This is a genomic window from Rufibacter hautae (assembly GCF_008271695.1).
Taxonomy (GTDB): Bacteria; Bacteroidota; Bacteroidia; order Cytophagales; family Hymenobacteraceae; genus Nibribacter; species Nibribacter hautae.
This window is the reverse complement of the sequence record NZ_VKKY01000003.1, coordinates 344,857-402,527: the sequence shown is the minus strand read 5'-3', so window position 1 is coordinate 402,527 and position 57,671 is coordinate 344,857. Positions and strand designations below refer to the sequence as shown.

The following is a 57,671-nucleotide window of genomic DNA, read 5'->3' as shown; positions in this document are numbered from 1 at the left end:
TTAGACATTGCCTTGGGTATTGGAGGTCTTCCGCGTGGCCGTGTGGTGGAGATCTACGGACCAGAATCTTCCGGTAAAACCACGCTTACCATGCACTGCATTGCAGAGGCACAGAAGAAAGGTGGCCTTGCCGCGTTCATTGACGCCGAGCACGCTTTCGACAAAGCATACGCTGAGAAACTAGGCATTGATACGGAGAACCTCTTGATCTCGCAGCCAGACAATGGTGAGCAGGCCCTGGAGATCGCCGACCATCTGATCCGTTCCGGTGCTATTGATATTATTGTGATTGACTCTGTGGCCGCGCTGGTGCCTAAAGGCGAACTGGAAGGCGACATGGGCGAGAGCAAAATGGGTCTGCAGGCGCGTTTGATGTCTCAGGCCTTGAGAAAGCTTACCGGTACCATCAACAAAACCGGTTGCTGCTGTATCTTCATTAACCAGCTTCGTGAGAAGATTGGGGTGATGTTTGGTAACCCAGAGACCACTACCGGTGGTAACGCCCTTAAGTTCTACGCTTCCGTGCGTCTGGATATCCGTCGTATTGGCCAAATCAAAGAAGGTCCGGACAGCATCACCGGTAACCGCACCAAAGTGAAAGTGGTGAAAAACAAGGTGGCGCCTCCGTTCAAAGTAGTGGAGTTTGACATCATGTACGGCGAGGGTATCTCCAAAGTAGGTGAGATCCTTGATCTGGGTGTGGAACTGAGCGTGGTACAGAAATCAGGTTCCTGGTTCTCTTACAACGGTGACCGTTTAGGCCAGGGCCGCGACGCCGTGAAGCAGTTCCTGTTAGACAACGAAGAGCTCATGCAGGAGATTGAAAATAAGATTAGGGCCATAGTAAAAGGCGAGCCAGAGAAAGTGGCCGCTGCCCTTGAAGACAAAGAGTAATCTTTCGTTTTTTTCACAAAACGGCACCTTTTTAGGTGCCGTTTCTGTTTAAGTTGAGTTCCACCTGAAAACCTATAACTTTGTATACGCTCCTGATCTGGCAGGAATTGGTACGACATTTGAATAGCCCAGGCATATAGGAAAGATTGGCTTATGCGTGTAAAACATCATCTATTATTTATTGTACCGCTGTTAGGATTAGTATTGAGTGGCTTTGCCTTAGAGGACACGCTGCGCACCGTGAAGAATGACTCCTTTGCCCCCGGCGAGGTCCTCCAATACAAAGTGCACTACGGCCTGATCAACGCCGGTGAGGCTACCATCCACGTGTCACCCAACTTGCAGCGCATCAATAACCGCCCGTGTTACCAGACCTCGGTGGTGGGTAGAACCAGCGGGTCTTTTGACTTCTTCCACCGCGTACGCGACACCTGGACCTCTTTTATTGACACCTCGTCCATGCTGCCGCTCCGTTTCCACCGCAACATTGAAGAAGGTAAGTACCGCCGCAAGGAAACCACCGACTTTGACCACTTCAAGAACACCGTGGTGGTGAATGACAGCCGCGACGAGAAGAAAAACCAGGTCTACAAAGTGCCAGACAACGCCCAGGACATGATCAGTGGGTTCTACTACCTGCGTACCCTGGACCTGAACACCTACCGTCCGGGCCAGACCATCAGAATGCAGGGCTTCCTGGGCGACGAAGTATTTGACATGACCGTTACCTACCGTGGCAAGACCGTGGTGGAAACCAAAGCCGGCAAGATCAGGGCACACCGCCTGGTGCCAAGAATGCCCAAAAACAGACTCTTCAGCGGTGAAGACGCCATCACGGTGTATTTCTCTGATGACGAAAACAAAATCCCGGTGATGTTCCAGGCCGAAATGTTCGTGGGCTCCGTGAAAGTGGACCTGTACAAATACAATGGCCTCCAGAGCAGACTTGCGGTAGTGAAGTAAACAAGCCGACATTTTATTATTCATAAAGTAACAACATCATGGGAGCAAGACTTAGGGCTGCATCTGTTTTGATAGGGTTTCTTCTCCTATTCTCTTTGGGAGCAAACGCGCAGAATTCCAAAACCGCTTACCTTACAGAGCAGGGTAACCTGAGTTTCAAGATCAAGAAAACTGAGTTTCAAATCTTGATCTCTCCAACAGGCAAAGTAACCAACTTTGCCATTGATGCTGACGGAGACATAGACTTTGATATGGATGGCCGATTAAAGAAAGTGGGAAACACAACCATCAGCTATGACCTGGATGGACGCATTAATAGGATTGGTTCTGAAAAAATCTCTTATGATTTTGAGAACCGAGTCAACCAAATAGGGACAACAAAAATCTCCTACAGCTTCATAACCGGGAAGGTTGACCAGATCAGTGGCTGAAACGTCCACGTTCTTTACAAGGGGCAGAAAGACGCTGTTAGGTTCATCCTTACAGCGTCTTTCTGCTTTAAGGCTGTTTTGCAAAAACCAAGTTTAAAACTCAATTTTCCCTACTATGCCAGAAAAATGGCTGAATATTAAAAAATTGTTACTAAATAGTTCCTGGCGGGTAAATGAAGCGGCGGCCCACAACTATTCCTTATCTTTATCCTGAAATTCAGAGACCCGCTTTTCTCACCGCGCAGTTTCAACCTGGCTTTCAAGGAGATGGCCAGTAGTGTATTGCTCTTTCAAGTAAAACGCATTCTATGCAAACGCCGGCCAAATACAAGATTCTGGTAGTAGACGATGACCCAGACATCGTGGAGCTATTACAGTATAACCTGGAGAAGGAAGGCTACGAAGTGGCACACGCCCAGAACGGCCAGGTAGCCCTGGACGTGGCCAAGAAGTTCCTCCCAGATATTATCCTGCTGGATGTGATGATGCCCGTAATGGACGGCATCACGGCTTGCCGCCAACTGCGCGAGAAGCCTAAGTTCAAAGACACCCATATCCTTTTCCTGACCGCCCGCTCAGAGGAGTTCTCTGAGGTGGCCGCCTTTGACGCCGGCGCCGATGACTTCATCGTGAAACCCATCAAGCCCCGCGCGCTCATCAGCCGATTGGCTGCTTATAAGCGCCGCGATACGGGCCAGGATTCAGAGCAGACCCAGGTCATAGAGATCGGTGGGTTGCGCATTGACCGCACCAGCTTCATCGTGCACAAAGGCGAGCAGAAGATCACCCTGCCTAAAAAGGAGTTTGAGCTGCTTTCTTTCCTGGCCACCACGCCCAACAAGGTGTTCTCCCGCGATGAGCTCCTGAACAATGTGTGGGGAAGTGATGTGTTTGTGATTGCCCGTACCGTGGATGTGCACATTAGAAAGGTGCGGGAGAAAATAGGCGAAGACCAAATAAAGACCATTAAAGGCGTTGGCTACAAATTCAACACCGACTAAACCTGTCCCTCCTACCCCGGCTGCACCTCCTCCTCCCAGAGGAATAAAGCTGAGTTCGCAGAGAATTGCCATCCTCATCTCGGTGCTGGTGGCGCTTATTATTGCCATTTACCTGGGCATTTCGCCGTACCTGGAGTTCAAACAGCGGGTGCTGGCCCTGGCGCTCACGTTCTCTTCCTGTTTTCTGCTGGTGTATTTCTCCTATGAGGCGTTGATCTTCAGGGAGATCAACAACATCTACGCCGGGCTGGAGAAATTCAAGCGGAAGGAGTTCAAGCAGATGAGCACCAAGTTCCTTTTCCGGCCAGATCCCCTGCAGCGCATCAAAGACGAGATCTATCTCCTGGCCGAGCGCAACCAGAAGGAGATTGAGGAGCTCAAGCGCTTGCAGGCCATGCGCCGCGAGTTCCTTGCCGATGTCTCCCACGAGCTCAAAACCCCCATCTTCGCGGCGCAAGGCTTCATCCATACGCTCCTGGACGGCGCCATGGACGATGAGCGCGTCCGTGACAAGTTCCTGATGAAAGCCGCCAAAAGCCTGGACGGCCTGGACACGCTGGTGCAGGACCTCATCACCATCTCCCAACTGGAGAAAGGCGTGATGCAGATGAAGAAATCCCGGTTTGACCTAAATGAGTTGGGCCACGAGGTTGTGGAGCAGCTGGAAGGCAAGGCGCACGCCAAAAACATCAGCATTCATCTGCTCAACGCCCCTGACGAGGTTTACCGGGTGATTGGCGACCGCGGCCGCATCAAGCAAGTGCTCGTGAACCTCATAGACAACGCCATCAAGTACGGCTCGGAAGACGGCAACATCTGGCTCTCGTTCCAGGACGGGAAGAAAAAGACGCTGGTAACCGTGCAGGACGACGGACCGGGTATTCCCAAGGAGCACCAAAACCGTATTTTTGAGCGCTTCTATCGCATAGACAAAAGCCGCACCCGGGATGTCTCGGGCGGTGGATCGGGACTGGGGCTGGCCATCTCCAAGCACATTGTGGAGGCGCACAAATCCGCCATCTCGGTGTACAGCGAAGTGGGCCAGGGCACTACCCTTCGGTTCAAACTCACCCATGTCAAAGAATAACCGCCTGTTTTAAGCCCGTTTTTGATAGAACAGGTCCAAAACAGGGAATCTGCCGGGAAGAAAATAAGTGGTACCTTTGTGCCGGGCAGAGACTGTCGCCACCGTTTTGGGCTTGTTTTCGTAAAAGCAGTGCAAAAACGGCCAGCCGTCTGCCGTCACACACCTGTTTCTATGAAGTTACCCGCTTTCCGCGACCTTATTGTTTTTGAGAACGACGATTTCATTGTAGTCAACAAACCTCCGTTTCTGGCTACGCTGGAAGACCGTTCTTTCAACGCGACTAACTTACTTACCCTGGCTCGCCAGTACCACGAAGACGCCCAGGCCTGCCACCGCCTGGACAAGGAAACCTCCGGTTGCCTGGCTATCGCCAAGAACCCCGAGGCTTACCGCCACCTATCCATGCAGTTTGAGAACCGCCAGGTGAACAAGGTATACCACGCCGTAGCTTGGGGCAGTCACGAGTTTGACAACCTGCTGGTAGACCGCGCCATCCAGCCCGGCCTGAAAGGCGTGGCCAAGCTGGCGTTCAAAGGCAAACCGGCCCAGACCTACTTCACTACCCTAGAGAAATTCGGGCGGCACACGCTGGTAGAATGCAAACCCATTACGGGCCGCATGCACCAGATCAGGCTTCACCTGGCCTTTTTGAAAGCCTCCATCGTGCAGGATGAACTTTACGGAGGTGAGCCGCTGTTCCTTTCCAGCCTCAAACGCAAATTCAACCTGGCCAAAGACACAGAGGAACAACCGGTCATCAAACGATTTGCGCTCCATTCTTACCAACTGGGCTTTACGCTGCTGAACGGGGAAACCATCACCGTTACCTCAGAATACCCCAAGGATTTTGACGTCCTTCTGAAACTGCTCCGCAAGAACGGTTAACCGTAGCGGCGTTACCCTGTAACGCCGTGGTACCACGCAGAGATACTGTCTTCCATTAGAAGAAGCCGTAAGTTGCTACAGTGGAGATATCGCTGTTGCATAGCACCACGGCGTTACGTGTAACGCCGCTACATGGCAGCATCTATTTTAGGCCTGTTTTTTAGAAATGAGGCTTAAAATGGATCTTAGTGTTCAATTCGCTCTGCTCTTCTTTCCGCTGTGGCTAAAACTCTCTTCTATGGCGCGGAAGTTAGAGGCGCAATTGAGGGGCTTTAGCCTTGGTGTTTAGGAGTTGTTTTCTGTAAAACAGCTCCTAAACACCAAGGCTTCTTTGTGCTAAAGGCTTCAGGAAGAACGGGAAAGTAGCCCGGAACTTGTTAATTCTATTGATTTTCAGGGGAATAAATGGAAGCGGGGTTGCACGCCAAAAAGAAAGCTTGTATCTTTGTGTCCATTTTCAAGAAAAAGCATTCAATTTTTTCACCTGTTAACCATTTACAATGGACCATTTAAGTTATAAGACGCTATCAGTTAATAAGGCGGCCGCAAACAAAGGCTGGGTAGTGATAGACGCCGGAGACTCAACCCTTGGCCGTGTGGCCTCTCAAATCGCGATGATCCTTCGCGGTAAAACCAAACCTTCTTTCACGCCTAACGCTGACTGCGGCGATAACGTGATCGTGATCAACGCGGACAAAGTTCGCATGACCGGTAAGAAGTGGGACAAGAAAACCTTCGTTACCCACACTGGGTACCCAGGTGGTCAGAAGACTTTCACTCCGCGTGAGTTGAAAGCTAAGTCTTCTACTCTGTTGGTAGAGCGTGCGGTTAGAGGTATGTTGCCAAGAACCCGTTTGGGCCGTGAGCAATTCCGTAACCTGTTTGTGTACGCTGGTACTGAGCATCCGCATGAGGCACAACAGCCTGTTCAAGTAAAACTTACAAAATAATCTAGACATATTTAATGGAAGTTCTCAATACATCTGGTAGAAGAAAAACCTCGGTGGCGCGCATCTACATGACGTCAGGGCAAGGGAATATCACTATTAACGATAGAGATATTAAGGAATACTTCCCTAGTGAAGTATTGCAAACCATCGTGCAGCAGCCATTGTCGCTGATTGACGCGGTTGGCAAATACGACATTAAGGCGAATATCAAAGGCGGTGGCGTGGCCGGTCAGGCAGAAGCCCTTCGTTTGGCTATCACCAAAGCTTTGGTGGAAGAAAACGCTGAGACCCGTCCAGCCCTGAAAAAAGAAGGATTCTTAACACGTGACCCACGTATGGTGGAGCGTAAGAAATTCGGTCGCCGCAAAGCCCGTCGCTCCTTCCAGTTCTCTAAACGTTAATATATCATCAGCTGTATCAATATCATGGCTAATACCACATATAAAGAATTACTGGACGCCGGTGTACACTTTGGTCACCTTACCAGAAAATGGGATCCTAAAATGGCTCCGTACATTTTCATGGAGAAAAACGGCATCCACATCATTGACCTGAACAAAACGCTTGCTTCTCTGGACGACGCGACCAATGCTATTAAGCAGATCGCGAAGTCTGGCCGTAAGATTTTGTTTGTCGCCACCAAAAAACAAGCACAGGACATTGTGGCTGAAGAGGCAAAACGCCTGAAGATGCCCTATGTGACCGACCGTTGGTTGGGTGGTATGTTGACTAACTTCCAGACTGTTCGTAAGTCTTTGAAGAAAATGTCAACTATTGACAAAATGGTGAAAGAGAACACTGCTTATGCCGCTATGGCGAAACGTGAGCGTTTGATGTTGTCTCGTGAGCGTGAGAAACTTGACCGTGTGTTGGGTGGTATCGCTGACCTGTCACGTCTCCCAGCTGCTCTGTTCGTAGTAGATGTGAAGCGTGAAGGCATCGCCATCAAAGAAGCACAGAAACTGAACTTGCCCGTATTCGCGATTGTGGATACTAACTCTAACCCAGAGACAGTGGATTTCCCAATCCCGGCAAATGATGATGCTTCTAAGTCTATCTCCCTCATCACTTCTTTGATTGGCCGCGCCATTGAAGAAGGTCTGTCTGAGCGTAAAGTAGACAAAGAAGATTCTGACAGAAAACGTTCAGAAGACGAAGGCATCCAGGAGAAAATTGACGCTGAATAAGCCTCTGCTCTCTTTATAGAATTGTAAAAGAAACTGAACATTAGGAAGCCTGGCCACTGATGTTCAGTTTCTTTTTAACCAAACGGGAACCCACCTTACTGGTAACTCCCTCTCCTACTGAAACTTATTAACCGTATTTCTTAACAAAAGAACAATGGCTATTACAGCACAAGATGTAAACAGACTTCGTCAGGAAACTGGCGCTGGTATGATGGACTGCAAAAAAGCGTTGACAGAAGCCAACGGCGATTTTGAAACAGCCAAAGATATCCTTCGCAAGCAAGGTCAGAAAATTGCCAGCAAGCGTGCCGATAACGCAACTTCTGAAGGAGCGGTATTGACGCAAGTGAACGCTGACGGTACCGTTGGAACAGTGATCGCGCTTGCCTGCGAGACTGAGCCAGTATCTAAAGTAGAAGATTTCAGAACGTTGGCCCAAACGGTGTTGGCTGCTGCCGTTTCTAACACTTCTGGCACCAAAGAAGATCTTTTGGCTACGCCTCAGGCCGATGGCCGCTCCCTGCAAGACCACATCACTGACCTGATGGGTAAAATTGGTGAGAAAATTGACGTGGTTTCTTATGAGACTGTAACCGCCGAGAGAGTAGTTGCTTACAACCACTCTAACGGTAAACTGGGTGTATTGGTAGGCTTAACCAACACCGGCGGAAACGAAGTAACTGAGGTTGGAAAAGACGTGGCTATGCAGATTGCTGCCATGAAACCAATTGCAGTAGACAAAGACGGTGTTGATGCAAATACCATCCAGCGCGAAATTGAGATCGGAAAAGAGCAGGCTCGTGCCGAAGGCAAACCAGAAGAAATGCTGGAGAAAATTGCCCAAGGTAAACTGAACAAATTCTACAAAGAAAGCACTTTGCTGAACCAGGAGTTTGTGAAAGATCCATCTTTGACCATTGCCAAATTGTTGGATAACACTTCCAAAGGCATGACCGTTACTGAATTCAAGCGTGTTGCCATTGGGTAATCTGCGTTGAACTAATACCACATTCAAAAGCCCCGCTGTTCATTCAGCGGGGCTTTTCTTTTGAATTCAATAGTAGAATTAATTAACTGATAAGGGTGTAACTGTTCAGGCATACCTGGTTTAGCATGCTTTTGGTAAGGTAACCCTGACTTTTTTTGTATAGATTTTATGCTATAAAGATGGTTCTTAGTGTTGGAGCGGGTGTTGCAAGGATAGATTACTTCACTTCTATTTGAGGCACCAATCAGTTACCGGCAGACATAGTCACTCTTTTCTCAAGTTGAGGCACTTGCTCGCCTTGGGCTTTGCTGTTGTTAGCGCTTTTAGACTTGATTTGCTCTTTTCTCATTCTCTTTTCAGCAGAGATATAACTCAAGAAGGTAGCTTTTGCTTTCATAACTAAATGGTTTCTGATTTAACAATTATATTACTTAGAGATTAAATATGATCTTGTGAGCACCCAACAAACGTTTTGTTGAGGAAGAAGAGCCAACTGATTTATGCTTATTCTCTTGCCGAACAGAAGAAAAAACCAAATCGTTCTCTCAAGTTTAAATAATTTAACAAAAAATATAAACAAAGCAGTCTAAAAAATCTATATCCAAGTTTTCAGTTAGCGGCCTTCCACTTTTTATGTAAGTGCTTTTTTACTACTCTTGCTACTCTTATATGATTTTCTTCATCTAATATAGTGCAAAATTTATAGCAACCAAAATATTATTTACTAATTTTTATAAATTAATGGATAATACCTAATAGTAAGTAATTATATAATTAGATAAATGACATTAATACGGATAGAAGTAACCTAATTAGTCAGATGAAAAGATAGAGTTTATACTGATCAGGTTTAACAAAAAGGCACCAGAGAGGCAGGAAAAGGCACTTTCATACTTTTACCTATATTTAATTAAATTTTAAAGGGTTCATCAACAGAAATAGTACGTTTTTGATTGATATACATTAGTAACTAAAGACTATGCTCCCTGCTTCTCTGCTCCATGGTAAAGAAGTCTAAGAACAAGGAGAAGTAGATCTGGTCCATTTTGCTAAAATGAGATAAAAAAAGAGGCCTGCAGGAAGCAGGCCTCTTTGATAGCGCTTGAAACACGCTCAATAAGAAATCCGAGGAACGGACTTAATCTAAATCGGCTTGCCTTCGGACAAACTCCTGCCCTGCCACATCCTCCTTCCGGATAAAAGGGCGAATGATTAGGCGGTTGCCGTTCTCAAAGGTAAAGAACTTGTACACCCAGTTGGCCAACACCACCAGTTTGTTCCGGAACCCAATGAGGTAATAGATGTGCACGAAGAGCCAGGCCGCCCAAGCTAGGAAACCTTTCAGGTGCATGTCTTTGGGCAGATCGGCCACGGCCCGGTTGCGCCCGATGATGGCCAGCGAGCCTTTGTCAAAATACTCAAAGGGTACCAAAGACTCTTTTCTGATCATACGGCCCAGGTTCTTAGCCAAGTGTTGCCCTTGTTGGATGGCGGGCTGCGCCACCCCTGGATGTCCTTTAGGCCATTTCTCAGTCTTCATGGCGGCCACGTCTCCAATCGCAAAAATATCTGGGAAACCGATTACCTGGTTGAAGGGATTCACCAGGTAACGGCCACGTTCACTGGCCTCCGGCGGAAGCCCTTGGATCTGAGCTCCGGAAACTCCTGCTGCCCAAATCAAAGTCTGGGTTTTGATGGTCTCTCCGCCTTTAAAAACCACGGTTTGGCCGTCATAAGACTCCACCAGGGTGTTCAGCTTCACAATGATGCCGGCTTTCTCCAGGTACTCCCGCGTGGTTTGGCTTGATTTAGGCGACATGGGCGGTAAAACGCGGTCCAGTCCCTCTACCAAGAGAATATTCATCTGGCTGAAATCAAGACCCGGATAATCGCCAGGCAGGATGTGTTTCCGCATCTCGGCCAGGGCCCCGGCCAACTCCACCCCGGTAGGGCCGCCGCCCACAATCACGAAGTTCAAAAGGCTTTGCCGCACCTCAGGGTCTTTGATCATGTTGGCCTGCTCAAAAGCCTGCAACATCTGGCTTCTTAGGTTCAGGGCGTCGGGGATTTGTTTCAGCGGGAAAGAGAATTTCTTGATCTGCTCGTTCCCGAAGTAATTGGATTTGGTACCCGTGGCGATAACCAGAAAATCGTAAGGCAGATCACCCACCAGGGTAGTGACGGTTTTGGTAGCCGGGTTTACCCCTGTCACTTTCACCTGCCGGAAATGGAAGTCCTCGTAATCCTCGTCAAACATTTTCCGGAGCGGCTCGGCAATAGAATCAGGTTCCAAACCTGCCGTGGCTACCTGGTACAGCAAGGGCCAAAACCCGTGGTAGTTCTGCCGGTCAAACAACACCACCTGAAAATCTTTACTAGGCAGTTTCCTGACAAGATTCACTCCCCCAAATCCGCCGCCAATGATGACCACCCTGGGTTTAGTGGTTTCTGGTATGTTAAGGGTAAGTTCCTTTATATGAAGCATAAATCTATCTTAGAAGTTCTAACTGGCGGCGGGCACACCCGCGGCCGTTCTATCTCATAGCCTTATACTGCATTTTCTGTATAGAAGATATTCTATTTAACGGCCACCCAGCCCCCTGCCCAATCAAACCAGTTGATTTTACTGAAGCCATTCTGTTTAGGGCCTACTTCACGAAAACAGCCCTAAAACGGATAAAGACAAAACCCTGTGATAAACCGGCGTGATGGTGCCTTTCTGCTGATTCTTCTCTATTTTACAAGGGAAAACAAACCCAATGGAGAATACAGATGCTTGGAGCGAGGTGGAGGTAGCCTTGGTCAACGGCAAATCAAGACTTGTTTCCAGCAAAAACCTGCAACCGCTCAAAATCCTGAACCCCGGCTCTGGGTATGACAGCTGCCATGTGGTGCTGTCCAGCTACGGCGGCGGCATGGTCTCCGGCGACCAAATCAACCTGCGGATCACTTGCGGCGCGCAATCAAGGCTTTTCCTGAGCACCCAGGCCAACACCAAGATTTTCAAAAGCACAAACCAAGCCGATGCCGAGCAGCATTTCAAGGCGCACGTAGGCGAAAACGGCCTCGCGGTCTCGTTCCCAGACCCGGTGGTACCGCAGGAGAAAAGCCGCTACAGGCAAACGCAGCACTGGCACCTTCACCCCTCGGCGGTGCTTCTGGCAGTGGATTGGTTTCACTCCGGCCGGATGGACCAGGGTGAGCGGTTCGTTTTTGAGGCGTTTTCCTCAGAACTGAAGGTAACCGTGGGAGAGAAATTGGTGTTGCTGGACCGATTCGCCTTTACTCCGGAGGAACACATCGCCACTTCACCCGCCAATTTTGAGACGTACCAGACCATGTTCTCGGCCTATCTGGTGGGCTCACCCGGGAATCACCGGTTCGCCCAACTCGCCCAAACCTTGCAGGAACTGAAGATGCCGGGCAGCACGGGACTGGATTTCAATATGACGGAGAAAGATTACGTGCTGTCTGTCTCAGAGGCAAAGGAAGGCGTCTATGTACTCAGGGCCATGGGCAAGACCCGCCAGGACCTGCAGCCCTTGTGCCAGCAGCTCTTGCAGACACTTAGCGGCCCCGAGTTCTTCGGGTACAATCCGCTGGAACGGAAATACTAACCCAAGCTTGGCGCTCCTTACCTTCTCTCCTCCCGCACCGACTGCAGCGCTTTTTCCTTCGCCTGGAAGATGTGGTCTATGATCACCTCCAGGTTGTAGCCATCCAGTGCCCGGGCAAACACAAACGGGCCTTCGCCCCGCATCTTCAGGGAGTCGCGCTCCATCACGCCCAAATCGGCGCGCACCAGCTCGGCGATGTCAATCTTGTTGATCACGAGCAAATCTGACTGCGTGATGCCCGGCCCGCCTTTCCGGGGAATCTTATCGCCACCCGAGACATCAATCACGTAAATGGAATAGTCTACCAGTTCCCGGCTGAAGTGGGCCGCCAGGTTATCTCCGCCGCTCTCCACAAAAAGCAAGTCAATCTGGTGATCGAACTTGGTCATCAATCCTTCCAGCGCGTCCATGTTGAGGGAAATATCTTCCCTGATGGCAGCGTGCGGGCAGCCGCCGGTTTCCACGCCCACAATGCGGTCGGCGGAGAGGGCGCTGTTCCGGATGAGGAACTCAGCATCCTCGCGGGTGAAGATGTCGTTGGTGACCACGCCCAGTTTGTAGTCGTTCCGAAGGCGCTCGCACAGGGCTTTGAGCAAGGCGGTTTTCCCGGTGCCCACCGGTCCGCCAATGCCCACCGTAAAGGCCCGTTTCCGGAAGTTCCTGTAGGGTGGCAGTTTACGGGTTTCCCGTTCCTCGTAATTTCCCGGTGACTCATAAAACTCGTGGGTATGTCCGTGCAGCAGCAGCGCCAGTTTTTCTACAAATGCCATTTTCTTGATGAGTGAATGAGTGGTTGCGTGATTGAGTGCGTTAGTTCTGGAACAACTTGGAATAAATGTCTTCCTGCAGTACCTGAGCGGTGTCCAGCATAAACGCCGATCGGGTGGCCTGGGTGTACTCCCTTGCCGTTTGGTTTTGGAGCAGATTTTCAAAAATGGAGTAAAAATCGTGCTGCAGTTTGTGCCCCTCCATGGGCCCGATGAAACCCAACCGAATGGCGGCGCTGACCTGGTCCCGCAAGGCCATGTGCAGGTACATGGTTTGCAGATCGGCCAGCGTAAACTCCACCCGTTTGAGGCACAAAGCGAAGACCAGCACGAAATGGGTAGGCAATTCCTGTTCCTCAAACCACCGCCTAATCTCCTGCATGCCCGAGGCCGGGTAGAGAGACGCCAGCAACTTGAGCCAGTTCTTGCCCTGCACCACGCTGGCTTTCCGGATGGTAGGCACCAGCATCATGGCGTCGTACTCCTCGGCCATTATCCTGAGCGTGGGGTTCAAATCTGGCAGTTCAAGGGTATAGCACGAGGTCAGGAATGGAATCTCCATGCCCACCACCTGCTGCAGATAAGAATACAAATAATGCCGCAGCCCCAATCTATCCTTGATGAGCCCGAACGTGATACTGCTCTCCAATCCGTAAGAATAGGCAAAAGAGCCGGTAGGGATGGAAGAATCCACCAAGTGCAGCAGTCGGGCGAATTTCATTTATGAAGATTGCTATTTGGCTGAGGGTAGCCGGTTTTGGTTTTGGTGCCGTTTTGATGAAAACAGGTCAGAAATGCTAAATCAGGAACCGTGAAGGCGATGACATGTTTGCACAGAATCTTAGAACAGGTTATATAACTGCGCCAAAGGCAACTTCTCGGCGGGTTCACAGGTGAGGTGCACGCCGTCTACGGTTACTTTGTAGGTCTCGGGGTCTACCTCTATGTTGGGCAAGTAATCGTTCAAAGCCATGTCTTTCTTGGTGACGCTGCGGCAGCCTTTCACGGCCACCACCTGTTTCTGCAGACCGTAGTTTTGCTGCACATACTCTCGGGAAGCCTGTGAGACAAACACCATAGACGTCGGCCCGATGGCTTTGCCGAAGGAACCGAACATGGGCCGGGACAGTACCGGCTGCGGCGTGGGAATAGAGGCATTGGCATCGCCCATCTGCGACTGCACGATGATACCGCCTTTGATGATCATCTCGGGCCGGGACCCGAAGAACGCAGGTTTCCAGAGCACCAGATCAGCCAGTTTGCCCAATTCTATGGACCCGATTTCCTCGGAGAAGCCGTGGGCTCGCGCCGGGTTGATGGTGTACTTGGCCACGTAGCGCTTCGCCCGGAAATTATCGGTTTCCAACCCTTCCCCGGTGTCTTCCGGTAGCAGGCCTCGTTGCTGTTTCATTTTGTGGGCCGTCTGCCAGGTGCGGGTAATCACTTCGCCCACGCGCCCCATGGCCTGCGAGTCTGACGAAATGATGGACAAAGCGCCCATGTCATGCAAAATATCCTCCGCGGCAATGGTCTCTCCCCTAATGCGGCTCTCCGCGAAGGCCACGTCCTCGGGGATGTTCTTGTCCAGGTGGTGGCAGACCATGAGCATGTCCAGGTGCTCGTCAATGGTATTCACCGTGAATGGTCGCGTAGGATTGGTGCTGGACGGAATCACGTTGGGTTCGCCGCAGATCTTGATGATGTCCGGGGCGTGCCCGCCGCCGGCGCCTTCGGTGTGGTATGCGTGGATGGTACGGCCTTTGAACGCCGCCGTGGACGTCTCCACAAATCCGCTCTCGTTCAGGGTATCGGTATGGATGCAGACCTGCACGTCGTACTGCTCGGCAATGGAAAGGCAGGTGTCAATGGCGGCCGGCGTGGTACCCCAGTCCTCATGGAGCTTGAAACCCAGCGCGCCCGCCTCCACCTGCTCTATCAGCCCCTCGGGCTTAGACGAGTTACCCTTGCCCAGAAACCCGAAGTTCAGCGGAAAGCTCTCCGTGGCCTGCATCATCATCTTGATGTAAAACTCACCGGGCGTACAGGTGGTGGCGTTGGTTCCGGAAGCCGGGCCGGTGCCGCCGCCCACCATGGTGGTCACGCCCGAGGCCAGCACCTCATTAATTTGCTGCGGACAAATGAAGTGGATGTGGCAGTCAATGCCGCCGGCCGTTAAAATCAGGCCTTCTCCCGCGATGACCTCGGTGGTCACTCCCACCACCATCCCCGGCGTAACGCCCGGCATGATGTGCGGATTTCCCCCTTTCCCGATACCGGAAATACGGCCGTTCTTCACCCCGATGTCCGCTTTGAAGATGCCAGTGTAATCCAGGACCAGCGCATTGGTGATGATGAGGTCCAGCGCCTCGGCCTGACGTATGCCGGCCGCCTGCCCCATCCCGTCGCGCAGCACCTTGCCGCCCCCAAACTTGCATTCCTCGCCGTAAATGGCATAATCCTTTTCTACCTCAATCAGCAGATCGGTATCGCCCAGGCGAACGCGGTCGCCCACGGTAGGTCCGTACATATCGGCGTAGGCGCGGCGGTCAAGAGGTAGGCTCATAATTTACTTGTTGATTGCTGGTTGTTTATTGTTTTTAGAGCGATTTAGGGAAAACAGGCTTGAAATGGATTCGGCGCAGCCGCTAGCAGGTTCTTTGGATGCAGTAAGTTATTTTAAGCATTGGCAGACAAACCTGTGAGATGTTAAAGCCCTTGAAGGTTGCTTTGTTTTAGACCTCTTTTCATTAAATGGGGCAAAAAACGTGCGTTACTTTTTGCTTAAGAACTGCTGTTCTTCGGCTTTTTGAAGTGCGGCTGCTTTCCCTTCTTCGCTGAGTTGCCCGTCTACCAGGTTGTTGCCGCCGTACTCAATCCGCTCGCCGGATAGTTCTACTAACGTTACCCGCTTCCGCTCGCCGGGCTCAAAGCGCACGGCGGTCCCAGCGGGGATATTGAGGCGGTACCCGTAGGCTTTTTCCCGGTCAAACTGCAGCAAGGCATTGGTTTCAAAGAATGGATAATGCGAGCCTACCTGCACGGGCCGGTCGCCCATGTTGTTGACTTCCACCTCCACAGTGGTGCGGTCCTGGTTCAGTATCAGTTTATCTTCCCTCAAAAAGTACTCGCCGGGATTGGGTTGGATGAGCGTGTCTGGCGAGGCGGTCTGCGATGTTCTGGTCAGGCCGGAGCCGTACAGGGCTAAATCAGGAGCGCCTTGCTCCCGGCAAATGGGGTGGTGCACGGTGACCAGTTTGGTGCCATCGGGGAAAGTGCCCTCTACCTGCACCTCGTGGATTAGCTCGGCCACGCCTTCCATCACATCCTGGAAGCCCAGGAGCTTTTTGCCCTTGTCCATTAACGTGGCGACTCGCTCACCGTCCCGGATAAACTCCAGCAGCTGCGTGGCAATAAGGGCTACCGCCTCTGGGTAATTGAGCCGCAGGCCGCGGGCGTACCGCTTCTGGGCCACTACGCCGGCGTTGTGCAGGACCAGTTTGTCTATGTCTTTGGGTGAAAGATGCATGGGCGGGAGTTCTGAGTCTGGTTATTTCTTGTCTGAGTGGCCCAGGCTTTTCGCTGGGTTTACCTGGTCGCGGACCAACTGCTTCAGTTCTTTGATCTCGGGGAAGCGGCCTTCCTGCCGGCGGTCAAAAATCACCTGGTCATTGACCCGGATGAGATAGGTGCCGCTGGTTTCGCTGGGTTCCAGGAGTACGCCTTTCACGTCATCAGTGAAGGTGGTGAGCATTTCCTGGGCCATGTAGGCCGCGCGCAGCATCCAGCCGCACTTTGGGCAATACGCTATGCTGATGACGGGCTTCATTTAAAGGCTATTTTTGGAAAAAGGGTAAAGAAACGGCCATGGGCTACAGGAGAAGGTTTTCGTACATCATCCAGCCGCCGTAAGCCACGCACAGCACCGATGACGCCAACACCATGCCCATCCGGACGTTCCGGCCGATCTTCATGCGCTGGGTAAAGGGGATGTTCACCAGGCCGGCGGCCACAAACATGCCCAGGATGGAACCCACCCCGAACATGACCAGGTACGCCACGCCCAACCAGGGATCCTCTATTTTGCCCATGATGGAAACCACCAGGGCGCCGCTGCCGGCCAGACCATGGATGAGGCCCACCGTGTAGGCATAGCTGTGCTGGTAGCGCGGGGTTCTGTTTCTGGAGAAGTTCTGCTTATTGGTCAGCCGACTGATGCCCATAACCACGAGCATTAACCCTACTCCCGCCTCGAAGTACCCGAAACCTGCCTGGTAACTAGTGGAGTGCAGAAAAATGACCTGGCTTAGAATAATGAGCGAGCCCAGCAGCACAATGGTAGTGGTATGGCCCAGCCCCCAGTACAGCCCGTCTTTCATGGCCAGAAGCCAGCTGTCGCGCTTAGAGACGATGTTGCCCACGGCAATCAGGTGGTCTGCCTCAAACGCGTGACCCATTCCCACCAGGGAGGCAAACATGAGAGGCATTAAGGTTTGCATGTGTTCTTCCGGTATGTACTTCTTAACTAATTCTGGAAAACAATATAAGAATCACAACCAAAGAAGACAAAACCTACCAATCCCTACAAATAAGATCAGAAACATTGAAAACTTCTTTGCCGCAGCATTTCTCTCCAAATTTGGGAATATCGCCAGCATTTTTGGCTGAATGCTTTTCAGACCATGCCTTTTTCCTTGCATCCAAGGCTTGAAACTGCCGGAAATCACAGAAGAAATTATTTTCCAGAATAAGGAAAAAGTGGAGAGTGGGCCAGGGCAGCCGCACTAAACCAGATTGAATGCACGACAGTTTCAGGTCCGTTTTCCGTAAAACAGGCCTGAAACAGGATTGTCATCACTCTAATAAAGAGAAAGGATTAAAGGTCTGCTTCTATGTAATAGTGCAGGTTTTCTTTGGTAATGATATCCAAGGGCAGGTATTTAATGGGGCTTACTTTCTTCTTGAAGACCAGTTGGTCCGCCAGGCCATAGATTCCCCAGTATCCCTGGCCTTTGGGGTTCTGGTTGATCAGGAACTCAATGAGGCCTTTGTTCAGGAAATGCAGGTTACGCTCCATGAGATCGTAACCCACTACTTTGATCTGGGTGATGCCGCGCATTTGCAGGTAATGGGCTACGGTATGGGCTTTGGAGTTGGTCACGAAAATGCCTTTGACCCCAGGGTTTTCCTGCAGAAGCACATCCAATTGCTCATAGAACGCCGCCGAGGAGGAGTTGTGCAGATCAGCCTGCAACAAAGAATAAGGCGTTTCTGAGTTGATTTGGCCAAAATAGTCGAAAAACCCCTGCTCTTTGTTCACCAGGTGCGAGGAGTTTGAAAGGTCCACGTCAATATGGGCCACCAGAAAAGTAGCGCCCTGCGGATGTCCGTAATGCAGCAACTTTGCAGCGAGGAATCCACTTTGGTAAGAATCCTGCCCGATATAGATGAGGGGCTCGTAATCTGGGATGTGGGTATTGAACAGCGCAAACGGAATCTCCAGGGCTTTCCACTTCTTGAAGAACGTGAGCGACTCGCGGTAGAAAATAGGTGCCACCAGAATGGCATCGGGGCCCATGGCTACCACTTCGCCCGCCTTCTCCCGGAAAGACGCGGCCTCATAAGGATCAAAGATGAACTGGGTTACCCGTACCCCGAATTGCGCCAATTCAGTCTGGGCTTTCTCAATGCCGGTCTTGGGGGCCTGCCAGTAAATATCCTGCCCCGGATCCGGAATCAGGGCCGCTATTTCGTACACGCGGTTATTGACCAGAGTACGGGCCAGCATGTTGGGCTGGTAGTTGAGTTCCTGCGCAATCTCCAGCACTTTCTGCTTTACGTCTTCGGCCACCCTTCCCCGCTCATGAAGCACCCGGTCTACCGTGCCCGTAGAAACCCCTGCTTTCTCCGCAATATCCTTGATCCGTACAATGCCTTTCTTTACCATCAATCCAATAGCTGGTAGCCTGTGTTATATGTTGAACTTCAGTTTGCTTGCGTTTTGGGCCAGCCTTGTAGTACAATGGACAAGCGCAGAAGCAAAGCAAGCGATAAAACGGTTTTCTCTGATAATCCCTCCTAGAATACGTTCAGCCAAATATACTAATTAGCCCCGATTCACTTTCCTTATCCGGTCGCCTCGGCAACAAGGAAAGTCATGCCTACCCAAATTGTTCTTTTACAGCCGGAGAAAGATACGCCTTTGATAGAGCCAATTGCAGATCGCCCATTCCAGTGCCAACGTCGCCACCGAGGCAATTACGGCTTGCACGGCCATTGGCACCTGCAACAAACCGGTGAACCCATTGGTGAAGACGGCCACGGTCTCGTTCAGCCACTGTATACCCACGGTTTCAAAGAACAGGTAGATGAAGATGGGGTTCATGCCCACCAGCGTAAAGAACAGAATCCAAGACCCGGTTTTCGTCAGGTCAATAAACCAATAGCAGAACGCCAGGATCAGGAACACCCACCCTCCGGAGGCCAGGATAAACGAAGCCGTGCAAGTTCTTTTAATGATGGGGTCTACTCCTGTTAAATCCAGAGCATGCCCAATTGCTACGCCTACCAAGCCCGCTACAATGAAAATCTTTAGCTTGGCCTGAGCTGATTTGCCGGAGCCCAGCACTTTCCCGGCCAAAGCACCCCAGATGGTGTGGGCCGCCGAGGGGAGGAAGTTCATGGCTATCCAATGGTCACTGTTCAGTTTGCCCATCAACTGCAGATCCATCCAGGAGCCGAAGTTCTTGTCTGGCGTAAAAGGCTGGTCAAACCCGGGGATGTGGGCGTAGCGATACAGTGCCTCTGTGAGGCCTATACATAATAGAGACAACAGGATTTGAGTTCGGGCTTTAAAGGGCAGCAGAAAATAAGCCAACAGCAAGGTCACCGATAGTTGCGAGAGCACATTCCATAGTTCCCAGACCAGTTTGCCCGCGTAAATGCAATGGAGTACCACCCCAAAGAACAACAGCTTGAGGCTCCGTTTTAACACATGCCCGGTGATGGTTCCCGGGGCATCACCTTTCTGCAAACGGTTCTGGGTAGAGAAATACAGCGAGGTTCCGGCAATGGTCATGAAGGCCGGCTGCACCAGGTCCCAGAAATGGAGGCCCCGCCAGGGTACGTGGAAGAACTGCTGCACCAAACTACCGGCTACTCCACCCTCTCCCGCTAACTCCTGCAATCGCCCATATAATAAGGTGCTTTCCGCGGCCAGCAAGAGCATGATCACGCCACGCATGAAATCCAGGGATAGGAGGCGGTTGCTGGTTATCATAGGGCAGCCTTTTTCAGATGCTTATCAATTATACTATATAGTGTAATGAATTAGAAGTAATGCCACTTACCCTGCTCTATCCTTACCTTATCAGTTAACTCTACAGACAAGGCAGAGCATCTTTACTTAAATTCTTAGGAAGAACCATCCTTTTCCACCTTCTACCAGACCAGCATCTACTTTGTCAAACCTTTCTGAACCTTACTGCCTCTGGGGAATTTTATATCAAATTGACAATTTAAAATGACAAAGCAAGCATTTTACCTTTATTATATGTGTACGAGCACATATATGATAAAACGCTGCGTTTTCGTACACATTTACCTAAAAATTCTTGCTTATCTAATTTATAGTAGCTATGTTTAAAACACCGAGACAAGAAAATCTCCATAAATGAGAGGTAGCTGCCCAGATGCTGAGTTCTTCTTTGAACCCACTGCACAGCAAAAATAAGAATGGCTGGTTTGGAGATAGATTAGACGGATTCATGGCTGGGCCCTCAGCGTTGCCTGGCCTCTTTACCGGATTCCTGAGATAGGTATCAACATCATTTCACGGCGCTTGAGCATTGATCTGACTGATACCCTGCGCATATAACAGAACCTGATCTACACCAAACAGCAAAACCTCTATGGAACCAAAATACAGGCCTTCGTCTCTTTCTTCATAGCTCTAAGAACCCTTGAGAAGGTTCAAATACGTGATGTAGGATTTCCTCTTACTTCATGCACTTCCCAAAATCCTGAGAACCGGGACAGATATAGCTGTTTGCCAGTTTTCATAACATTGGTCGGTCCGGTTTTCTCAGCCTATCACCCCCATTGCTTCCTTATTTGCCCTTTTAGTTGATCCTGTCTCACCCATAAAATGTAATTACATGAAAAAAATGGTACAAAGATTTTTGAAGCTAACGTTCCTGATGCTTCTGCCTGCCTTGCAGGTATTGGCCCAGGAACGAACCGTGACAGGTACCGTGACGGCCAAAGAAGACGGCCAGGCCTTAGCCGGGGTTAGCGTGGTAGTCAAAGGCACCACCAACGGCACCACCACTTCCACAGACGGCACTTACAGCATACAGGTACCCAGCCAGGGAGCCACGCTGGTTTTCTCCTTTATAGGGCTTCTCTCGCAAGAAGTGGGGGTACAGAACCAATCCACCTTGAACATACAGATGGCCCAGGACCGCAAAGCCTTGGATGAGGTTGTGGTGGTGGGCTACGGGACCCAGAAGAAAAGGGATTTGACGGGAGCCATCAGTTCGGTGAAAGCCGAAGACCTGGTAGTGAACTCCGGGGCTGCCTCCATTGGGCACATGTTGAAAGGCAAGGCGGCTGGCTTGATGATCAGGGAAAACAGTGCCCAGCCCGGGGGCGGTCTGGACATCCTGATCCGGGGTGCCGGTTCTATTAATGCCAGCAACGCGCCTTTGATTGTAGTAGACGGGTTCCCTATCTCAGATCTGCAACAACCCGGGAGCGGCGGACGCTACCAGGCCGGTACCCAAAGCATTCTTAACTCTTTCAATCCTAATGACATTGAATCTGTAGAGGTTCTGAAAGACGCCAGCGCCACGTCTATCTACGGAGCCCGCGCCGCTAACGGGGTTATCCTTATCACCACCAAACGCGGCAAGGCAGGCAAAGCCGAAGTGCAGTACTCCAACACCTTCTCCCTTCAGAAATACGACAATCCTTTTGAGGTGCTGCCCCTGAATGAGTGGATGCAGGTGCGCAACCAGTCGGCCTGGGAGCGCTGGAACTTTGACAACAACGTGATCCCGTACGGCACCAGAACCCTAGAAGAAGCGCAGGCAGACCCTGTTAACGGGCCGTTTCGCAGATTATACACCCAAAACGCCATCAACAACGTGGGCAAGGGTACTGACTGGATTGGCCTAGTAACCCGTGATGGTTCTATTCAGCAGCACAACCTTTCCCTCACCGGCGGCACCGAGTCTACCAGGTTCCTGTTATCCGGCAACTATTACAAGCACAATGGGGTCATCAAGAACTCGGGCATTGAGCGTTTCACGGTGAGGGCCAACGTAGACCAGGATGTAAACAAATACATTAAATTTGGCCTTAACCTAACCGCCAGCCGCATCAACAATGACAACAGCCAGTTGGGCGGTGACCAGTACGAGAACTCCGGCATCATCCGAGCGGCCATGCAGATGGGTCCGCACATCAAACCCATTGATGAGAACGGTAATTACCCGGTAAACCCGCTCCTGGCCTTGCAACCAAATCCCTATTCCCTGCTCACCATTTCAGATGAAGGCCGCATTGAGCGCATGCTCCTGAACACCTTTGTAGACATCATTCCCATCCCAGACCTTACCATCAGGCTGAAAGGCGGCATGGACCGAGGGCTTACCAAGCGTTGGAACTACCTGCCTAAGACCACCATCCATGGGGCCTTGGAGTTCGGGCGGGCTTCTATCGCGGAGATTGACAAGAACGAATACCTCATGGAAGCCACGGCTTCTTACGCCAAGACCATTGCTACAGACCACCGGATCAATTTACTCGCCGGCGTTTCCCAGCAGAATTTCTATAATGATTACAACAACGTAGGCAACACCAACTTCATCTCAGACGCTTTCCTCTGGAACAACCTGGGTGCAGGCAGCAGCACTAAAACCGTGGGTTCTTCCCGCTCAGAGAACGTCATGGCCTCCTACTTCGGAAGGTTGAACTACACCTTGAAAGACCGTTACCTGCTTACCTTGACCGTTCGGACAGACGGAGCCAGCGTTTTTGCCCGGAACAACAAGTGGGGTACTTTCCCATCGGTGGCAGTGGGCTGGAACGTGGCGGAAGAACCGTTCTTCGGCAGCCTGGCCAACGTGGTTTCACAGTTCAAGCTGAGAGCGAGCTATGGCCAAACGGGTAACGCCTCCATCGGGAGCAATGCCTTCGCCGCCTATTACGCCTATCCGGCCTGGCTTTCCGGCGCAGACACCCGCCTGATAGGGGTATCCTTATCCAGGCTGGAGAACCCGGACCTGAAGTGGGAAACCACCACAGAGGCTAACTTCGGCCTGGATTTCTCCTTCTTCAACGGCCGCATAGACGGTTCTTTGGAAGTGTACAACCGGGTAATTTCAGACCTGTTGTTTGCCAAGCCTATCAACTCCTACCAACCTATCAACAGCGTGATGGCCAACGTAGGCGAGACAGAGAGCAAAGGCTTTGAGTTGACGGTGAGCACCCGCAATTTCCAGCGGAACGACTTTGAATGGAGATCCATCTTCACTTTCTCTAAATTCAAAAACAACTGGAAAGAAAGAACCCCAGACTGGAAACCCGCAGTGTATGAAAGCGCCGATGATCCTATCCGGGCCATTTACGCCCGCCTATCAGACGGCATCATGCAGGTGGGCGAAGAGGTGCCTTCCCAGCCTGAGCTGAAGCCCGGCATGATCAAGATAAAAGACATTGACGGTTACCAACGTGATGCCAACGGCAACCCAGTGGTGGATGAGAACGGCCGCTTCCTGCGCACCGGGGCGCCAGACGGCAGAATTGACGATGCGGACACCAAACTACTCGGCACCTCAGACCCCAGCCTAATTGTGGGCATGACCAACATCTTCACCTACAAAGGCTTTAGCCTGAACTTTGATTTTAATGGCATGTTCGGCCGTAAAATGGCCGACCCTAACTTCACCACTTACGGCGTCAGTGCAGACGGCGTCTACACCTTCGGGTACAACGCCCTGAGCTCCGTAAAAAACCGCTGGACCCCAGAGAACCCCTCTACCACCCAGCCCAGCTCCTTCTATGGCTGGTCTCCTTACAGCTCGGGCGATTTCTTCCTGCAAGAAGCTTGGTTTATCCGGTTACAGAACGTAGCGCTTTCCTACACCCTGCCTTCTAAATGGGCCGGAAAAGTATTCTCCAGAGCTTCTATCCACGTGGCGGCCCAGAACCTGTTCGTGATCACGCCTTATGACGGGGTTGACCCAGAGACCGATGCCTACACCGCGGCGTACCCTAACGTGAAGACCTTCACCACCGGTATCAACCTGACTTTCTAATGAACCAGCACCACTTAACATATAAGACCATGCGCAAAGTATTTCTGTCACTTGCACTCCTCTTCCTGCTGGGCGCCTGCACAGATGATTTAGAGTCTATTGATTATTCTGAGATAAACCCCGGCATTTTTCCGCAGTCTGAGGCGGACGTGGAAGCCATGGTGATGGCCTGTTATTACCCGTTGCGGGGCTCCTGGGGCAACGGCATCCATACCACCTCTGAGAACGGCATCATGTTCATCAACGATGCCACTACTGAGATCCTCAACGGGAACTTCGGGTCCCAGCTGCTGGCCTCGCTCCACAACTACAAACCCACCGATGAAGGCATCACCCGCTTCTATGATCTCTTCTACAACAAAATCAGCTTGATGACCTTGACCATTGACCTCATCAGCAAAGCCCAGGTGAGCGAATCGGTAAAGAAGAAAGCCATTGCGGAGATCCGCTGCGCCAGAGGCCTGCTCGCCTACGAACTGTTTGACATGTACGGTCCGCTGGTGATTGCGCCGCTGGAGGTATTGCAGAGTCCTTTGATCGAAACCCCCTTGTCCCGGCTGTCGCATGAGGAAACCGTGGCTTTCATTGAAGCCGACCTGGTAGCCGCCGCCGAGGACCTCCCTACCCCTGCCCAGGCCGAGTACGGACGTTTTAGCAAAGGTTTGGCAAAAATGGTGCAAATACGCCTGAACCTGCACGAGAAGAGATGGAACAAGGTAGTGGAGCTCTCCAATGAGATCATCAACTACGGCTACTACAATCTTACCGAGGATTACGAGAGCATGTGGGACCTGGAAGGCGCCAAAAACAGCAAAGAAGTCATCTGGGCCATTCCCTGCGACTACGAAGGCACCAGCGAGAACCAGTGGCAGCTGATGGTATTGCCCTCCAACTACCCGGTGAAAGGCGGCTGGGGCACCATCCAGAGCACCTGGTGGTTCTATGACACCTTTGAGGAAGGTGATGAGCGCAAAACCATGCTCATTGCTGAATACACTGGTACGGATGGCAACACCTACAACCGCGCCAACCCCGGCACAGTCATGAACATGGGCCCTCTTCCGCTGAAGATCAACCCAGACGAAGCCCGGACCACCGCCCTTACCACCGTGGATATCATTGTGTACCGCTACGCCGATGTGCTGCTGTCTAAAGCCGAAGGCCTGGCCAACGCCGCCGGCGCGCCTACTGCCGAGGCGATGGAGTTAGTGAACATCATCCGGAGAAGAGCCGAACTGCAGGACAAAAACCTGGCGGACTACAACTCACTGGCGGCTTTCAATGACCTTATCCTCACGGAGAGAAGCCACGAGTACTGGTGCGAAAACGGCCAGTACCGCTCTGACCTTATCCGCCACGGCAAGTTCGTGGAACGGGCCCGGGAGGTGAAAGGCTCTACCTACACAGATGAAAACAAAGTACTCTATCCCTTCTCTTTGAGAGCCGTGAGCGAAGGAAAAGGTAAATTCATCCAGAATCCAGGCTACTTCTAAGAGCCCTACCGGGAGCAGCAACTAACAATTGCTGCTCCCACTAACGGAGTTTTCCTTCTGCTGGAAGCATCTAAAAGGATTATTACCATACTCACCATTACCAGAAGTTTCAACTGAGAGAATTGCCCCCATGAAAGTAAAAACGCTTCACGTACTCATCCTGTATCTGCTACTCACCTGCTTCTCCGCCTGCTCAGGCAGCAACGAGGAACCGGGACCGGAGCCTGAGGTAAAGCCGAATCTTACTTATGCGTTGTCAAATGAGATTTTCCCGAACCCTGAAAGAGGCTTCATGCGGCTGTTCCCCGTTTACGCCGAGGGCAATCCTTTAAACGCCGCTACTCTCAGTTCTCTCAGAAACAACCATATCACGCTCATTCAGCGGGTCTATTATTTAGAGAAGTTCAAAGCCTCCCCCCTCAGCGAGGCCCAACTTTTTTTGATCCAAACTGACATGGACCTGGTGAGGCAGGCAGGGTTGAAGTGCGTGCTTCGGTTTGCTTACACAGACCAAATGAGCGGCACAGACGCCCCGCTGGCGACCATTGAACAGCACCTGGACCAACTCAAACCCGCGTTTGCGGCCAACAAAGACGTCATCGCGTTTGTGCAGGCTGGTTTTATAGGCCCGTGGGGTGAGTGGCACAACTCCACCAATGGATTGAACACCACCGAGAACGAGAAAAAAGTCTTGTTCAAGTTACTGGACGTGCTGCCCACCGAACTGATGGTGCAGGTAAGGACCCCGGCCAAAAAGCAGCAGATTTTCGGGACCACTTCTCCACTGAGCAAGGAGTTGGCTTACACAGCCGAGAAGGTGGCTCGGGTGGGCCATCACAATGACTGCTTTATGTCTGGCGGCACCAACTACGGCACTTACACCAACATCCAAACGGAGAAGACCTACATCAGCACTGAGGCCTTGTACGTGCCCACCGGGGGCGAAACCTGCCCCCCGCAAGCCGGCTACAATCCTAACTGCACCGAGGGCCGCACCGAGATGCAGCTCCTGAAATGGACCTACCTGAACCTGGACTACTACCAACCCACCCTCAACGCGTGGCGGAATTCGGGCTGTTTTGATGAATTTCAGCGAAATCTGGGTTACCGGCTGGCCCTGGTAGATGCTACTTTAGCTGCGCAGGCAAGCTTAAACCAGGCTTACAAACTGGAAATGAACCTTACCAATAAAGGGTACGCGCCGCTCTACAGCCAGAAGAACACTTGGCTGGTGCTCAAAAACAAAGCCTCGGGTGCGCTCCATCAGGTGCCCGTGCCTGTGGACCTGCGGGAGGTCAAACCCGGCACCACCTACAAAATAAGCCAAAGCGTGAGCTTGACGGGTATTCCGGCCGGTGACTATGACCTGTTCCTCAAGATTACGGATAAGGCTGATGTCCTGAAAGACAAGCCCGAGTACAGCGTGCGGCTAGCCAACACCGATGTCTGGGTTCCGGAAACTGGCCTAAACAGCCTGAAACACCAATTGAAAGTAGGGAACTAAACTCCCTGCGCCAAACAGAACTTACTTAAAGCTCCAGAGACATGAAAAACAAACTCTTACTTTTCTTTGGCTTAAGCTTCCTGCTGGTGGCCACTTTCTCCTGCGAGGAAGACGATGAAGGTTCCGGCACCAAGGCTGTCTTCAGCTACGTAACCGATGGTTTCGTGGTCAATTTCACCGATTTCTCCCAGAACGCCGCTGAGTACCTCTGGGATTTTGGGGATGACGGGGAGACTTCCACCCAGTCAAATCCTACGCACGTCTACAGCAGGAAAGGCGATTACTTGGTGACTTTAACCGTTAAAAACAACGGCGAAACCAGCACCTTCCAAGACTCGGTGTATGTACTGGGCCCTAACGTCAAGATTGACGGCGACTTCACAGACTGGGAGCACGTGCCCTACACCCACACGAATGACGAAGGCACCGGCGGCACTTTGCTGGCTGTGAAAACCTTTGCCTCGGCCGGAGCCTTGAACTTCTACCTGGAAGGCACCTCTGACTTCAACCTGGCCGTGATAGACCTGTACCTGGATGCGGACAACAACCCCGAGACCGGTTTCAAATCCTGGATGTACCCAGCCGCTTCCGGCGCCGATTTTCTGTTTGAGGGCAATTACAATCCTGGTACGCCGGCAGAATCGGCGGGCAGCATGTTTGCCCACATAGGCCCTGGCAATGACTGGGCCTGGAACGAGGTGGCTTCCTTTGGCCAGAGCATGCAGTTTTCCACCATGAAAACCGTAGGCGGCAAAAAAGTGATTGAGTTCTCCATCAAGCGCGATGGCTTAGGCACCATGAAGAAGTTCGCCAACTTTGCCATTGTGGAAAGCACCGCTGGCTGGGCCGAGATCGGGAACCTGCCTTACAACAAGCAGCCTACCTCCAAGTTCGCCACCATAGAACTCTAAGCTGGGGCCCTTGCCTATTCTCCTGTTTTTACCGTTTCGGGGCTGTTTTAGACAAAACAGCCCTTAAACGGCAAACCCATCCTGCCTTTACGTGTCTCAATTCACCTTCACCTAACCTGTCTCACCAATGGCCTTCCTCCCCCTAAAACCTCGTCTCCAGAAAGGAATCTCCGTCCTAGGTCTTTTGTTGGCGCATCTGGTTTTGGCTTCATCGGGCTACGCCCAGACCAGAAAAATCACTTACACCCAGAGCAACGAGGATTTTGCCAACCCCGAGAGAGGTTTTTACCTGGCTTCGGGCGGCAAACCGGGCACGCTCTCGGTGGAGGAATTGACCAAACTGAGAAACTTACCGGCGGACCAGAACATCACGCCCAGCGCCAAGTACTCGGCCAAGGTCACCTTGGTGTACCGCGGCTACCTGCTCTCTGATTTCAAAACCAAACCCATCAGCGAAGAATTTCTGCAGTTAATCCGGCGGGATATGGACGCTACCCGGAAAGCGGGTCTGAAAATGATTCTGCGGTTTGCCTACACCAATGACACCAAAGCCGGCGACTGCAAAGACGACTACAAGATCTGTCCGCCCTACGGCGATGCCTCCAAGCCCATCGTCATGCAACACATCACCCAGCTTAAGCCTATATTCCAGGAAAACGCCGATGTGATTGCCGTGCTGCAACAGGGATTCATTGGCATCTGGGGCGAGAACTACTTCACCGATTATTTCGGGGACGCTTCCAGTAACGGTCAAGGCGTTATTAATGACAGCAGCTGGGTCAACCGCAACGACATGCTCAAATCCCTGCTGGAGGCACTGCCCAAAGACCGGATGGTGCAGGTGCGAACGCCCCAGATAAAGCAGCGATTTGTCTACGGACCCAAAGCGCCGGTGACCTCTAACCCCATCTCTGCCCAGGAAGCCTTCACCAATGCAGACCGCGCCCGCATAGGCTTGCACAACGACTGTTTCTTGGCCAGTGAAGACGATTACGGCACCTATGCTGACTACGGCAATTCTTCCACGAAACGGGGCCCAGCAAACGAGGTCATGCGCAAGTACTTTGAGGCCGAGAGCAAGTACGTGGCCGTGGGCGGCGAAACCTGCGACAATGCCTACAGCCCGCAGAACGACTGCGCCCCTGCCGGACACGCCGAACAGGAGATGGCCGCCCTGCACTACAGCTACCTCAACAGCTCCTACAACAACCAGGTGAACAATGACTGGGTTACCGGCGGCTGCATGGACAACATCAAGCGTCGGCTGGGCTACCGGTTTGCCTTGAGATCGGCTTCGTTGCCGGCAACTGTTAAGCAAGGTAAAATCCTGCCCATCTCGTTAAATCTGGAGAATGTGGGTTTCGCCTCTCCATTCAACCCGCGCCCGGTGCAACTGGTCCTGCGGAATAAGAACTCCGGCCAATTGCATGTTTTGCCTATCACCACCGAGATCCAGAAATGGTTTTCCGGCCAAGTCAGCATCTCCCAGGAACTGACCCTACCTGCTACTTTGGCCAAAGGTGACTATGAGGTGTTGCTCAACCTACCAGACTCCTACCAGAGCCTCGCCAAACGACCAGAGTACAGCATCCGGCTCGCCAATAACGATGTCTGGGAAGAGACCACCGGCTTCAACCGTTTGAATCATAGCATCAGAGTGAATTAAGCTCAGTACTTTTAAATGAGGTGTTTCGGGCCTGTTTTGAGAAAAGCAGGCCCGAAATGTTTTATGTGCTTTTATGTACTTGGTGATTTAGATTCTAGGGAAGCGATCCAAGACACCTTCCCGTGGCAATAATGTTTCTCCTCTTGCCAACTGCGCCTCAAATGCAGATTCTCCCCTTGAGGGGAGATTAAGAGGGGTGTTTACACAGGGAAGCACACATTTTAGAGCTACTTACAAATGGTATCTTCTAGTAAGAGAGGCAAAGCATTGCTAGCAATTCGTAAACTGGCAGAAGTAAACACCCCTCTGCGCTCCCCTCAAGGGGAGAATCTGCACTTAGCAAGCGCAATTAGTAGAACTGGTAAGTATCCTTCAAGTTCCCAATTGACGTTCAATAAAAAACCCGATTCTGTTTAGAGGCTGTTTTTATGTGAACAGCCTCTAAACAGAACCGGGTTTCTGCCTTTATCAGTAAAGAGGTTACGCTCTTACGGTGGTGGTGCCGCCGCCTTGCAGGGACAATTCTACTGGTTTGTTTTTCTGCCAGGCACCTACAGTGAAATCAGGGACATCAATGGAGTTGGAGCGGTTGGCTACAGACCACTCACTCAGTGGGGCCACGGAGCTCCAGAGAGCGGCATCGTACACGTCCTGGTCCAGCGGCAAGCCGTTGCGGAGGCAATCTACCAGGCGCCATTCCATGAGGAAGTCCATTCCGCCGTGGCCGCCTATCTTCTTGGCCATCTCGCCCAGTTTCTTGATGAGCGGCGGCGTGTATTGCTCCTCTACTTTTTTGAACTGTTCCGGGGAGAGCCAGTCTTCGTGGCTGGAGGCGATGCGAGCCGGATCTGGCCATTTCTGGGCCGCGCCTTTGGTGCCGCTCACCAGGTGAATGCGGGAGTAAGGGCGCGTGGACGAGACATCGTGCTGGATCATGATGGTTCTACCCCGTTTGGTCTTGATGGTGGTCGTGTTCATGTTGCCCCGGAAATTCATCTGCGCGAACTCCTGGTAGAAGCTGTCTTTGGCAGCCAACTCTTTGGCTTTGGGTTTCATTGAGAAATCATTGGAAGACACAGACACCAGGTAGTCCATCTGGTCGCCGCGGTTGATGTCCATGACCTGGCAGATAGGCCCAAGGCCGTGGGTGGGGTACAGGCTGCCGTTTCGGCCGTTTTCCTTCAGGCGCCACATGTTGTAGTAAGCCTCCTCGGTATCGCTGGTCTTGGCAAAGTTCAGGTCAATGAGGTTGTGAATGTAAGCACCCTCGCCGTGCACCAATTCTCCGAAGAATCCCTGCCGGGCCATGTTGAGCGTGAGCATCTCAAAGAAATCATAGCAGCAGTTCTCCAGCATCATGCAGTGCTTTTTGGTGCGCTCAGAGGTCTCTACCAGTTGCCAGCATTCCTCCAAGGTTTTAGCGGCGGGTACTTCCACGGCCACGTGCTTGCCGTGCTCCATGGCGTAGACGGCCATGGGCGTATGCAGGTGCCAAGGCGTGGCGATGTACACCAGGTCAATATCGTCTCGGTTGACCATTTCCTTCCAGGCCTCCTCTTTGCCGGAATAGGTAGCTGGTTTATGGATGGAACCCTCCAGTTTCTTCTGGACAGCAGCAACCCGGTCCGGCCTAATATCGCAGAGAGCTTTGATCTCAACCCCTTCAATATGGTTCATGCGAACCACCGAGGCTGGCCCGCGCATGCCCAACCCAATATACCCCACCCGCACGTTGTCCATTCTGGGAGCCGCGTACCCACTCATGTTGAAGAGCTGCCGATGGGGTTTCTTAGCTTGGTCCTGGATTTGGGAAAGGGCGCCGGCCGAGGAAGCACAGCCACTGATGAAACCAGTACTCACCAGGCCCACGCCAGCCAAACCGGCCAGCTTCAGGAAATCTCTCCTATCATTACTCATAGACATTTTTCTATTTGGATTCTAGAATTAAGCTTCTTACTAAAGAAATCAGGCTACCTAAGCGCTCCATTGAAAGGCCAAACCGCTCTCTGAGCGGCATCTGGGTTTTAAGGCTATTTACTTAGAATCTGATCCTAAACGGCCGGGTGAAAATTGACGCCTACAGAAACTGCAACTCCCCGAAATACTCCGGCAAATGGAAGTTGGGCGCGGCAGCCTTTATGGTATTCCAGGTAAGGTAATGGGGCTTGGGCAAGTCATCGCCGCACTTGTAGAAGTTCACTTTGCAGGTCTGCTCGTTCAGAGAGGTAAACTCATGGAAGCAGAAAACCTCCACCGGAATCACCAGGGTCAGTTCCCACTTTACGGCGGCTTCGGGGTGCTCTCCCACTGAGAGCTGCGCGTAACGTTTTATCTCCCTGATAACAGCCTCGGAGAGAAACTGGCGGTTTTCCTTATCCGGTCCATAAGCCATTAGGCAGGAGCCCAGGCTGTTGAACTCCAGGTTGTAATAAGCTCTTTCGTCATTGAACGCGATGAACAGTTCCACACAGCTGTCACGGTACACGGGATCATTGGTTTTGCGGAACACCGCCCTAATGTCGTCCTCCGCCACGTAGAACTTCACAAAGAAACAGTCGTTGCTGTGGGCCACCGAGAAAGTCACCGAGGGTTTATAAGGATAATCGGGCCACGGCGCAGTGTCAATGGCATGCTTCTCCAGGTGGTCCAACTGTTCTGAGACCTCCTGTAAGCCAGAGTCGCGGTCTAACCGGAACAAAAGCGGCACGTCTAATTGCTTCATAAAGGCATCAGGCTTTAGTGGTGATTTCTGCCAAGCGGGTTTCCTGCACAACTTTCTCTAAAATGCCTTGAAGCTCCGGCAGCAGTGCCTCCAATTCTTTCACCAATTGAAACTGAGCACGGCACCGCTGCAGGTTGTGCGCGGGGAAGTGGATCTTGTAGTAATGGTCGCCGTCTATGTAATCTGTAAGGAACCGCAGGCCCATAATGAAAGGCAGCAACAGCACCCCGTGCAGAAGTGAGGCGATCTCCTGGTCAGAGAGGGCGCTGCTGGTTTCCTCCAGAAAGCCTTTGGCGAAAGCCTCAAAAAGGGCAAGGTTCACCTGAATCTTCTCCAGTTCTGGCTCATCTTCCGGCGCAGTGTTGACGGTAGTCCGGATGGCATCCCCGAAATCATAGGCCACGTACCCGGGCATGACCGTATCCAGATCGATGACGCATTGCGCCTTGCCGTCCTTGTCCAGGAGCACGTTGTTGAATTTTGTGTCGTTGTGGGTAATGCGCAAGGGCAATTCTCCTCGTTGCCCCATGTGGTAAATGGTGCTCATGGCCTGGGCGCGTTCCTCCACAAAAGCAATCTCAGCAGCGACTTCCGCTACCCTTCCGGCTGGATCGGCAGCTACAGTCTCCCTGAACAGCCGCAGCCGGTTCACCACATTATGGAAATCAGGGATCGTGTCATGCAACTGCTCCACCGGAAGATCGGCCAAAAGGGCCTGGAACTTCCCGAAGGCTTTTCCGCCCTCATACGCCTGCGCCGGGGTGGTCACCATGTCAAAGCCCAAGGTGTCGTCCAGGAAGTAATACATGCGCCAGTAGTTGCCCTCCGCATCCTGGTAGAACCATTTATGCTGATTAGTGGGGATGAGGGTGAGCACCTCTTTCTGAGGTTGCGTGCCCGGCGTATTCTCTAGTTTTTGGCGCAGGTGCGTGGTCACCACCTGAATGTTGTCCATGAGGGCGGGCACGTTCTTAAAGACATGATGGTTCACGCGCTGCAGCAGGTAATCTGGGCTGCCCGGGTGGGAGTTCATGACGTGGTAGGTGTCATGGATGTGCCCTGAGCCATGGGATACCACTTGCGCCACGCCCCCATCAATGCTGAATTGCGAGAGTACGGCGGACAATTTTCCGGTTAGCGCTGTTGAATTTGCCATCTTATCTGATCGTTTCTGTCTTCTTTGCCCAGAGATTTTCTGGGTACACACCTGCCGCCACCAACTCTTTAAGCGCCTCTGCCGCCACCGGTTTATCGGCGGGGTAGGTCACACCGAACCATTTCTCGGGTGTGGGCAGAAGCTTCACACGGGTGACGCCGGCTTTCACCAGCCGGTCAAGCACCAAGGGTAGGAAGAACTCCGCTTTGGGGTTTTGGGCACTCTCTTGCAGGAACTCCTTAAGATATTGCTCAAAATAGGGCAGCAACTCCGGCGAGAAACCCATGAGGTTCATAGAGACCATTTGGTCCTGGGCCAGCGGAATATGCTCCTGAGTAGGCGTCACTGCCACGATGCCGTTCTGACCGCGCTCAATGTGCGTCTGCTCCGTGATACTGACCAGGTTGCCACCGGCATCCACCTCACAGATTCCCCTGGAAACCGCCCCGTGCTCAGACAGGGTATTGGCCAGCAGATAGCCCACTAATCCGCATTTCTGGCCCGTTTTCAGGAAATCAGCTATAATTCGGAAGGACTCGTAGCCATAGAAATCGTCCCCATTGATCACCGCGAAAGGCTCCGTTAGTTTCGCGCTAGCCACCCACACGGCGTGGGCCGTTCCCCAGGGCTTCACCCTTCCTTCCGGCACGGTGAAGCCTTCGGGCAGAATATCCAGTTCCTGCAGCACGAAGTCCACTTCCACCGTTTGGTTGAATTTTCCTTCTATGGCGGCTCTGAACTCCTTTTCAATGGACTGCCGGATAATGAACACCACCTTGCCAAACCCAGCCTTGATGGCATCATAGATGGAGTATTCTATGATGGTTTCGCCGTTGGGGCCAAAGGCTTCCAGTTGTTTCAGGCTCCCGTAGCGGGTAGCCATACCGGCCGCCAGGACCAGCAGGGTTGGTTTATCGTTCAACTCAAGCATAGGGGGTTTTCAGGTTGTTTTTCAAAAAGAAGCTAGTAAACGGCGTTTCGTAGGGTGGTCAGCTTAGAAGTGATAGCGCTTGAAGGCTTCCATGGCCTCGTACTCGGTGAGGCCCAACTGGTCATAGATGCGAGCGGTGGCGCGGTTCCGGTCCTCGGCGCGCTGCCAGAACTCCCGTTTGTCGTTGCCGGGGAATACGGGGCTATCTTTCTGCGATTGATGTTTGAAGATGGCCTTACGCTTCCGGAGTAATTCCTCGGGACTGATGGGCACCGCCATTTCTATGTCTTCAATGTCCCACTCCTGCCAGGCCCCGCGGTACAACCACACGTAGCAATCCTGCATCCAGGGTTCGTGTTTCAGGCGGGCGATGGCTTCCAGAATGGCGTTGAGGCACACCCGGTGGGTTCCGTGCGGGTCCCTCAGGTCGCCGGCGGCGAAGATCTGCTGGGGCTTAACTTTGGTCAACAAATCGGCCACGGCCTGGATGTCTTCCTCGCCCAAAGGCTTTTTCTTTACCTGGCCGGTTTCATAAAAAGGCAGGTTCATAAAATGCACGTTCTCTTTCTTCACGCCACAGAACCGGCACGCGGCCAGTGCTTCGCCCTGCCTGATGAGGCTTTTGATGCTCTGCACGATTTCCGTATCCTCTTCGCCCAGGTTCTTGTGCTCCAGAAAATCCTCTACCTCCGCGTGCAGTGCATGGAACTCAGGGATGGCAATGCCCAGCTTTCTGGAAAGCCCCAGGGTGAAATCCGCGAAGCGGTGGGCATCATCATCAAACACAGCGATATTCCCCGAGGTTTGGTAGGCCACGTGCACGTCATGGCCCTGGTCGGCGAGACGCAACAGGGTGCCGCCCATGGAGATGACGTCATCATCTGGGTGCGGGCTGAAGATCAGAGAGGTTTTGGGAAATGGGTTGGCGCGCTCGGGGCGGTGGCTGTCGTCTGAGCCGGGTTTGCCGCCAGGCCAGCCGGTGATGGTATTCTGGATGGCATTGTGCACCTGTATGTTCAAGCTGTAGGCAGAGCCCACGCGCACCAGCAGATCGGTGAGGCCCCAATGGCGGTAGTCTTCATCGGTGAGTTTCAGGAGCGGTCTTTTGGCTTGCAGGCTTAACCAGATGACAGCACGGCGCATGAGGTTCTGATCCCAATCTACCAGGCCCACAAGCCACGGCGTTTTAATGCGGGACAGCTCAGAGGCGGCCCATTGGTCCAGGATTACGGTGACGCGCTCATGTTGCTGCAGAAAAGAAGCCGGCACTTCCTCAGAGATTTTGCCTTCCACCATCTCCCGGACAATAGGTGCTTTGCCCTCACCCCAGGCCATCATGATGATCTTGCGGGCTTTCATGATGGTACCCACGCCCATGGTAATGGCCCGCAGCGGCACAAACTCCTCTTTGATGAAGTCCTTGGTGGCATCAGCGATGGTAAGCGGATCCAATTTCACCAAACGAGTATGGGAAGCAAGCCCCGAGCCTGGTTCATTGAACCCGATGTGCCCGGTGCGACCGATACCTAATAACTGCACATCTATCCCGCCGGCTTCCTCAATGAGCTGCTCATAGGCGGCGCAAAACTCCGCCACCTTTTCTATGGGCAGGGAACCGTCTGGGATGTGGATGTTCTGGGGCAGGATGTCTATGTAGTTGAACAAGTGCTCGTGCATAAAATGCACGTAGCTCTGCAAAGCATCAGGCTGCATGGGGTAGTACTCATCCAGGTTGAAGGTGACCACGTTCCGGAAACTCAGGTTCTCGTCTTTATGGAGGCGCACCAACTCTTGGTAAACCCCTATGGGCGAAGAGCCGGTGGCCAGCCCCAGGACCGCTTTCTCCCCGGTTTTCTGTTTCTCCCTGATGGTAGCGGCAATGGAGTGGGCAATTCGCCGGGAGCCCTCTTCTGGAGTGTCAAAGATGGTGACGGGAAGCTTCTCAAGGGCAGTGGCAGAAAAGGTTAATGTTTCCATAGACGGGCAGATTTAGAAAAGCGTAACCGATGGGAAAAAGCCAGAAATATTGATTTCTTATCTAAACATAGAAACATAAAACCAGAATAACAAAGGAAATCAACAAAAATGTGTTCGAACACGCTTTAAAAAATATTATTTGTGCACGAACACAGCTTCTTCCATTTATAATCTACCGTTTTACTCATTTGTCATCATCCTAGGCACTGAACTACGCTTTCCAAGTCTGTTATCAGTGCATTTTGCAGCCAAGCACCATTTTCCCATAGACCTAAGCTAGCTCACGTCATCCAAGCCGCTACTTCCTCATTTACCGCCTCTCTCCCACCAGTCACCCAGGCAAGCACAACATTTACTCCTGAGAGATAGTATCTGAGAAGGCATAACTCTAAAACTCAGCTATGGAAGCAGCAAGTCAAAAACGTTTACAGAATCAGGTGGCGATAGTGACCGGGGCCAGCTCCGGGATTGGGCAGGGCATTGCCATCAGGTTGGGGCAGCACGGCGCCAGCGTGGTGGTGAACTACCACTCTGACGAGGAAGGCGCCCAAGCCACCAAAGAGCAGATTGAGGCCGCCGGCGGAAAAGCGCTGGTAGTGAAAGCCGATGTCGCACAGGAACAGGAGGTGGAAGCCATGTTCAAGGCCGCCAAAGAAGCCTTCGGGACCATAGACATCCTGGTGAACAATGCCGGTATCCAGAAAGACGCGGCGCTGGTGGACATGACCATGGAAGAGTGGCAGAAAGTGATCGGTACCAACCTGACCGGCCCTTTCCTCTGCGCCCGCGCCGCTGCCCGTGAGTTCATCGCCCAGGGCATCAGAAAGGATATTTCAAGGGCCGCCGGCAAAATCATCTTCGTGAGCTCCGTGCATGACATTATTCCGTGGGCGGGGCACGTGAACTATGCTACCTCTAAAGGGGGCGTGGCCATGATGATGAAAACGCTGGCCCAGGAATTGGCTCCGCAGCAGATCAGGGTGAACAGCATCTCGCCGGGCGCTATTAAAACCGATATTAACCGCGAGGAATGGGAAAGCAAGGAAGGCGAACAGAAAATGCTCTCGCAAATCCCGTATGGCCGCATTGGCGAGCCAGACGATATTGCGCGCGTAGCGGCCTGGCTCGTGTCTGACGAGGCAGATTACATTACTGGCGCCACCTTGTACGTAGACGGCGGCATGACACTCTACCCCTCTTTCGCCGATTAAACAAACCTGAACTTGGTGGAATAAGAAATACCCTGGAGGTTTCTGCATGCAGGAATCTCCAGGGTATTTTATTGCCAGAGATTAGGCTTCAACGTACCCTCTACGGGCACACAAAGGCACCCTGACTTTCAAGAAAAGAGAAGGATTTTCCAAAAACAGCCCGTAAACAGAACAGGTTTATCTTCGGGAACTGTTCCGGTGCACCATCTGCGCCACCGATTCCTCCAGCCATTTCACGGCCTCGTTCTCGGTGAGGAAAGCTTTCCGAGACACATCAGAGGAGTCTGAGGTGATGGCTGACAGCGTGGTCCCTTCCTGCAGCCGTTGCATCTGACGTGGCGCCAAAAGCCAGGCCACCAACACGTGGGAAGAAACCTGTTCCAGAACCTTGGGGTAAAACTCAAAGCTGAGCCAGTCGCTTTCCTTCTGCGACATCTCGCCCTTGGAGCGACAGTCAAGCAGCCAGGAGGATGCCTCATGCTCTTTGGCCATGGAGAGGATGGCCAGGCAGTTCATTTTGAACTCAGTGAAGGTGACAGGCTGCTGCCAACGGATGATGACCGTTTGCATATCCGCCCGATAGGAGATCTTGATATTTTTGCTGAATCCTATCTTCATGGCGCTAGGGGACTACACGCTACTTAGTGGCGCTTGGGTTGAAAATCATACCTAAGTCGTTGTCTGTCTGTAATTGAATTTAGCGGACGTGTTTGGAAATTGCAAACCATCCAACGTATTTTCATGGGTTTCCGCAGAAAATAGCGTAGAAGTACGAGAAATATTCCAATTAGTCATGCCGACGGCGCGCCTCATGCAGGTTCTTCCGCATGGCGAGGAACAGTTCTATGCTACCCTGCAGAAACTCCTCATCCAGCCAGGTTTTCACTTCGTCATCGCCGCCGGTCACCTCCATCTCACTTACTTTGTAGGTTTGCTCAAAAGGGCCTAACTCCAGTTTAAGCAGGTATTTTCCGTTCCAGGCCAGTAAGGTGATTTTGATGTCGGGGTGGGGAATGTCAGCTACTACGCGCATGGGCAAATGGTAAAAGAAAGGTTAATTCAATTCAAAAGTACTGTACGTAAAGGTAACCGCCAGGATTTCAAATCGGTTACCCCAAGTTTAAGAATTCGCTGGTTAAGCAACTCATTTCTCTCCTGACCGGCATCTCTCAATGTACTTTTCAAAAGCGGGAAAGCATTGGTCTGTTTTGGTCCTGATTTTCTAAAAAATGCCTGAAACTACAGTTCAATGCCCATCTGGCGCATGAGTTGGCTGGCATTGAAGCTCTGGCAGATGCCGGGCCGCAGGGTATAATCGAACCGCAGTTGGCCATCTTCAAAATAGCTGTTGAAGCTGAAATTCTGCACTGAGCCCGGCAGTTCCTGCTCCATATTGCCCAGCTCCAGATCATGGGTAGACACGAAGCCCGCCGCCTTCCGCTGGTGTAACTGCCTGATCAAGGCCATGGCGCCCTGGTGGCGGTCATGGGAGTTGGTACCTTTCAGGATCTCGTCCAGGAAGAAGTACACGGGCTGGTCTGCGCGCGTGAGGTCCAGCAGGATTTTGAGGCGCTTGAGTTCGGCGTAAAAAGAAGAAGTGTTCTCCGCCAGGTTGTCCTCGGTGCGCATGCTGGTGTACACCTGACCCGGGAAAACTGTCACCTTTCTGGCGCAGACGGCCGCACCGGTAAACGCCAGCACCATGTTCACGCCCACTGCCCGCAGAAACGTACTCTTGCCAGACATGTTGGAACCCGTGATCAGCACCGTATTGCCAGCGCCTTTGAAGGAAATGCTGTTGGCCCGACGGCCCGTGCTGAAAATAAGCGGATGGCTCAGGTCATCGGCGCAGAACTCAAAGGGCTGCCCACTGATCTGGGGAACCGCGAAATCTGGGTTAGCATACTGGAAAGCGGCCAAACTGGCGAGCGCCTCAAACTCAGCGGCGGCGTTAAGCACCTGCCCGATGTTCCCGGACATGGTTTTCTTCCAGCGCTCCAGGCGCCACATCCAGATAAAATCCCACATGAGCATGTGGTTCAGGATGAAATTGAGATAGGTATTGAGCCGCGCCGAGAGAAACTGGATAATGGAGGCCAGCTTCCGCACGTGCTCTGAGGCCTGCTGTTCCCCAATCTTGAGCTGTTGCTGCAGAGCCAGCGCTTTCTTGCTTTGGAAGCTGCGTCCTTCAATGTGCACCAGCAGGTCTGTGTAACTGCGCAGCGTCTCATACATGCCGGTGCTCTCCTCATAGTATTCATCGCGCTGGCGCGAGAACTTGTAGGCTACTAGAAACTGCACCACCACTAAGCCAATAAATGGGTAATGCGAGTATCCCTGCCCCCAGTAAACAGCGGCGGCAATGGTGAGTAAAGGCAACAGAAACGTCAGCACCACTAGCCAGGGTTTACCGGCGAAAAAGTTAGGGCTCTTGAGCCACTGCAGGAAAGGCTGCGGCAGTTGCTGGGTTTTACGGTGGTGGTGCATGGCCCGGGCCTGCAGATTCTGGCGCCACTCCAAATCAGGCTGCAGCTCGGCTACCGCCTCCTGGCGTGCTAAAATCTCCTCTGCTGAGGCGGGCCCTTTCAGCCACTCTGCCAGGCGTTGCTGCCCTAAACGTGTCACGGCCCGGTTTAAAAGCTGGAAAAGCGAATTCTCCCCGAACACGTCCAAATCCGCGGTGTAGAAATGGTTAGGCTCCTGAAACTCCTCCCCCGCCGGGAAACCGGTCAGTTCGCCGCGCAGGCGCTCATTTTCCTTTCTGTTGATGAGACCCAGGTAGAGCTGGTGCTTGCGGGCGTATTCAATTTTGTTGTGCCAGTAGATGAGCGCCGCAAAGATGAAGTACCCGCCAAAGAGCAGGCCCAGACCGGCGCCGTTGTGCCCGTAGTAAAACAGCACCGCGCAACCCAGCACCGATCCCACAAAAAAAGACAGCCTGAGCCACCCAACCCAGCGGTATTTGGTGGCTTGCCGTTCCTCGGCGGCTAAAAAGTGCTGCTCACGCTGGGTGAACAACGCTTCTGGAGAATGTTGTATCATTAAAAATCACTTCAGATCATCAAAGAACCGCCATAGGTTCTTTCCTGCAGTTAGACACGCGTCTAACTACCCAGGCAAAATAGGAAACTGCTTCCAGTATTTATTGTTTCAGGGCTGTTTTTTAGAAACCGGCCTTGAAAAGGGAAAACCTATACTCAGAAAGCGAAAACCGCCAGAATATTGCCTGCCAAAAGCCAACAATTAGCAATGAGGTTGGGGTTCTATTTTACACCCATCGTCCTTTAGGAAACTATCCCAAAATTCCCGTTTAGTCCGAACCTCGGCGGTTCCTAGCACCTAAAGGCCGCCTCTTCCTCTTCTGTCATCTTGGAAAGATCTTGTGGGCGAACTAGTAAGCAGTGAATTTCCTGTCATACAGTTGGCCCATAAGGTCCTTTCAGGAGGACAAGAGATTGGGCTTGCGATTTTCCTTTCGGGAATACGTGCGGACACGAGCTGGAGGCTCGCGCCAGCGTTTGCAGTTGTGTCGCTTTATGGCTGTTATCCGGAAATCGAACTGAAAACAAACAATCAAATAGTGGCGATGCACTTGAGTTCGATGGCAATGGGGGTGGGCAGCGCGTTTACCTCCACGGTGGTGCGGCAGGGCTGGCTGTCCTGGAAATACTGGGCATAGAGGCGGTTGTAGGTCTGGAAGTCCGCTTTCATGTTGGTGAGGAACACGGTCACGTCCACTAGGTTCTCCCAAGCCGAGCCGGCTTCCTCCAATATGGTGCGCACGTTCTTGAACACCGAGTGGCACTGGGCTTCTATGTCATAGCTGGTGATGTTTCCGGCCTCGTCCAGCGTCACGCCGGGGATCTGCTTCACGCCTTTCTCGCGGGGTCCCACGCCTGAGAGGAACAACAGGTTGCCCACCTTCCTTGCGTGCGGGTAAAGCCCTACCGGTTCGGGGGCCTGGGAAGCGTGTATGATTACGGGCGGTGTCTTGTCCATGGTTTTCTGTTTTAAGCCGTGTTTCCCTAAAATAAGGCAAAAACAGGGCAAAAAAGAAGCGGACCTGTTTAGGTCCGCTCCCCCCATGATCAAATGCTGGTGCTTTTAGTTGAAAGCGATGCTGCCGTATTTGCTGGTGACGTTCACCGTGCCTTTGGGCGATGCCGACTTCCCGTACTTGCCTTTGTAGGTGCTGGAGGTGTTGCGCACCTCCTTCAGGCTGAAGTTGGCCAGATCCTGGTCAAGCTTGAAACTGCCGTACTGGGTGTCTACCTCAAAGTTGAAGGCCGAGTTATCGGCGAAGCCCAGGGCCATGCCGGTGTAGCCACCCGTCAGTTCCAGTTTCCGGAAATTGGACGACACGTTGTTGATCTCGAAGCCCGAGCAGTACTTCACGTTAAGGCTCGCCGATTCCCGCAGGCTCCCGATCTTGATGCCTGAGTAGCTGCCCGTGCCGGTGATTTGTCCGGCGCTGCCTATGTGGAAGCGGGAGTCATAGCGGCTGGCCATGGTGAGCATGTCTACCTTGTCAATGGTGATGCTGCTGTAGGCGGTGACGGTGTTGATGTCATCGGCGCCTAGCAGGCGCATGTGGGAGTATTTGAACAGCAGGTCGCCGCCTTTCACGTAGGCCAGCTGGCACTCGCCGCCACTGTAGGTCACCGTTATCCGGTTCTTGGGGTTGTTGAGGCTGCCGGTGGTGAGTTTGCCGTACTGCACCTCCAGATCGGTGGGGCCGTCAAAGTCGGGCATCTGCACCAGGCCGTATTTATTGGCGATGCGCAGCGGGTTGCCTTTGGGCATTTTCACCAGGTAGTTGATCTCAAAAGCCTTCTCGCTGCTGGACCTGATCTGCATGGGCTCACGCTCCGTCACAAAAGACAGCAGGTTGTTGCCCAAATCCTCGTTCACCCGAATGTTGATCTTGTTCAGGATCTCCTGGGCTTTCTCCTCGGTCATGGCGCGGGCCACCACGGTCACCTCCACGGCGATCTCGTTTCTGCTCCAGGTTTGTACATCTACCCGCCCAAACTGGTTTTCAATGTTGAGCTTGTCTGACCGGCCCACCTTGAAGGAACGCTCCACTTTCTTGATCTTGGTGTAGGCATAGGCTCCCTGCAAATCTGGGGTGGGCTGTTCCGGGGTGATTTGTTCTGTGGGGCCTTGCGGCGTGTCTATGAGCACCTGGTTCATCTGGTCCAAGTGGAAGGAAGGCAAGGACAGGTGCTCCAGGTCTATCTTCTCTAGTTTCACCTCACAGGGAGAAACCTGGGGTAGTTCTGCCAACGCCTCTGTCACCTGCAGCGAGGTCAGGGCCTGCTGCACCTGCGGGGCCACGTCCACCCTAATCTCCTCTTTCAAAACTTCTTTGCAGGACGCAGACGCGCGCGGGGTCTGCCCCTGGGCGGTCCCAAGCGCGAGGCAAAAGCAGAAAAGTGATACTAGTTTAGATATTGGTTGTTTCATGACGCGCTGGGGCTTTTACGTTACTTCTGTTTTCAAGTACTTCCAGTTGTTGGTTCAGCAGCGCGATTCTCATTTTAAGGTTATCGCTCATGGCTTGCAGAAGCACTTCTTTGTTAGGCGTGGTGTAGAGTTCTTTTTTGAGCTCGTTGTAGGCTGAGTCCAACTCCGCGAACCGCACCTGGCCGGCACCCATGGCTTTTAGCTCAGACTTCTTCTTCTCAATCACCCGCACGTACTTGGTTTCTATCTGGCGCAGCTCTGGGGCTATTTTATCCAGCGGCACCGGTTGGGTAGTGGCAACGGCCTCTGAGGCTCCTTGGGTGTTCATATAGTAGCGGGCCGAGAAGGCCACCATTACCAGCAGGGCTACGGCGGCGGCGTAGCGCCAGGCGGTGTGCCAGTTGATGGAAATTACTTTGGCCTCTTGTTCTGTCTCAATGGGGATGACCGGCTTTTTCTCCTCCTGCTGCAATTCTGCGGCAATGTCCTGCCACAGATCCGGTCGGGGGGCAAAAGAGTCAAACTCCTCTCGGTGGGCCTGTACAAAATCTTTTAATCTATCTTTCATGGCTGTTGCGCTTTGTACTCGTATTTAAATGGTGCCCGTTTAGGGCGGTTTTTACTTTTTCAGCTAAAAAACGACTGCTCTTGAATAAGTTCCAGCAGTTTCTTGCGGGCCCGGCTGTACTGCGATTTAGACGTGGCCTCGCTGATACTCAATATGTCGGCAATCTCGCCATGGTCATATCCCTCCAGGAGATACAGCGTGAGCACCACGCGGTAGCCGTCCGGCAGCGACTGAATGGCTTTCTTGATGCTCTCCACTTTGTACTCCAGGTCTTCCTGGTCCACCTCAGGGCCTTCGTCGGCGAAGTCCTGATGGTCTTCCATGGGCACCACTTGCAGGCGCCGGCTGCGCACTTTAGTGATGGACTTGTTGATGACAATGCGCTTTAGCCAACTGCCAAAGGTGGAGTCTCCCTTGAAGGTATGCAGTTCCCTGAACGCGCTCAGAAACGATTCCTGCAAGACATCCTCTGCCTCGGTATAGTCATTAGTAATGCGCATGGCCACGTTGAACATGGACTTACTGTAGAGTTTGTACAGTTCATACTGTGCCTTGCGATCGCCCTCCTTACAGCGGGCCACCACGTGCGCGTTAACGTCGGTGTATTCCAGCGTCTCCAAATTGTTACCTTTTAATGCTCATCATGACGGTAATTTCAGTAACAGCAACCCGGAACAACACCAACACTTTTCATTGAGCCTACTGGCTCTCTCCTGTTCCAAACTTCTACTCTAAAGACTAGGCAAAAGCCCAAGGGTTGCACCTTGCTCCAAAAAAATCCTGTTTATCAAATAACCTTTAATTTTTCATTTTATTTCTCAATTTTGCCCAAAAAATAGAAACCCATGAAACCATTGCGTCCTTTTTTGATGCTCCTGCTGCTGTTTAGCCCCGCTTTTTCAACTTTCGCCCAGAAAACGCCTACCGCCTCCCACGCTGCCGCGCCCCGCGAGATGCGCCTGACCATGAGCGACGGCACGGAGCTGTATGTGAAAGTAGCCGGCAAAGGGCGGCCGTGCCTTTTCATCCACGGCGGACCCGGTGCCTGGAGCCACTCTTTTGAGGTGCTGGGCGTGAATACCCTGGAGGATTCTCTGCAGATGGTGTATGTAGACCAGCGCGGCAGCGGCCGGTCCGGGAAAGCGCCCGAGGGCAATTACAGCCTGCAACGCACGGTACAGGACTTTGAGGAGGTACGCCAACAGCTTGGCTTTCAACAGTGGACGGTGCTGGCCCACTCTTTCGGCGGAATCCTGGCCACCGAGTACGCCTACTACTACCCGCAAACTATTTCCCGCATGATTCTCCTGAACGCCACCCTGAACCTGAACTACTCGGCGCAGGTGCAGATAGACAAAGGCCTGGAGATCCTGAAACCCGAGAACCCCGCCCCGTTCCTGGACCAGAACAAACCCGTGATTGACCGGTTCATGATGATGATCCAGGCCCTGAACGAGAAAGACAAGTACCACCAGCTTATGTACACCACCGCCGAGGGCCTGAAGAAAATGAACGAGGAAGACGCCAAACGTCCGCCCAATTACAGCTTCGGGCAGGCTTGGATGAACTACCCAGAGTATTTCCAGGATTTCACCGAAGTGACCCGCCATCTGAAGATGCCGGTGCTGGTGATCTCAGGTGAGCAGGATTTCTCTATCGGGCCGGAACACTACAAGAGTTTCCATTTCCCGAACCAGACGACGGCCTCTATGCCGGGCGGCCACGTGATTTACCTAGAGCAGAACGCCCAGTTCCAGAAGACCATCAAAGAATTCCTGAAGAAAACGAGCAAGAAAAGCTAACCTCTAGAGCTTCTGGCTTTGTAGGACCAGGTAATCCGGAAACGGGCCACTTCCTCGCCTTGCTCGTTCCGGCCAATGCTCAGGGCCTGGACATTGTGGCTCTGCCCGGACGTTTGGGCGCTTCTCACAGCCGCGGCAATAGCCTCGCCGTCATGGCAGGTAAAGGTGATGGTGCCCACCGCTTTCTTGCTGAAATCAGCCTCCAGGCCTACCACCAGCATAGACACTGAGGGCTGGGCCCCGTGCAGGTACATCATGCTTAGCACCCCAGAGGCCATCTCGGCTGCCATACTCAGACAGGCGAAGTAGATAGACCTGAACGGATTTTTGGTCAAATACTTGTACCCGATGGTTACCTGCGCCTCCTCCTCCGTGAGCCGTTTGATCCTGATGCCCGCCAGATACGCCATGGGCAGGTTCTTGAGCAGAAACAGCTTCAGCTTCACAGGATTGGTGATCAGGTGACGGAAGGGAGCAGTAGAAGCGGTTGTCATAAGCCAGCGGTTGGTGCCTGAGAAAAGATAGGCATTCTGCCTGAGGTATGAAAACCCCGCCAATCCGTTTCTCAGTCGATTTCTGCAAAACAGCCCTAAAACAGGAAGGCCCGAGCCATTCTAAAACGGTTCGGGCCTTTCTGTTTTCACATCAATTATGAGGATATGGCAACCATCTGCCCAAGTCTGGGTTTTAGAATCCTTTTAGCTAAAATAGGCCATAAACAGCGACCAGGGTCAGATGCCTTTCACCTTCATTTTCAGGCCGTACACCGATCCCATGGCGGTGATGAACAGCGTAGACCGATCTTTGCCGCCGAATACCACGTTGGCGGTCCAGTTCTCCTGGATAGGGATGTGCGCAATCTGGCGGCCTTCTTTGTCAAACACGGTGACGCCTTTGCCGGTGAGGTACACATTCCCCTGCTGGTCTAGGGTCATACCATCAGATCCCATGTCCGCGAACAGCTTTTTGCCCGTGAGGGAGCCGTCTTTGTTGATGGTGTACACGTAGGTTTTGTTGGCTTCAATGTCTGCTACGTAGAGCTTTTTCCCATCGGGGGTACCTACAATGCCGTTGGGTTTTACCAGCGTTGTGTCTACCGGATAGAATTTCTTTCTGTCAGGGCTCAGGTAGTACAGGTGCTCTCCATCCTGCTGGCGCTCAGGGTTCCGGGTCCAGTAATCCCTTTTGTACAGGGGATCGGTGAGGTACATGGCACCCGAGGGGGCAATCCAAAGGTCGTTGGGTCCGTTAAGTTTTTTGCCTTGGTAATCCTTCACCAGCACCGTAGGCTTCCCGGCCTGGTCAAAGGACCAAAGCTGGTTGTCCATATCGGCGGCCGCGACGAGGTTGCCTTTCTGGTCAAAATACATCCCGTTGGCCCGCCCTGCTTGGTCTGTGAACAGACTGACCTTCCCCGTACTGGCCGACCATTTGTGTATTCTGTTGTTGGGCTGGTCTGTGAAGTACACGTTGCCTTCCCGGTCCACGGCCGGCCCCTCGGTAAAGGAGTAACCATCGCCCAGTTTCTCTACCTGAGCGCCCTTGGCGACAATACTATTCTTGTCTGTGATTTGGGCAGACAGCAGTTTGGGGATAAGAAAGAGCAGGGCGGCGCCCGCCACCAGAATCAGGACTTTGGGTTTGGTCATTACAATTATAGTTTACTTTTCAGTTTGTAGCCGTACCATAATCCGGCGATGGACACGGGAACAAGGCAAAGTACGGCCACCCAGGCAAAAGGCTTCATGATATAGTTCAGGAGCCAACCTTTCTCTACCGGACCCGCGGCCGCCTGCAACAGCAGCGCGGCCAGGCAGCAGATCAACGTGGAGAACAGCACCACCTTCAGGCTGGAGAAGACGCCTACCCAGGCGTACTTCTTTTTCCGCTGCAAGATTTTCACGCCGGCTTTTCTGCCCACTAGGAAAGCGAACAACAGGCTGGAAAAGATAAAGATGAGCACGTTTGCCGTTCCCAGGTAGGTGACAATGTCCCAGAACATCTGGACCGAGCTGGTCACCGCCAGCATAAAGGTGAAGAAGAGCACGGCAATGGCCACCTCGGTGACCAGCTTTGCCCTGAGCGCATAGGCAATCCCTTGCCTTCTTGCTCTTTTAAGGGTGGTATCCATGAGGGTTGTTTTTTGATGCTATTAGTATAACAGGTGAACGCAATCACAGTTTTACGCTTCCTCCTGACAGGAAACCACCCCAACACCTTTGTCCTTCTCCTCCAGAACGCCTGCATGGCGGCCTTTATTAGTCTGCTTACAAGTCAAACTTAATGCCCTGGGCCAGCGGCAGCTCACGTCCGAAATTGATGGTGTTGGTTTGTCTGCGCATGTAAAAACGCCATGCATCAGAGCCGGACTCACGCCCGCCGCCGGTGTCTTTCTCACCCCCGAACGCCCCGCCAATCTCGGCCCCTGACGTCCCGATGTTCACGTTGGCGATGCCGCAGTCAGAACCCCAATGGCTCAGGAAGGCCTCGGTTTCCAGCAGGTTAGAAGAGAAAATGGATGAGGAAAGTCCCTGGCGCACGCCGTTCTGGATGTCAATGGCATTGTTCACATCTCCGGTGTACTTGATGAGGTACAGAATGGGCGCGAAGGTTTCTTCCTGCACGGTATGGTAATGGTGCTCGGCTTCCACAATGGCCGGGGTCACGTAGGTACCGGTGGCGTATTCCTCCCCCTCCAGCACAGACCCGCCGATGAGCAGATTACCGCCTTCCTGCTGCACTTTCTCCAGCGCGTCTAGGAAAGCCGTAGTAGCGTCTTTGTCAATAAGCGGCCCCACCAGAATGCCGTCTTTCAGCGGATCCCCGATGGGTAGATTGGGATATACTTTGAGCAAACGCTCTTTCACTTCGTCATAGATGCTGTCATGGATGATAAGGCGCCGGGTAGAGGTGCACCGCTGACCGCAGGTACCTACCGCCCCGAATACCACCGCCCGGATGGCCATTTCCAGGTCAGCGTTAGGCGTGATGATGATGGCGTTGTTTCCGCCTAATTCCAGTAAAGAACGCCCTAAACGCCGACCCACGGCCTCGCCCACTTTCTTGCCCATGCGGGTAGAACCCGTAGCTGAGATCAATGGCAGACGCTCATCATGCGCCATTTTGCTGCCCACTATGGCATCGCCGATAATGATGTTGAAGACACCCTCGGGCACCTGGTTCTGCTCCAGCACCTCTTTGATGATGTGCTGACAGGCCACGGCCGTTAACGGGGTTTTCTCTGATGGTTTCCAGACCACTACATCGCCGCAGATAGTGGCTAGCATGGCGTTCCAGCTCCAAACCGCCACCGGGAAGTTGAACGCCGAGATCACGCCCACTACGCCCAGCGGATGGTACTGCTCATACATGCGGTGCGTGGGTCGCTCTGAGTGCATGGTGTACCCGTGCAGCTGCCGTGACAAGCCCACCGCGAAATCGCAGATGTCAATCATCTCCTGTACTTCGCCCAAACCTTCCTGCAGGATCTTGCCCATCTCGTAGCTCACCAGCTTGCCCAATGGCTCTTTGTACTCGCGCAGTTTAAGGCCTATCTGGCGCACCACCTCGCCGCGCTTGGGCGATGGCCAGGTACGCCACTCCAGAAACGCCTGCTGCGCAGTGGTCACTACCTGCTCATAGTCTGCCTCAGAAGCCATGTTCACCGTAGCGATGGTCTTCCCGTTGGTGGGCGAGTGGATGGTGCGGGTCTCTGCGTTGTTCTCGCCACCCCAATTCAGCCCGGTGCTGTAGGCGGGGTTGGTGTCCTGGATACCTAATTGGGTTAGAATATCGGTGATATCGGTCTGGAGCGTGGTCTCGGTCTGCATATAGGTTCTGGTTAACTACTAATTTGGGGAATAAGGCCCTAGTATAGCCCTTTCTGCCAACATAAAAAACAAAAAAGCTCCTGCCACAGGGCAGGAGCTTTGCAAGAGCCGTTTAGGGCTTATATTTCTCAAAACAGGTCAAAATTAGCGACCCAAGGCGTAGTAAGCACGACGGCCATCTGGGTAAACCCCTTCAATGAGGAGTCCGCCGCGACGGGTGCCTTTCAGCACTTTGTCTACGTCCTGAGGCGCGTTGGTAGGCGCTTTGTCAATGCTGGTGATGATGAAACCGTCTTTCATACCAGTCTCGGCGAAAGCACTTTCCTCCACTCCAGTGATTTTAACTCCACCCGGTATATCCAGTTTGTTCAATTCCTGCTTGCTGGCTGCCTCAAACTTGGCCCCGTCAATGGTCATGGCCTTTTTGGAGTTAGGGTCACGCTTCACGATCTCGGTGCTGCCGCTGGCGTTACGTAGGGTTACGTTGGCAGTTTTGTTGCTGCCACCACGCAGGTACGTCACCTTGATCTTATCGCCAGGACGATAGCGGGTCACCTGCTCTTGTAACTGAGCACCGGTGTTCACTTTCACGCCGTTAATCTCAGTGATCACGTCTCCTTGCTCAATACCGGCAGATTTGGCGGCGCTGCTTTCAGAGAAACCGGCCACGTACACCCCGTTCAGGGTTTTCAGGCTTTTCTCTTTGGCCAGATCGGAGTCAACTTCCTGCATCTGCACCCCTAGCAAAGCACGCTGCACTTCCCCAAACTTGAGAAGGTCATCCACCACTTTGCTCACAATAGAAGAAGGCACCGCGAAGGAATAACCGGCGAAAGAACCGGTCTGAGACGCAATGGCGGTGTTGATCCCAATCAGGTCACCGTTCAGGTTTACCAAAGCTCCCCCACTGTTACCTGGGTTCACGGCGGCATCGGTCTGGATGAACGACTCCACGCTCATGTTACCGGCACCTTGCAGAATACCAACGTTTCGGCCTTTGGCGCTCACGATACCAGCGGTCACGGTTGAGTTCAGGTTGAAGGGGTTCCCTACGGCCAGCACCCACTCGCCCACTTTCACGTTGTCAGAGTTGCCGTAGCGCAGGGCAGGCAAATTGTCAGCGTTGATCTTCAGCAGGGCGATGTCTGTGTTTGGATCCGTACCTACCAGAGTGGCCTCATACGTACGCTTATCGTCCAGAATCACCTGGATTTTATCGGCGCGGTCAATCACGTGGTTATTGGTCACCACGTATCCGTTAGAGGCAATGATCACCCCAGAACCGGAGCCCATGGCCGGGCCTTGCTGCTGGCGCTGATATCCTTCAAAGTCATCTCCGAAGAAATCGCGGAAGAAAGGGTGCATCTCGCTGGCACTTGGTCCGCGGCGCGCCTGCACTTTGTACTCTGTCGTCACGTGTACCACCGCCGGAGTCACCAACTCAGCCGAGGTCACGAAATTGAGGCCTTCCGGTACCACCACATCTGAGGTGCGCATGGCACTGGTATACCTCACGTTGGTATTGGGCAACTGCTGCCCGTTCACAGGGGCGTCATCGTCCAACAGTTTGTAACTTCCAACGGCTACGCCTCCACCTACCATAGCAGAGAGCATCAGCCCCAACATTAGCTGTTTCGTTTTCATATTTATTGGTCAGCTATATAGGTTAATAAATTGAAAAGTATCTCTTTTCTTAAGGTAATGGGCAGTCTTGTTTCTTTTGTACGTGCGTAACGCTAAAATAACAAAACAAGTATTATCATGTAAACAAAGACTACGCCAAAAAGGCGCCAGAAAGCGCCTTTTTAACATCTTCTTAACGTTTGGTTACTTCACAGAAATCTGGTGCTTCACCACTTTCTCTTCTACTTTAGGTACGGAAATGTGCAGCACTCCGTTTTCAAATTGGGCATCTATTGCAGCGGCATCAATGTGCTCTGGCAATTGGAAAGAGCGTCTGAACTTGCCGTACAGGTTCTCCACGCGGTGGTACTTCTGCTCCTGGTTTTCTTTCTTGAACGTACGCTCGCCGCTCACGCGCAACACGCCTTCCTCAAACTCCACGTTGATGTTCTCTTTGGTCACACCTGGCAGGGCCAGTTCCACCTCATAGGACTTCTCAGTTTCCCACAGGTCAACGGCCGGCGTGAAACCCTGCACCCGACGGTTGGTCACAGTGTCCTGAAAAAAGGTGTCTAACAAGCTGCTGAACGTCTGTGGCGCTCTGCCTTGCAATACCGGATGTTGTTTTACAGTTGTCATTGTCTTTATTTCTTAGGTTTTAAATTCTAGTTGGATACTTACCTATTCATAAATTCTGTACCAACCGTAAAACAAGGCCAAAACAAGTCATTATGTCTTAATATAAGAGAATGTATTTCAATCGTTAAGACATATTGTCTTAAAATATGCTTTTACAATGGCAAGTTGGTCATTGCTCTAACTCTTTATCAGAGAAGTATAACCAACGTTTGTAGCAATAGACACTTATTACTTTCAGTAGTTTAAGGCTTATTTTCTAATTAGCGGCTTGAAACAGGAACCCACCCCTACCCATCCCAAGAGGGGAGTTCCAGAATGCGTCAGTTGGTTACTGACTACAGTTCAGGTTATTGGTTACAACACCAACTGCGGTGAAAGAGAACAGCAAGGATTATATAGGAGTACCTCTTGTGGACACCCTTGAAAGCAGCCCCATCATTCAGCAAGATGACATGATAATCTTTTCCTGCGGCGGGCCGGGACGAAGGCCTACAGTGAGGCCGAGGCACGGCCTGCCGCACGGAAGAACAGTTCAAACAGTAATGGCCTACGAGAACTATGAAACAGAAGGCTTTAGCCAGGTGGTACCTTGACTGAAGCCTCACTGTCCGAGCGTCAGCGAGTTTGAGGCTTCTTGATTCTTTTGGTTACTTTTCTCATCAAGGAGAAAAGTGACAAACGCCCGCAGGCCGCGACTGCAACTAAAAGGTTGTAAGGAAGGGAGTAGAAGGTAAATCCGACAGAGTAGTTTTGAGGCTAGCGCCTCACTGCAGTTGCAAACTGCAGGCCATGGTAGGTCCAAGTTGAAAACTTGAACCAGAGAAAGAGAAGAAAAAGAGAATTGAAGAGAAGAAAAGAATCTAATACCCCTTACATCTGTCATTCCCTAACCCCTTCAAAGAGGAACAGAGTTCTGACAAAGTAGGGCTTACCAAATTGGCTCATACCCAATAATAGCTAAAACAAAAGTCTTCTGTTTAGAACCTATTTTTCCAAAAGCAGGCTCTAAACAGAAGACTCTTCATAAATGCTTACAACTGAGCCGTCAATGCTTGTAGCTCACTAATAGCAAGCCAAGCCATAAGCCCGCTGCCTACTTCCAGCGCAGCTTCGTCAATATTGAAAGTGGGCGTGTGTACGCCGGAGGTGATGCCTCGCTCCTCATTTCGGGTGCCCAGGCGATAGAAGCAGGCATCGGTTTGTTGAGAGTAGTAAGCGAAGTCTTCGGCCGCCATCCACATGTCCAGGTCTTCTACGTTCTCTAGGCCCAGGTAGGCTTCGGCGGCGGCGCGGGCGCGAGCTACCAGCGCGGGATCGTTTTTGAGGAAAGGATAGCCGTCCATGATGTTGATCTCGCAGGAACCACCCATGCTTTCGCACAGCCCCTCGGCCAGTTTCTTGATTTTCTGTTTAGCCTCGGCGCGCCAGGTTTCGTCCATGGTCCGGAAGGTACCTTCTATGTGCACTTCGCCCGGAATCACGTTGGTGGCGCCGTTGGCAATGACTTTCCCAAAAGACAGTACGGATGGCACCTTGGGATTGGCCCGCCGGCTGACGATCTGCTGCAAGGCTACCAACAAGTGCGCCGAGATCAGAACCGGGTCTACCAGTTGCTCGGGCAGGCCCCCGTGGCCGCCTTTGCCTTTCACGGTGATGTAGATTTCATCGGCTGAGGCCATGTACATGCCGGAGCGGAAACCAACCTTGCCCGCGGGCAGAAACGGGAATACGTGCTGCCCCATAATGCTCAGCGGCGCCGGGTTCTGCAGCACGCCTTCCTTGATCATCAAAGACGCGCCACCCGGAAACTTCTCCTCGCCCGGCTGGAAAATGAGCTTCACAGTGCCTTCAAACGCATGGCGCAGTTCCTGCAGAATGCGGGCCGTGGTCAACAGCGAGGAGGTATGCACATCGTGGCCGCAAGCATGCATCACGCCTTCGTTGCGGCTTTTATATTCCACCTCGTTGGTTTCCAGAATGGGCAGGGCGTCTAAATCGGCGCGAAGGGCGGTGGTGGCTTTCTCGGGGTTGCGGCCTTTGACCAGCGCCACTACCCCGGTTTCGGTTACCCGTTCTGGCTCCAGCCCGTACTCCTGCAGTTTCCGGAACACGTAGGCCGAGGTCTCAAATTCCTGGAAAGACAGCTCGGGATTCTGGTGCAGGTGATGACGGGTAGCCACCGTTTGTGACGCGTATTTCCGGGCGAGGTCCTGTATTTGGTTTGTAAGTTCTTGCATAGTAAAAGGCAAACGACTAGGGCAAAGGTACGGCTATAAACCGAGATTGCCGTTTAGGGCCTGGTTACAGAAAACAGTCCCTAAACGGCACGCTTTACGTTCACCATTTTCGTGCAAGTTTCCAGAATTTGGATTCGGTAAGGTTCTCCCCTGCTTCACGCTCTTCCTTCAAGCAAGTTCACTCTAAGGAACCGCCATGCGCGATGTATCGTCTGGAAAGGAGATGTGCTTTTGATGCAAAGCTCGCTGGCGGTTAGGAAGCCGATTTATGACTTAAAAAGCCAAGATCGGCTTCTAATCTTCTTACCCTGGCTAGGCCTGTTAAGGTAAGATAAACCAAAGGCGGGATGCTCAAAGGACTGATGGCGACAAAGCCTTCCTGGGCAAGGTCATAGCAAAGATCCAAGGTTTGCTCTACCGATAGGTGGTTTTCCAAGGCTACCTGGGCGGAAGAGACGGGGTGGTCCTCAGGCTCCCGATACCCCCGCACTTTCGCAAAAAGATGAAGTAAGATCAGGTCCTGTTTATCCATTACACAATGCTCTTACTTAAAACTACAAAGCTCTCTTTTAATTTTTTAACTCCCCTGAGCTAATTAGGTAGTCTTCCCTTTATTTTCCGTAGTTCTACCCCCCCCCCCCCCGCAAAACACAAGTAGAACACTCCGTATTTACTCGGATGTATTACCTTAAGAAAGGCTTTTATACAAGCTTTTCAGCAGTCAGACGCAACTCCACATCACCCCCCTTTGCACAAGGCACAAAGCTCTCTGTCTCCTTTGGGGTGCCGTACAGGCCAACTCTTCCATCTGCTGCCGAAGGGGGCTTGACAGCAGGCAAGCAAGCACAAAAAAATCCGCCGTTTAGCGCCTGTTTTCTAAAAACAAGCCTAAACGGCGGATATAAAAACCAGACGGTGTAATGTCTTATTTGGGAATGTTGATGGTTTCCTGCACCAGCAGAGCATTAGGCAGCAGATCTTGGATCTTGTTCAGGGCGGCCTGGGCCTCTACGCGGGTAAAGAAATCGCCAATCTTAAGCACATAGGTAGGCTGCTTGTAGGTAAGGTAATCTTTCTCCTCAGGCAGTCTTCGCACAATGTTGTTGCGCAAGTCCATGGCGGCTTTTCGCTCAATGCCGGTGTAGGCCAGAATACGGTAGCCTGCGGCGTACTTGATGTTGCGGTTCACCTGTGCCACACTGTCCATGAGCAGACTTACCTGCTGACCTACGTGGTTTGTGGGTGCGGGCGGGGCCATGGGTTCTGCGGCACCTGCCGGAGCCGCCGGGAAGGAGGGCCGGTATTTCTTGGTGTCTACCAAAGTAGCCGTGCCTTCTCCCTTTTTCCCGTCTGACCGGCTGCTGCCGGAAGAGGCGGAACCGTTGCCGTTGCTCGTTGAAGAGGAAGTACTACCGGTGGCAGCACAGCTCATCATAAGCCCCAGGCAAAGGAAGGTGAAAATTCTATAGGTCATGTTTCTCCAAATCATAGCAATGAAACGCCGGAGGATGTTCCAATCCGGTCTGCTCCCGCTTTCACCAACGCAAGGGCGGCTTCCTTGGTTTTGATCCCACCCGAGGCTTTGATCTTAATGTGTTTAGGCAAATTGGCGCGCATGAGCAGCACGTCCTCTATCTGGGCTCCAGAGGCGGCGTACCCCGTAGAGGTTTTCACGAAATCGGCTTCGGCCTCCACGCAGATCTCGCAAACCTGCACAATCTCCTCCGGAGACAGCAAAGCCGTCTCAATGATCACCTTCAGGATAGAGTTTTTGAAGTGGCACAGGGTGCTGAGTTCCTGCAACTCTGACATCACCTCTTCATGTTTCCCCGATTTGAAAGCCGCGATGTTCATCACCACATCAATCTCCGTAGCCCCTTCAGACAGCGCCTGGTGTGCTTCAAAAAACTTCACCTTGGCCAGTTGGTACCCAAAAGGGAAACCCACCACGGTGGCAACCTGTACGCCTGTGTCTTGCAGGGCAGCCACGGCCTGACGCACAAAGCAAGGTGGCACGCACACTGCCGCGAAACGGTACTGGACCGCTTCCTGGCAGAGTTGTGCCACCATGTCTTTGGTAGTATCAGGCCTTAGCACCGTATGGTCTATATACGGTGCCAGGCTCTGTTCGGGGGAAATCAAAAAATTAGTCTTCAAGGAGTACGCAACGGTTGTTGAGTAAATCGTTTTCTACGTTTTTGAACTTCACGTCTTTCATGACGCGGCCATCTGAGTACATCACGTTGACCCGGTCATTGCGGCCGGCGTGCTTCTCTACCCTGATGGGCGCCTGCTTTGGCGCAGCGGCCTGCGGCATGGAAGGCATGCCCTGGGTTGGCTCTTCTAAGGTAGAATGCACCTCCTCTTTCTGCTCATGTAATCTTGGTGGTTTTGGAGCCTGGGGCTGACGGGCTTCCTGCACGGGAACCGGGGCCTCTTGCTGTACCGGAAGATCGGCTTTGAACAGGAAGGAAACGGTTTCTTCGTTCACCTTGCTGATCATGCGTTTGAACAGCTCAAATGACTCAAACTTGTAGATCAACAACGGGTCTTTCTGCTCGTACACCGCGTTCTGCACGCTTTGTTTCAGGTCATCCATCTCACGCAGGTGCTGGGTCCAGGCCTGGTCAATGGTAGCCAGCGTGATTACTTTCTCCACGGTCTTGATGAGCTCGCGGCCATGGGTGTTCACTACTTTCTCCAGGTTGGCTACGGCCGTGATCTGCTTGCGTCCGTCAGAGAAAGGCACGGCAATGTTCTCAATCATTGGCCCACGGTTCTCATAGATATCAGCCATGATTGGTGCTGACTGGTCCATGATCTGGTGGTTTTTGGCCAGGTAGAAATCAAGCGCCTCGTTGTACAGACGGTCCATCAACACATCTACAGACTGGCCAGCCAGTTCTGGCGCCGTGATGGCGGAGTTGAAGCCGTACACTCTGATGATGTGCAGCAGGAAGTCCTCGTGGTTACCGGTGGCTTTGTAGGTCTGTACAATGTCCTCGGCGGTATCGTAGATCATGTTCCAGATATCCAGCTCCAGACGCTCACCGTACAGGGCGTTGCGGCGGCGCTTGTACACCACCTCGCGCTGGGCGTTCATCACGTCATCGTACTCCAACAGGCGCTTCCGCGTTCCGAAGTTGTTTTCCTCTACTTTCTTCTGGGCACGCTCAATAGAGTTGGTGATCATGGAATGCTGAATCACTTCGCCTTCCTCCAGACCCATACGGTCCATCAAGCGGGCAATACGGTCAGAACCGAACAGACGCATCAAGCTGTCTTCCAGCGACACGAAGAACTGGGAAGATCCCGGGTCTCCCTGGCGGCCTGAACGACCACGCAACTGACGGTCTACCCGACGAGACTCGTGACGCTCTGTACCGATGATAGCCAATCCGCCCGCGGCTTTGGATTCCGGGGTCAGTTTAATATCCGTACCACGGCCCGCCATGTTCGTAGCAATGGTCACGGTGCTTGGCTTACCGGCTTCGGCCACAATCTCGGCCTCGCGCTGGTGCTGTTTCGCGTTCAATACTTGGTGCGGCACGCCGCGCAGTTTGAGCATACGGCTTACCAGCTCAGAAATCTCCACCGAGGTAGTACCCACCAACACCGGACGTCCGGCTTGCGTAAGGGTCTGGATCTCCTCTACCACCGCATTGTATTTCTCACGCATGGTTTTGTACACCTTGTCGTGCTCGTCTTTACGCTGGGCTACGCGGTTCGTAGGAATCACCACTACGTCCAGCTTGTAGATTTCCCAGAACTCACCGGCTTCGGTCTCAGCGGTACCGGTCATACCGGCCAGCTTGTGGTACATCCGGAAGTAGTTCTGCAAGGTAAC

At 52.4% G+C, this 57,671-nt stretch carries 51 protein-coding genes (2 of these 51 only partly in view); 18 read left to right on the top strand and 33 right to left on the bottom strand.

What is annotated here, in order from left to right:
• From recA to tsf, 10 genes are all read left to right on the top strand, one after another.
• Window positions 1–894, top strand: the 3' portion of a protein-coding gene (recA, locus tag FOA19_RS18150; protein WP_149092264.1) for a recombinase RecA. 141 nt of this gene lie to the left of the window's left edge; 894 of the gene's 1,035 nt are visible here — the last part of the coding sequence; the start codon falls outside the window, past its left edge; the stop codon is at window positions 892–894.
• 153 nt (window positions 895–1,047) lie between these two features.
• Window positions 1,048–1,857, top strand: coding sequence for a DUF3108 domain-containing protein (locus FOA19_RS18145; protein WP_149092263.1), 810 nt, complete (start codon window positions 1,048–1,050; stop codon window positions 1,855–1,857).
• Window positions 1,858–1,895: 38 nt separating this feature from the next.
• The gene (locus FOA19_RS18140) at window positions 1,896–2,288 is read left to right on the top strand and encodes a hypothetical protein (protein WP_149092262.1); all 393 of its coding nucleotides are present in this window, start codon (window positions 1,896–1,898) and stop codon (window positions 2,286–2,288) included.
• Window positions 2,289–2,596: 308 nt separating this feature from the next.
• Complete coding sequence (locus FOA19_RS18135; RefSeq protein WP_149092261.1) at window positions 2,597–3,289, top strand: response regulator transcription factor; 693 nt, start codon at window positions 2,597–2,599, stop codon at window positions 3,287–3,289.
• Window positions 3,264–4,376, top strand: a complete 1,113-nt coding sequence (locus FOA19_RS18130; RefSeq protein ID WP_317132050.1) for a sensor histidine kinase — start codon at window positions 3,264–3,266, stop codon at window positions 4,374–4,376. Before FOA19_RS18135 ends, FOA19_RS18130 begins: the two co-directional genes overlap by 26 nt.
• A 171-nt stretch (window positions 4,377–4,547) precedes the next feature.
• Window positions 4,548–5,261 carry an RluA family pseudouridine synthase gene (locus FOA19_RS18125; RefSeq protein WP_149092260.1) on the top strand — a complete coding sequence of 238 codons (714 nt, stop codon included), beginning with the start codon at window positions 4,548–4,550 and terminating at the stop codon, window positions 5,259–5,261.
• Between the two features lie 500 nt (window positions 5,262–5,761).
• Entirely contained in the window at window positions 5,762–6,211 is a 450-nt protein-coding gene (gene rplM / locus FOA19_RS18120) for a 50S ribosomal protein L13 (protein ID WP_149092259.1), read from the top strand.
• Window positions 6,212–6,225: 14 nt separating this feature from the next.
• Window positions 6,226–6,612: a 30S ribosomal protein S9 gene (gene rpsI, locus FOA19_RS18115; protein ID WP_123127659.1), complete on the top strand. Its 387-nt coding sequence runs from the start codon at window positions 6,226–6,228 to the stop codon at window positions 6,610–6,612.
• 24 nt (window positions 6,613–6,636) lie between these two features.
• Entirely contained in the window at window positions 6,637–7,398 is a 762-nt protein-coding gene (gene rpsB, locus FOA19_RS18110; protein ID WP_149092258.1) for a 30S ribosomal protein S2, read from the top strand.
• Window positions 7,399–7,552: 154 nt separating this feature from the next.
• Complete coding sequence (gene tsf / locus FOA19_RS18105) at window positions 7,553–8,386, top strand: translation elongation factor Ts (RefSeq protein WP_149092257.1); 834 nt, start codon at window positions 7,553–7,555, stop codon at window positions 8,384–8,386.
• A 244-nt stretch (window positions 8,387–8,630) separates the two neighbouring features.
• Here the strand turns inward: tsf and FOA19_RS23425 are convergent, their stop codons facing one another.
• Both FOA19_RS23425 and FOA19_RS18100 read right to left on the bottom strand, forming a co-directional pair.
• Entirely contained in the window at window positions 8,631–8,783 is a 153-nt protein-coding gene (locus FOA19_RS23425) for a hypothetical protein (RefSeq protein ID WP_190300457.1), read from the bottom strand.
• Between the two features lie 741 nt (window positions 8,784–9,524).
• Entirely contained in the window at window positions 9,525–10,871 is a 1,347-nt protein-coding gene (locus FOA19_RS18100) for an NAD(P)/FAD-dependent oxidoreductase (protein ID WP_149092256.1), read from the bottom strand.
• A 274-nt stretch (window positions 10,872–11,145) separates the two neighbouring features.
• On the opposite strand from FOA19_RS18100, the gene FOA19_RS18095 reads away from it, so the two are divergent.
• Window positions 11,146–12,003: an urease accessory protein UreD gene (locus tag FOA19_RS18095; protein WP_149092255.1), complete on the top strand. Its 858-nt coding sequence runs from the start codon at window positions 11,146–11,148 to the stop codon at window positions 12,001–12,003.
• Between the two features lie 17 nt (window positions 12,004–12,020).
• Here FOA19_RS18095 and ureG read toward each other — a convergent pair whose 3' ends face one another.
• From ureG to FOA19_RS18055, 8 genes are all read right to left on the bottom strand, one after another.
• On the bottom strand, window positions 12,021–12,773 hold the full coding sequence (ureG, locus tag FOA19_RS18090; protein WP_149092254.1) for an urease accessory protein UreG: 753 nt from the start codon (window positions 12,771–12,773) through the stop codon (window positions 12,021–12,023).
• A gap of 40 nt (window positions 12,774–12,813) precedes the next feature.
• The gene (locus tag FOA19_RS18085; protein ID WP_149092253.1) at window positions 12,814–13,491 is read right to left on the bottom strand and encodes an urease accessory protein UreF; all 678 of its coding nucleotides are present in this window, start codon (window positions 13,489–13,491) and stop codon (window positions 12,814–12,816) included.
• A gap of 120 nt (window positions 13,492–13,611) precedes the next feature.
• Complete coding sequence (ureC, locus tag FOA19_RS18080) at window positions 13,612–15,333, bottom strand: urease subunit alpha (protein ID WP_149092252.1); 1,722 nt, start codon at window positions 15,331–15,333, stop codon at window positions 13,612–13,614.
• A 207-nt stretch (window positions 15,334–15,540) separates the two neighbouring features.
• Window positions 15,541–16,296, bottom strand: a complete 756-nt coding sequence (ureA, locus tag FOA19_RS18075) for an urease subunit gamma (RefSeq protein WP_149092251.1) — start codon at window positions 16,294–16,296, stop codon at window positions 15,541–15,543.
• 21 nt (window positions 16,297–16,317) lie between these two features.
• Window positions 16,318–16,596: a SelT/SelW/SelH family protein gene (locus FOA19_RS18070; protein WP_149092250.1), complete on the bottom strand. Its 279-nt coding sequence runs from the start codon at window positions 16,594–16,596 to the stop codon at window positions 16,318–16,320.
• Window positions 16,597–16,639: 43 nt separating this feature from the next.
• A complete protein-coding gene (locus tag FOA19_RS18065) occupies window positions 16,640–17,266 on the bottom strand; it encodes an urease accessory protein (protein WP_149092249.1) in 627 nt (208 codons plus the stop codon).
• Window positions 17,267–17,643: 377 nt separating this feature from the next.
• Window positions 17,644–18,714: a LacI family DNA-binding transcriptional regulator gene (locus FOA19_RS18060; protein ID WP_149092248.1), complete on the bottom strand. Its 1,071-nt coding sequence runs from the start codon at window positions 18,712–18,714 to the stop codon at window positions 17,644–17,646.
• Between the two features lie 231 nt (window positions 18,715–18,945).
• Window positions 18,946–20,046 carry an acyltransferase family protein gene (locus FOA19_RS18055; RefSeq protein WP_149092247.1) on the bottom strand — a complete coding sequence of 367 codons (1,101 nt, stop codon included), beginning with the start codon at window positions 20,044–20,046 and terminating at the stop codon, window positions 18,946–18,948.
• An 886-nt stretch (window positions 20,047–20,932) separates the two neighbouring features.
• Here FOA19_RS18055 and FOA19_RS18050 point away from each other — a divergent pair.
• The 5 genes from FOA19_RS18050 (at window position 20,933) to FOA19_RS18030 (ending at window position 29,662) form a co-directional block, all read left to right on the top strand.
• Window positions 20,933–24,088 carry a SusC/RagA family TonB-linked outer membrane protein gene (locus FOA19_RS18050; protein WP_223808971.1) on the top strand — a complete coding sequence of 1,052 codons (3,156 nt, stop codon included), beginning with the start codon at window positions 20,933–20,935 and terminating at the stop codon, window positions 24,086–24,088.
• 29 nt (window positions 24,089–24,117) lie between these two features.
• Window positions 24,118–25,581 (top strand): RagB/SusD family nutrient uptake outer membrane protein, encoded by a 1,464-nt coding sequence (locus FOA19_RS18045; protein ID WP_149092245.1) that lies wholly within the window; start codon window positions 24,118–24,120, stop codon window positions 25,579–25,581.
• Between the two features lie 130 nt (window positions 25,582–25,711).
• Window positions 25,712–27,085 (top strand): DUF4832 domain-containing protein, encoded by a 1,374-nt coding sequence (locus FOA19_RS18040; RefSeq protein ID WP_149092244.1) that lies wholly within the window; start codon window positions 25,712–25,714, stop codon window positions 27,083–27,085.
• Window positions 27,086–27,126: 41 nt separating this feature from the next.
• Window positions 27,127–27,996 (top strand): PKD domain-containing protein, encoded by an 870-nt coding sequence (locus tag FOA19_RS23695; RefSeq protein WP_149092243.1) that lies wholly within the window; start codon window positions 27,127–27,129, stop codon window positions 27,994–27,996.
• A gap of 127 nt (window positions 27,997–28,123) precedes the next feature.
• Window positions 28,124–29,662, top strand: coding sequence for a DUF4832 domain-containing protein (locus FOA19_RS18030; RefSeq protein WP_149092242.1), 1,539 nt, complete (start codon window positions 28,124–28,126; stop codon window positions 29,660–29,662).
• A gap of 480 nt (window positions 29,663–30,142) precedes the next feature.
• On the opposite strand, the gene FOA19_RS18025 is transcribed toward FOA19_RS18030, so the two are convergent.
• The 5 genes from FOA19_RS18025 to nagB all read right to left on the bottom strand — a co-directional run bounded on the left by FOA19_RS18025 (window position 30,143) and on the right by nagB (window position 36,448).
• The gene (locus tag FOA19_RS18025) at window positions 30,143–31,579 is read right to left on the bottom strand and encodes a Gfo/Idh/MocA family protein (protein ID WP_149093120.1); all 1,437 of its coding nucleotides are present in this window, start codon (window positions 31,577–31,579) and stop codon (window positions 30,143–30,145) included.
• A gap of 160 nt (window positions 31,580–31,739) precedes the next feature.
• The gene (locus FOA19_RS18020) at window positions 31,740–32,384 is read right to left on the bottom strand and encodes a carbohydrate-binding family 9-like protein (RefSeq protein ID WP_149092241.1); all 645 of its coding nucleotides are present in this window, start codon (window positions 32,382–32,384) and stop codon (window positions 31,740–31,742) included.
• A 7-nt stretch (window positions 32,385–32,391) separates the two neighbouring features.
• Window positions 32,392–33,540 (bottom strand): phosphotransferase enzyme family protein, encoded by a 1,149-nt coding sequence (locus tag FOA19_RS18015; RefSeq protein ID WP_149092240.1) that lies wholly within the window; start codon window positions 33,538–33,540, stop codon window positions 32,392–32,394.
• Window position 33,541: 1 nt separating this feature from the next.
• A complete protein-coding gene (locus FOA19_RS18010) occupies window positions 33,542–34,471 on the bottom strand; it encodes a nucleotidyltransferase family protein (protein ID WP_149092239.1) in 930 nt (309 codons plus the stop codon).
• A 63-nt stretch (window positions 34,472–34,534) separates the two neighbouring features.
• Complete coding sequence (gene nagB / locus FOA19_RS18005; RefSeq protein ID WP_149092238.1) at window positions 34,535–36,448, bottom strand: glucosamine-6-phosphate deaminase; 1,914 nt, start codon at window positions 36,446–36,448, stop codon at window positions 34,535–34,537.
• A 401-nt stretch (window positions 36,449–36,849) separates the two neighbouring features.
• Between nagB and FOA19_RS18000 the strand changes: the two genes are divergently transcribed.
• A complete protein-coding gene (locus tag FOA19_RS18000; RefSeq protein WP_149092237.1) occupies window positions 36,850–37,659 on the top strand; it encodes an SDR family oxidoreductase in 810 nt (269 codons plus the stop codon).
• A gap of 177 nt (window positions 37,660–37,836) precedes the next feature.
• Here the strand turns inward: FOA19_RS18000 and FOA19_RS17995 are convergent, their stop codons facing one another.
• From FOA19_RS17995 to FOA19_RS17965, 7 genes are all read right to left on the bottom strand, one after another.
• Entirely contained in the window at window positions 37,837–38,277 is a 441-nt protein-coding gene (locus tag FOA19_RS17995; protein ID WP_149092236.1) for a hypothetical protein, read from the bottom strand.
• A 169-nt stretch (window positions 38,278–38,446) separates the two neighbouring features.
• The gene (locus FOA19_RS17990; RefSeq protein ID WP_149092235.1) at window positions 38,447–38,692 is read right to left on the bottom strand and encodes a hypothetical protein; all 246 of its coding nucleotides are present in this window, start codon (window positions 38,690–38,692) and stop codon (window positions 38,447–38,449) included.
• A gap of 206 nt (window positions 38,693–38,898) precedes the next feature.
• Window positions 38,899–40,701: a MutS-related protein gene (locus tag FOA19_RS17985; RefSeq protein WP_149092234.1), complete on the bottom strand. Its 1,803-nt coding sequence runs from the start codon at window positions 40,699–40,701 to the stop codon at window positions 38,899–38,901.
• A 531-nt stretch (window positions 40,702–41,232) separates the two neighbouring features.
• On the bottom strand, window positions 41,233–41,658 hold the full coding sequence (locus FOA19_RS17980; protein ID WP_149092233.1) for a RidA family protein: 426 nt from the start codon (window positions 41,656–41,658) through the stop codon (window positions 41,233–41,235).
• Between the two features lie 105 nt (window positions 41,659–41,763).
• A complete protein-coding gene (locus FOA19_RS17975) occupies window positions 41,764–43,125 on the bottom strand; it encodes a hypothetical protein (protein ID WP_149092232.1) in 1,362 nt (453 codons plus the stop codon).
• A complete protein-coding gene (locus tag FOA19_RS17970; RefSeq protein ID WP_149092231.1) occupies window positions 43,106–43,693 on the bottom strand; it encodes an anti-sigma factor in 588 nt (195 codons plus the stop codon). The genes FOA19_RS17975 and FOA19_RS17970 overlap by 20 nt, the downstream gene beginning before the upstream one ends.
• Before the next feature lie 59 nt (window positions 43,694–43,752).
• Window positions 43,753–44,313, bottom strand: a complete 561-nt coding sequence (locus FOA19_RS17965; RefSeq protein WP_149092230.1) for an RNA polymerase sigma factor — start codon at window positions 44,311–44,313, stop codon at window positions 43,753–43,755.
• Between the two features lie 225 nt (window positions 44,314–44,538).
• Between FOA19_RS17965 and FOA19_RS17960 the strand changes: the two genes are divergently transcribed.
• Window positions 44,539–45,495 (top strand): alpha/beta fold hydrolase, encoded by a 957-nt coding sequence (locus FOA19_RS17960; protein WP_149092229.1) that lies wholly within the window; start codon window positions 44,539–44,541, stop codon window positions 45,493–45,495.
• Here the strand turns inward: FOA19_RS17960 and FOA19_RS17955 are convergent.
• The 11 genes from FOA19_RS17955 to secA all read right to left on the bottom strand — a co-directional run.
• Window positions 45,492–45,989: a DUF4442 domain-containing protein gene (locus FOA19_RS17955; protein WP_149092228.1), complete on the bottom strand. Its 498-nt coding sequence runs from the start codon at window positions 45,987–45,989 to the stop codon at window positions 45,492–45,494. The two genes, FOA19_RS17960 and FOA19_RS17955, sit on opposite strands and share 4 nt — an antisense overlap.
• Before the next feature lie 237 nt (window positions 45,990–46,226).
• On the bottom strand, window positions 46,227–47,144 hold the full coding sequence (locus tag FOA19_RS17950; protein WP_149092227.1) for an SMP-30/gluconolactonase/LRE family protein: 918 nt from the start codon (window positions 47,142–47,144) through the stop codon (window positions 46,227–46,229).
• A 5-nt stretch (window positions 47,145–47,149) separates the two neighbouring features.
• Window positions 47,150–47,626 (bottom strand): hypothetical protein, encoded by a 477-nt coding sequence (locus FOA19_RS17945; RefSeq protein ID WP_149092226.1) that lies wholly within the window; start codon window positions 47,624–47,626, stop codon window positions 47,150–47,152.
• Window positions 47,627–47,762: 136 nt separating this feature from the next.
• Window positions 47,763–49,325, bottom strand: a complete 1,563-nt coding sequence (gene amaB / locus FOA19_RS17940; RefSeq protein ID WP_149092225.1) for an L-piperidine-6-carboxylate dehydrogenase — start codon at window positions 49,323–49,325, stop codon at window positions 47,763–47,765.
• Window positions 49,326–49,469: 144 nt separating this feature from the next.
• Window positions 49,470–50,969, bottom strand: a complete 1,500-nt coding sequence (locus tag FOA19_RS17935) for a Do family serine endopeptidase (RefSeq protein WP_149092224.1) — start codon at window positions 50,967–50,969, stop codon at window positions 49,470–49,472.
• A gap of 183 nt (window positions 50,970–51,152) precedes the next feature.
• Entirely contained in the window at window positions 51,153–51,587 is a 435-nt protein-coding gene (locus tag FOA19_RS17930) for an Hsp20/alpha crystallin family protein (protein ID WP_149092223.1), read from the bottom strand.
• 1,031 nt (window positions 51,588–52,618) lie between these two features.
• The gene (locus tag FOA19_RS17925; protein ID WP_149092222.1) at window positions 52,619–53,824 is read right to left on the bottom strand and encodes a M20 metallopeptidase family protein; all 1,206 of its coding nucleotides are present in this window, start codon (window positions 53,822–53,824) and stop codon (window positions 52,619–52,621) included.
• A 253-nt stretch (window positions 53,825–54,077) separates the two neighbouring features.
• The gene (locus tag FOA19_RS17920; RefSeq protein ID WP_149092221.1) at window positions 54,078–54,356 is read right to left on the bottom strand and encodes a hypothetical protein; all 279 of its coding nucleotides are present in this window, start codon (window positions 54,354–54,356) and stop codon (window positions 54,078–54,080) included.
• A gap of 393 nt (window positions 54,357–54,749) precedes the next feature.
• On the bottom strand, window positions 54,750–55,298 hold the full coding sequence (locus FOA19_RS17915) for a sporulation protein (protein ID WP_149092220.1): 549 nt from the start codon (window positions 55,296–55,298) through the stop codon (window positions 54,750–54,752).
• Between the two features lie 11 nt (window positions 55,299–55,309).
• Window positions 55,310–55,981: a deoxyribose-phosphate aldolase gene (deoC, locus tag FOA19_RS17910; protein WP_223808970.1), complete on the bottom strand. Its 672-nt coding sequence runs from the start codon at window positions 55,979–55,981 to the stop codon at window positions 55,310–55,312.
• Window positions 55,971–57,671, bottom strand: the 3' portion of a protein-coding gene (gene secA / locus FOA19_RS17905) for a preprotein translocase subunit SecA (protein ID WP_149092219.1). It continues 1,680 nt past the right edge of the window; the window shows 1,701 of its 3,381 coding nt (coding positions 1,681–3,381); the start codon falls outside the window, past its right edge — the gene reads right to left on this strand; the stop codon is at window positions 55,971–55,973. The genes deoC and secA overlap by 11 nt, the downstream gene beginning before the upstream one ends.

Coding starts and splice junctions, on each gene's coding strand:
- FOA19_RS18145 (WP_149092263.1), top strand. CDS start 1,048: ATGCGTGTAAAACATCATCTATTATTTATTGTACCGCTGTTAGGATTA.
- FOA19_RS18085 (WP_149092253.1), bottom strand. CDS start 13,491: ATGAAATTCGCCCGACTGCTGCACTTGGTGGATTCTTCCATCCCTACC.
- FOA19_RS18020 (WP_149092241.1), bottom strand. CDS start 32,384: ATGAAGCAATTAGACGTGCCGCTTTTGTTCCGGTTAGACCGCGACTCT.
- FOA19_RS18050 (WP_223808971.1), top strand. CDS start 20,933: ATGGTACAAAGATTTTTGAAGCTAACGTTCCTGATGCTTCTGCCTGCC.
- FOA19_RS18010 (WP_149092239.1), bottom strand. CDS start 34,471: ATGCTTGAGTTGAACGATAAACCAACCCTGCTGGTCCTGGCGGCCGGT.
- FOA19_RS18100 (WP_149092256.1), bottom strand. CDS start 10,871: ATGCTTCATATAAAGGAACTTACCCTTAACATACCAGAAACCACTAAA.
- FOA19_RS17955 (WP_149092228.1), bottom strand. CDS start 45,989: ATGACAACCGCTTCTACTGCTCCCTTCCGTCACCTGATCACCAATCCT.
- FOA19_RS17925 (WP_149092222.1), bottom strand. CDS start 53,824: ATGCAAGAACTTACAAACCAAATACAGGACCTCGCCCGGAAATACGCG.
- FOA19_RS18000 (WP_149092237.1), top strand. CDS start 36,850: ATGGAAGCAGCAAGTCAAAAACGTTTACAGAATCAGGTGGCGATAGTG.
- FOA19_RS18070 (WP_149092250.1), bottom strand. CDS start 16,596: ATGAAGCCCGTCATCAGCATAGCGTATTGCCCAAAGTGCGGCTGGATG.
- FOA19_RS18125 (WP_149092260.1), top strand. CDS start 4,548: ATGAAGTTACCCGCTTTCCGCGACCTTATTGTTTTTGAGAACGACGAT.
- ureC (WP_149092252.1), bottom strand. CDS start 15,333: ATGAGCCTACCTCTTGACCGCCGCGCCTACGCCGATATGTACGGACCT.
- FOA19_RS17960 (WP_149092229.1), top strand. CDS start 44,539: ATGAAACCATTGCGTCCTTTTTTGATGCTCCTGCTGCTGTTTAGCCCC.
- FOA19_RS17990 (WP_149092235.1), bottom strand. CDS start 38,692: ATGCGCGTAGTAGCTGACATTCCCCACCCCGACATCAAAATCACCTTA.
- FOA19_RS17975 (WP_149092232.1), bottom strand. CDS start 43,125: ATGAAACAACCAATATCTAAACTAGTATCACTTTTCTGCTTTTGCCTC.
- FOA19_RS17980 (WP_149092233.1), bottom strand. CDS start 41,658: ATGGACAAGACACCGCCCGTAATCATACACGCTTCCCAGGCCCCCGAA.
- FOA19_RS18060 (WP_149092248.1), bottom strand. CDS start 18,714: ATGGTAAAGAAAGGCATTGTACGGATCAAGGATATTGCGGAGAAAGCA.
- FOA19_RS23695 (WP_149092243.1), top strand. CDS start 27,127: ATGAAAAACAAACTCTTACTTTTCTTTGGCTTAAGCTTCCTGCTGGTG.
- nagB (WP_149092238.1), bottom strand. CDS start 36,448: ATGGAAACATTAACCTTTTCTGCCACTGCCCTTGAGAAGCTTCCCGTC.
- FOA19_RS18095 (WP_149092255.1), top strand. CDS start 11,146: ATGGAGAATACAGATGCTTGGAGCGAGGTGGAGGTAGCCTTGGTCAAC.
- rplM (WP_149092259.1), top strand. CDS start 5,762: ATGGACCATTTAAGTTATAAGACGCTATCAGTTAATAAGGCGGCCGCA.
- FOA19_RS17935 (WP_149092224.1), bottom strand. CDS start 50,969: ATGAAAACGAAACAGCTAATGTTGGGGCTGATGCTCTCTGCTATGGTA.
- FOA19_RS23425 (WP_190300457.1), bottom strand. CDS start 8,783: ATGAAAGCAAAAGCTACCTTCTTGAGTTATATCTCTGCTGAAAAGAGA.
- rpsB (WP_149092258.1), top strand. CDS start 6,637: ATGGCTAATACCACATATAAAGAATTACTGGACGCCGGTGTACACTTT.
- FOA19_RS17945 (WP_149092226.1), bottom strand. CDS start 47,626: ATGGATACCACCCTTAAAAGAGCAAGAAGGCAAGGGATTGCCTATGCG.
- FOA19_RS17915 (WP_149092220.1), bottom strand. CDS start 55,298: ATGACCTATAGAATTTTCACCTTCCTTTGCCTGGGGCTTATGATGAGC.
- FOA19_RS18065 (WP_149092249.1), bottom strand. CDS start 17,266: ATGCAAACCTTAATGCCTCTCATGTTTGCCTCCCTGGTGGGAATGGGT.
- FOA19_RS17995 (WP_149092236.1), bottom strand. CDS start 38,277: ATGAAGATAGGATTCAGCAAAAATATCAAGATCTCCTATCGGGCGGAT.
- tsf (WP_149092257.1), top strand. CDS start 7,553: ATGGCTATTACAGCACAAGATGTAAACAGACTTCGTCAGGAAACTGGC.
- FOA19_RS17970 (WP_149092231.1), bottom strand. CDS start 43,693: ATGAAAGATAGATTAAAAGATTTTGTACAGGCCCACCGAGAGGAGTTT.
- amaB (WP_149092225.1), bottom strand. CDS start 49,325: ATGCAGACCGAGACCACGCTCCAGACCGATATCACCGATATTCTAACC.
- FOA19_RS18135 (WP_149092261.1), top strand. CDS start 2,597: ATGCAAACGCCGGCCAAATACAAGATTCTGGTAGTAGACGATGACCCA.
- FOA19_RS17930 (WP_149092223.1), bottom strand. CDS start 51,587: ATGACAACTGTAAAACAACATCCGGTATTGCAAGGCAGAGCGCCACAG.
- FOA19_RS18015 (WP_149092240.1), bottom strand. CDS start 33,540: ATGGCAAATTCAACAGCGCTAACCGGAAAATTGTCCGCCGTACTCTCG.
- FOA19_RS18045 (WP_149092245.1), top strand. CDS start 24,118: ATGCGCAAAGTATTTCTGTCACTTGCACTCCTCTTCCTGCTGGGCGCC.
- rpsI (WP_123127659.1), top strand. CDS start 6,226: ATGGAAGTTCTCAATACATCTGGTAGAAGAAAAACCTCGGTGGCGCGC.
- ureG (WP_149092254.1), bottom strand. CDS start 12,773: ATGGCATTTGTAGAAAAACTGGCGCTGCTGCTGCACGGACATACCCAC.
- FOA19_RS18025 (WP_149093120.1), bottom strand. CDS start 31,579: ATGAGTAATGATAGGAGAGATTTCCTGAAGCTGGCCGGTTTGGCTGGC.
- FOA19_RS17950 (WP_149092227.1), bottom strand. CDS start 47,144: ATGACCAAACCCAAAGTCCTGATTCTGGTGGCGGGCGCCGCCCTGCTC.
- FOA19_RS18055 (WP_149092247.1), bottom strand. CDS start 20,046: ATGATAACCAGCAACCGCCTCCTATCCCTGGATTTCATGCGTGGCGTG.
- FOA19_RS18140 (WP_149092262.1), top strand. CDS start 1,896: ATGGGAGCAAGACTTAGGGCTGCATCTGTTTTGATAGGGTTTCTTCTC.
- FOA19_RS17920 (WP_149092221.1), bottom strand. CDS start 54,356: ATGGATAAACAGGACCTGATCTTACTTCATCTTTTTGCGAAAGTGCGG.
- FOA19_RS18040 (WP_149092244.1), top strand. CDS start 25,712: ATGAAAGTAAAAACGCTTCACGTACTCATCCTGTATCTGCTACTCACC.
- ureA (WP_149092251.1), bottom strand. CDS start 16,296: ATGCATCTTTCACCCAAAGACATAGACAAACTGGTCCTGCACAACGCC.
- FOA19_RS17985 (WP_149092234.1), bottom strand. CDS start 40,701: ATGATACAACATTCTCCAGAAGCGTTGTTCACCCAGCGTGAGCAGCAC.
- FOA19_RS18030 (WP_149092242.1), top strand. CDS start 28,124: ATGGCCTTCCTCCCCCTAAAACCTCGTCTCCAGAAAGGAATCTCCGTC.